General features: G+C 44.0%; 47 protein-coding genes (2 of these 47 running past the window's edge). 31 read left to right on the top strand and 16 right to left on the bottom strand.

What is annotated here, in order from left to right; all coding sequences use genetic code 11:
• The 9 genes from H4W00_RS01845 to H4W00_RS01805 all read left to right on the top strand — a co-directional run.
• A protein-coding gene (locus H4W00_RS01845; RefSeq protein ID WP_209955870.1) for a 2-oxoglutarate dehydrogenase E1 component crosses the window boundary here: on the top strand, positions 1 to 815 show its 3' portion. 2,053 nt of this gene lie to the left of the window's left edge; only the last 815 of its 2,868 coding nucleotides appear in the window; the start codon falls outside the window, past its left edge; its stop codon occupies positions 813 to 815.
• 131 nt (positions 816 to 946) lie between these two features.
• Positions 947 to 2,218, top strand: coding sequence for a 2-oxoglutarate dehydrogenase complex dihydrolipoyllysine-residue succinyltransferase (gene odhB, locus H4W00_RS01840; RefSeq protein ID WP_209955867.1), 1,272 nt, complete (start codon positions 947 to 949; stop codon positions 2,216 to 2,218).
• 298 nt (positions 2,219 to 2,516) lie between these two features.
• Positions 2,517 to 3,965 (top strand): dihydrolipoyl dehydrogenase, encoded by a 1,449-nt coding sequence (lpdA, locus tag H4W00_RS01835; RefSeq protein ID WP_209955866.1) that lies wholly within the window; start codon positions 2,517 to 2,519, stop codon positions 3,963 to 3,965.
• 135 nt (positions 3,966 to 4,100) lie between these two features.
• A complete protein-coding gene (gene sucC / locus H4W00_RS01830; RefSeq protein WP_209955864.1) occupies positions 4,101 to 5,267 on the top strand; it encodes an ADP-forming succinate--CoA ligase subunit beta in 1,167 nt (388 codons plus the stop codon).
• Positions 5,268 to 5,404: 137 nt separating this feature from the next.
• A complete protein-coding gene (gene sucD, locus H4W00_RS01825) occupies positions 5,405 to 6,280 on the top strand; it encodes a succinate--CoA ligase subunit alpha (RefSeq protein ID WP_209955862.1) in 876 nt (291 codons plus the stop codon).
• A 134-nt stretch (positions 6,281 to 6,414) separates the two neighbouring features.
• A complete protein-coding gene (gene galE, locus H4W00_RS01820) occupies positions 6,415 to 7,452 on the top strand; it encodes a UDP-glucose 4-epimerase GalE (RefSeq protein ID WP_209955860.1) in 1,038 nt (345 codons plus the stop codon).
• Between the two features lie 130 nt (positions 7,453 to 7,582).
• Positions 7,583 to 8,497, top strand: coding sequence for a UTP--glucose-1-phosphate uridylyltransferase (locus tag H4W00_RS01815; protein WP_209955858.1), 915 nt, complete (start codon positions 7,583 to 7,585; stop codon positions 8,495 to 8,497).
• Entirely contained in the window at positions 8,490 to 10,184 is a 1,695-nt protein-coding gene (pgi, locus tag H4W00_RS01810; protein WP_209955855.1) for a glucose-6-phosphate isomerase, read from the top strand. The genes H4W00_RS01815 and pgi overlap by 8 nt, the downstream gene beginning before the upstream one ends.
• A gap of 68 nt (positions 10,185 to 10,252) precedes the next feature.
• Positions 10,253 to 11,662 carry a UDP-glucose/GDP-mannose dehydrogenase family protein gene (locus tag H4W00_RS01805; RefSeq protein WP_209955853.1) on the top strand — a complete coding sequence of 470 codons (1,410 nt, stop codon included), beginning with the start codon at positions 10,253 to 10,255 and terminating at the stop codon, positions 11,660 to 11,662.
• Positions 11,663 to 11,944: 282 nt separating this feature from the next.
• Here H4W00_RS01805 and H4W00_RS01800 read toward each other — a convergent pair whose 3' ends face one another.
• A complete protein-coding gene (locus tag H4W00_RS01800; RefSeq protein ID WP_209955852.1) occupies positions 11,945 to 13,507 on the bottom strand; it encodes a phosphomannomutase CpsG in 1,563 nt (520 codons plus the stop codon).
• A gap of 341 nt (positions 13,508 to 13,848) precedes the next feature.
• Here H4W00_RS01800 and mazG point away from each other — a divergent pair, with 341 nt between their 5' ends.
• The 8 genes from mazG to yjgA all read left to right on the top strand — a co-directional run bounded on the left by mazG (position 13,849) and on the right by yjgA (position 22,192).
• Entirely contained in the window at positions 13,849 to 14,688 is an 840-nt protein-coding gene (mazG, locus tag H4W00_RS01795; protein ID WP_442966453.1) for a nucleoside triphosphate pyrophosphohydrolase, read from the top strand.
• Positions 14,689 to 14,809: 121 nt separating this feature from the next.
• Positions 14,810 to 15,109 (top strand): ComEA family DNA-binding protein, encoded by a 300-nt coding sequence (locus H4W00_RS01790; protein ID WP_334684844.1) that lies wholly within the window; start codon positions 14,810 to 14,812, stop codon positions 15,107 to 15,109.
• Between the two features lie 398 nt (positions 15,110 to 15,507).
• Positions 15,508 to 17,862 carry a polynucleotide adenylyltransferase PcnB gene (gene pcnB / locus H4W00_RS01785; RefSeq protein ID WP_209955845.1) on the top strand — a complete coding sequence of 785 codons (2,355 nt, stop codon included), beginning with the start codon at positions 15,508 to 15,510 and terminating at the stop codon, positions 17,860 to 17,862.
• 34 nt (positions 17,863 to 17,896) lie between these two features.
• The gene (gene folK / locus H4W00_RS01780) at positions 17,897 to 18,523 is read left to right on the top strand and encodes a 2-amino-4-hydroxy-6-hydroxymethyldihydropteridine diphosphokinase (protein ID WP_209955843.1); all 627 of its coding nucleotides are present in this window, start codon (positions 17,897 to 17,899) and stop codon (positions 18,521 to 18,523) included.
• 93 nt (positions 18,524 to 18,616) lie between these two features.
• A complete protein-coding gene (gene panB, locus H4W00_RS01775; protein ID WP_209955841.1) occupies positions 18,617 to 19,417 on the top strand; it encodes a 3-methyl-2-oxobutanoate hydroxymethyltransferase in 801 nt (266 codons plus the stop codon).
• Between the two features lie 282 nt (positions 19,418 to 19,699).
• Positions 19,700 to 20,581, top strand: a complete 882-nt coding sequence (gene panC / locus H4W00_RS01770) for a pantoate--beta-alanine ligase (RefSeq protein WP_209955840.1) — start codon at positions 19,700 to 19,702, stop codon at positions 20,579 to 20,581.
• Between the two features lie 86 nt (positions 20,582 to 20,667).
• The gene (rapZ, locus tag H4W00_RS01765; protein ID WP_209955838.1) at positions 20,668 to 21,633 is read left to right on the top strand and encodes an RNase adapter RapZ; all 966 of its coding nucleotides are present in this window, start codon (positions 20,668 to 20,670) and stop codon (positions 21,631 to 21,633) included.
• Between the two features lie 49 nt (positions 21,634 to 21,682).
• Positions 21,683 to 22,192: a ribosome biogenesis factor YjgA gene (gene yjgA / locus H4W00_RS01760; protein ID WP_209955836.1), complete on the top strand. Its 510-nt coding sequence runs from the start codon at positions 21,683 to 21,685 to the stop codon at positions 22,190 to 22,192.
• Positions 22,193 to 22,344: 152 nt separating this feature from the next.
• Here yjgA and H4W00_RS01755 read toward each other — a convergent pair whose 3' ends face one another.
• Positions 22,345 to 22,965 carry a thiol:disulfide interchange protein DsbA/DsbL gene (locus H4W00_RS01755; protein ID WP_209955833.1) on the bottom strand — a complete coding sequence of 207 codons (621 nt, stop codon included), beginning with the start codon at positions 22,963 to 22,965 and terminating at the stop codon, positions 22,345 to 22,347.
• 441 nt (positions 22,966 to 23,406) lie between these two features.
• On the opposite strand from H4W00_RS01755, the gene ubiG reads away from it, so the two are divergent.
• The 4 genes from ubiG (at position 23,407) to H4W00_RS01735 (ending at position 26,423) form a co-directional block, all read left to right on the top strand.
• A complete protein-coding gene (ubiG, locus tag H4W00_RS01750) occupies positions 23,407 to 24,237 on the top strand; it encodes a bifunctional 2-polyprenyl-6-hydroxyphenol methylase/3-demethylubiquinol 3-O-methyltransferase UbiG (RefSeq protein WP_442966421.1) in 831 nt (276 codons plus the stop codon).
• A 168-nt stretch (positions 24,238 to 24,405) separates the two neighbouring features.
• Positions 24,406 to 25,116 (top strand): HAD family hydrolase, encoded by a 711-nt coding sequence (locus H4W00_RS01745; RefSeq protein WP_209955831.1) that lies wholly within the window; start codon positions 24,406 to 24,408, stop codon positions 25,114 to 25,116.
• A 45-nt stretch (positions 25,117 to 25,161) separates the two neighbouring features.
• Positions 25,162 to 26,004, top strand: coding sequence for a YciK family oxidoreductase (locus H4W00_RS01740; RefSeq protein WP_209955829.1), 843 nt, complete (start codon positions 25,162 to 25,164; stop codon positions 26,002 to 26,004).
• Between the two features lie 152 nt (positions 26,005 to 26,156).
• Positions 26,157 to 26,423: a DksA/TraR family C4-type zinc finger protein gene (locus tag H4W00_RS01735; protein ID WP_209955827.1), complete on the top strand. Its 267-nt coding sequence runs from the start codon at positions 26,157 to 26,159 to the stop codon at positions 26,421 to 26,423.
• Positions 26,424 to 26,532: 109 nt separating this feature from the next.
• Here H4W00_RS01735 and H4W00_RS01730 read toward each other — a convergent pair whose 3' ends face one another.
• Entirely contained in the window at positions 26,533 to 27,780 is a 1,248-nt protein-coding gene (locus H4W00_RS01730) for a CobW family GTP-binding protein (RefSeq protein WP_209955825.1), read from the bottom strand.
• A gap of 66 nt (positions 27,781 to 27,846) precedes the next feature.
• A complete protein-coding gene (gene ompR, locus H4W00_RS01725; protein WP_209955822.1) occupies positions 27,847 to 28,611 on the bottom strand; it encodes an osmolarity response regulator transcription factor OmpR in 765 nt (254 codons plus the stop codon).
• Between the two features lie 505 nt (positions 28,612 to 29,116).
• Here ompR and H4W00_RS01720 point away from each other — a divergent pair.
• Positions 29,117 to 31,693: a Tex family protein gene (locus H4W00_RS01720; protein WP_209955820.1), complete on the top strand. Its 2,577-nt coding sequence runs from the start codon at positions 29,117 to 29,119 to the stop codon at positions 31,691 to 31,693.
• Positions 31,694 to 31,997: 304 nt separating this feature from the next.
• Here the strand turns inward: H4W00_RS01720 and H4W00_RS01715 are convergent, their stop codons facing one another.
• Together H4W00_RS01715 and H4W00_RS01710 are read right to left on the bottom strand one after the other, a co-directional pair.
• Positions 31,998 to 32,543 carry a DUF2058 domain-containing protein gene (locus H4W00_RS01715; protein WP_209955818.1) on the bottom strand — a complete coding sequence of 182 codons (546 nt, stop codon included), beginning with the start codon at positions 32,541 to 32,543 and terminating at the stop codon, positions 31,998 to 32,000.
• Positions 32,544 to 32,954: 411 nt separating this feature from the next.
• The gene (locus tag H4W00_RS01710; protein ID WP_209955816.1) at positions 32,955 to 34,328 is read right to left on the bottom strand and encodes a saccharopine dehydrogenase family protein; all 1,374 of its coding nucleotides are present in this window, start codon (positions 34,326 to 34,328) and stop codon (positions 32,955 to 32,957) included.
• A gap of 501 nt (positions 34,329 to 34,829) precedes the next feature.
• On the opposite strand from H4W00_RS01710, the gene H4W00_RS01705 reads away from it, so the two are divergent.
• The gene (locus tag H4W00_RS01705; RefSeq protein ID WP_209955814.1) at positions 34,830 to 34,985 is read left to right on the top strand and encodes a DUF1328 domain-containing protein; all 156 of its coding nucleotides are present in this window, start codon (positions 34,830 to 34,832) and stop codon (positions 34,983 to 34,985) included.
• Between the two features lie 255 nt (positions 34,986 to 35,240).
• Here the strand turns inward: H4W00_RS01705 and H4W00_RS01700 are convergent, their stop codons facing one another.
• From H4W00_RS01700 to H4W00_RS01685, 4 genes are all read right to left on the bottom strand, one after another.
• A complete protein-coding gene (locus H4W00_RS01700) occupies positions 35,241 to 35,534 on the bottom strand; it encodes a 4a-hydroxytetrahydrobiopterin dehydratase (RefSeq protein ID WP_209955811.1) in 294 nt (97 codons plus the stop codon).
• Between the two features lie 300 nt (positions 35,535 to 35,834).
• The gene (locus tag H4W00_RS01695; protein ID WP_209955809.1) at positions 35,835 to 36,128 is read right to left on the bottom strand and encodes a GNAT family N-acetyltransferase; all 294 of its coding nucleotides are present in this window, start codon (positions 36,126 to 36,128) and stop codon (positions 35,835 to 35,837) included.
• Positions 36,129 to 36,327: 199 nt separating this feature from the next.
• The gene (locus tag H4W00_RS01690) at positions 36,328 to 37,857 is read right to left on the bottom strand and encodes a fatty acid desaturase family protein (RefSeq protein ID WP_334684843.1); all 1,530 of its coding nucleotides are present in this window, start codon (positions 37,855 to 37,857) and stop codon (positions 36,328 to 36,330) included.
• 151 nt (positions 37,858 to 38,008) lie between these two features.
• Positions 38,009 to 39,262 (bottom strand): flavin reductase family protein, encoded by a 1,254-nt coding sequence (locus H4W00_RS01685; protein WP_209955807.1) that lies wholly within the window; start codon positions 39,260 to 39,262, stop codon positions 38,009 to 38,011.
• A 404-nt stretch (positions 39,263 to 39,666) separates the two neighbouring features.
• On the opposite strand from H4W00_RS01685, the gene ettA reads away from it, so the two are divergent.
• Positions 39,667 to 41,328, top strand: a complete 1,662-nt coding sequence (ettA, locus tag H4W00_RS01680) for an energy-dependent translational throttle protein EttA (RefSeq protein WP_209958806.1) — start codon at positions 39,667 to 39,669, stop codon at positions 41,326 to 41,328.
• A 129-nt stretch (positions 41,329 to 41,457) separates the two neighbouring features.
• Here the strand turns inward: ettA and plsB are convergent, their stop codons facing one another.
• Positions 41,458 to 44,292, bottom strand: a complete 2,835-nt coding sequence (plsB, locus tag H4W00_RS01675; RefSeq protein WP_209955805.1) for a glycerol-3-phosphate 1-O-acyltransferase PlsB — start codon at positions 44,290 to 44,292, stop codon at positions 41,458 to 41,460.
• Positions 44,293 to 44,566: 274 nt separating this feature from the next.
• On the opposite strand from plsB, the gene ybaK reads away from it, so the two are divergent.
• Positions 44,567 to 45,037, top strand: a complete 471-nt coding sequence (gene ybaK, locus H4W00_RS01670) for a Cys-tRNA(Pro) deacylase (protein WP_209955803.1) — start codon at positions 44,567 to 44,569, stop codon at positions 45,035 to 45,037.
• A 529-nt stretch (positions 45,038 to 45,566) separates the two neighbouring features.
• Here ybaK and H4W00_RS01665 read toward each other — a convergent pair.
• A complete protein-coding gene (locus H4W00_RS01665; protein ID WP_209955801.1) occupies positions 45,567 to 47,387 on the bottom strand; it encodes an acyl-CoA dehydrogenase C-terminal domain-containing protein in 1,821 nt (606 codons plus the stop codon).
• A gap of 385 nt (positions 47,388 to 47,772) precedes the next feature.
• On the opposite strand from H4W00_RS01665, the gene H4W00_RS01660 reads away from it, so the two are divergent.
• Positions 47,773 to 48,900, top strand: a complete 1,128-nt coding sequence (locus H4W00_RS01660) for an FUSC family protein (protein ID WP_209955800.1) — start codon at positions 47,773 to 47,775, stop codon at positions 48,898 to 48,900.
• A gap of 71 nt (positions 48,901 to 48,971) precedes the next feature.
• Here the strand turns inward: H4W00_RS01660 and aroE are convergent, their stop codons facing one another.
• Positions 48,972 to 49,838 carry a shikimate dehydrogenase gene (gene aroE, locus H4W00_RS01655; protein ID WP_209955798.1) on the bottom strand — a complete coding sequence of 289 codons (867 nt, stop codon included), beginning with the start codon at positions 49,836 to 49,838 and terminating at the stop codon, positions 48,972 to 48,974.
• A 330-nt stretch (positions 49,839 to 50,168) separates the two neighbouring features.
• Between aroE and H4W00_RS01650 the strand changes: the two genes are divergently transcribed.
• Together H4W00_RS01650 and H4W00_RS01645 are read left to right on the top strand one after the other, a co-directional pair.
• On the top strand, positions 50,169 to 50,834 hold the full coding sequence (locus H4W00_RS01650; RefSeq protein ID WP_209955795.1) for a hypothetical protein: 666 nt from the start codon (positions 50,169 to 50,171) through the stop codon (positions 50,832 to 50,834).
• Positions 50,835 to 50,837: 3 nt separating this feature from the next.
• On the top strand, positions 50,838 to 51,851 hold the full coding sequence (locus H4W00_RS01645) for an aminotransferase class IV (protein WP_209955793.1): 1,014 nt from the start codon (positions 50,838 to 50,840) through the stop codon (positions 51,849 to 51,851).
• 4 nt (positions 51,852 to 51,855) lie between these two features.
• Here the strand turns inward: H4W00_RS01645 and H4W00_RS01640 are convergent, their stop codons facing one another.
• Positions 51,856 to 52,050 carry a DpnD/PcfM family protein gene (locus H4W00_RS01640; protein WP_334684842.1) on the bottom strand — a complete coding sequence of 65 codons (195 nt, stop codon included), beginning with the start codon at positions 52,048 to 52,050 and terminating at the stop codon, positions 51,856 to 51,858.
• Positions 52,051 to 52,218: 168 nt separating this feature from the next.
• Here H4W00_RS01640 and H4W00_RS01635 point away from each other — a divergent pair, with 168 nt between their 5' ends.
• Positions 52,219 to 52,785 carry a hypothetical protein gene (locus tag H4W00_RS01635; RefSeq protein WP_209955792.1) on the top strand — a complete coding sequence of 189 codons (567 nt, stop codon included), beginning with the start codon at positions 52,219 to 52,221 and terminating at the stop codon, positions 52,783 to 52,785.
• Here H4W00_RS01635 and H4W00_RS01630 read toward each other — a convergent pair.
• Positions 52,777 to 53,559, bottom strand: coding sequence for a DpnI domain-containing protein (locus H4W00_RS01630; RefSeq protein ID WP_209958801.1), 783 nt, complete (start codon positions 53,557 to 53,559; stop codon positions 52,777 to 52,779). The two genes, H4W00_RS01635 and H4W00_RS01630, sit on opposite strands and share 9 nt — an antisense overlap.
• A gap of 235 nt (positions 53,560 to 53,794) precedes the next feature.
• Between H4W00_RS01630 and mltG the strand changes: the two genes are divergently transcribed.
• Together mltG and tmk are read left to right on the top strand one after the other, a co-directional pair.
• Positions 53,795 to 55,120: an endolytic transglycosylase MltG gene (gene mltG, locus H4W00_RS01625; protein ID WP_209955790.1), complete on the top strand. Its 1,326-nt coding sequence runs from the start codon at positions 53,795 to 53,797 to the stop codon at positions 55,118 to 55,120.
• 145 nt (positions 55,121 to 55,265) lie between these two features.
• Positions 55,266 to 55,979, top strand: a complete 714-nt coding sequence (gene tmk / locus H4W00_RS01620; RefSeq protein WP_209955789.1) for a dTMP kinase — start codon at positions 55,266 to 55,268, stop codon at positions 55,977 to 55,979.
• A gap of 255 nt (positions 55,980 to 56,234) precedes the next feature.
• Here tmk and H4W00_RS01615 read toward each other — a convergent pair whose 3' ends face one another.
• Positions 56,235 to 57,671 carry the 3' portion of a cation:proton antiporter domain-containing protein gene (locus H4W00_RS01615; RefSeq protein ID WP_209955786.1) on the bottom strand. It continues 813 nt past the right edge of the window, so only the last 1,437 of its 2,250 coding nucleotides appear in the window; its start codon lies off the right edge, out of view; its stop codon occupies positions 56,235 to 56,237.

The raw sequence follows: 57,671 nt of genomic DNA, 5'->3' as shown, positions 1-57,671 counted from the left end.
CCACAGTTCCGAATTCATTAATCGTTTGGGAGGCACAGTTTGGCGACTTTGTTAACGGCGCACAAGTGGTCATTGACCAGTTTATCGCTAGTGGTGAAACCAAATGGCAACGTGTTTGTGGTTTAACTATGCTATTACCGCACGGCTTTGAAGGTCAAGGCCCTGAGCATTCTTCAGCCCGTCTTGAACGCTTCTTACAGCTGTGTGCTGAAGACAATATGCAAGTCATTACCCCGACGACGCCGGCGCAAATATATCATGCGCTTCGTCGTCAAGCGGTACGTCCAATTCGTAAGCCATTGATTGTCATGTCACCGAAGAGTTTGCTGCGTCATAAGCTGGCGACCTCTCAGTTAGAAGAGTTGGCTAACGGTAAGTTTGAGACTATATTACCAGAAATAGATCAGCAAGATGCCGACAAGATCACACGCTTAGTATTGTGTGGTGGTAAGGTTTATTATGACTTACTTGAGCAGCGCCGTGCCTTAGGTCTTGACCATGTTGCTATCGTTCGTATTGAGCAGTTATATCCATTGCCAGAGACGCGCCTAGTCGCTGAGATTGAAAAATACAGCAACTTAGCTGAGATTGTCTGGACGCAAGAAGAGCCGTTGAATCAAGGTGCCTGGTATTACTTGGCTCCTGATATGTACCGTATTGTGGTGCCGCATCCAACCAAAGCCAGAGTATTAGAGCCAGTCGCACGTCCAGCTAGTGCTGCACCTGCAACGGGTTCTGCAAAACTACACCTTCAGCAGCAACAAGCATTAATCGCTGGTGGTCTTGGCGTTAGTGTCGATGAGTTGGCTAAATAGTTTATCTGAACCAAAGTTACCAATATAAGATATAGCAATCAGGCGGTGACAGTCAGCCCTTTATTACTTAAGCTGACTGCCTATCACGACTCAATAATAAATAGTAATATCTAAATCTAAGGAGTATATCGATGGCTGAAATAAAAGCCCCCGTTTTTCCAGAATCGGTTGCCGATGGCACGATCGTTGAATGGCATGTCACTGAAGGCCAACAAGTTAACCGTGATGACTTATTAGCAGAAATCGAAACTGATAAAGTAGTACTAGAAGTGGTTGCACCTGATAATGGGGTAGTCACTAAGATTGTCAAGCACGTTGATGACACCGTTTTGTCTGATGAGCTCATTGCAGAATTCGAAGCTGGTGCGAGCGCGGGTGCTGCTGAGACTAGCAGTGAACCTGCGGTAGATCCAGACCAACCTGCAGCTCCTGTGCAAGCAAAACAAGCAGCTGATGGCGGCGAGCCGGTACAGGCCACTGACAACAAAAGCACTGATACAAAAGACAGTGTTGAAGCGGATCATAAAGATCAAAGCCCAGCGGTACGCAAAGCAGCCAAAGAGTCTGGTGTCGACCCTAAAGATGTCGAAGGTAGTGGCCGTGGTGGTCGCGTTACCAAGACTGATATGACCAGTCCAACATTGAAAGCGGATAATAGCATCACTTCTGACAGTGGTCGTCCTGTTGCTGAATCAACTGGCGAACGCACTGAAAAACGTGTGCCTATGACTCGTCTGCGTAAGCGCGTGGCTGAGCGTTTGTTATCAGCCTCACAAGATACGGCGATGTTGACCACGTTCAACGAAGTCAACATGAAGCCCTTGATGGATCTTCGTGCCCAGTATAAAGACCGTTTTGAGAAGCGTCATGGTGTCCGTCTAGGTTTCATGTCCTTGTTCATACGTGCCGCAACTGAAGCATTGAAACGTTTCCCAGCGGTTAACGCCTCATTAGATGGCGACGATATCGTTTATCATGGTTACTATGATATTGGTGTGGCCGTATCATCAGATCGTGGCTTAGTAGTACCGGTATTGCGTGATACTGATCAAATGAGCATGGCGGATGTCGAAAGTAAGATCCGTGAGCTTGGCGGTCTGGCGCAAAAAGGCAAACTGGGTCTAGAAGACATGACTGGTGGTACCTTTACTATCTCAAACGGTGGTGTATTCGGTTCACTCATGTCTACGCCTATCTTGAATCCACCGCAGACCGCTATCTTAGGTATGCACGCTATCAATGACCGTCCAATGGCTGTCAATGGTAAGGTTGAAATTCTACCTATGATGTATCTGGCATTATCTTATGATCATCGTATGATTGATGGTAAAGAAGCGGTACAGTTCTTAGTCACCATCAAGGATCTAGTCGAAGATCCAGCATTGCTGTTACTAGACTTATAAGCTTGCAAGCTTGTATTGGCAACTGCTAATACAAGCTTTTTATCTCTATTATCTTGGTTATCCTAGTTATTTAGAACTTAGTCATCTAGATGTTAGTCATTTAGATCTTAGCTATTCTTCACATCTCATCACCGTGTAAGTAATACTTTAAGTAAATCTGGTAATCATTCATTATTATCAATCAATGATAAACGCATATAGCCTACTGAAGTAGCGTATTGACTATACGGTTGGCATGCGGCTTGTTTAAATGATCTGAACACTACATTAAACTATAAATAAATCGTGGAAACATATTATGAAAGACAATTATGATTTAGTCGTTATTGGCGGCGGTCCCGGTGGTTACGTCGCTGCTATTCGTGCAGCTCAACTAGGTATGAGCGTGGCTTGTATTGAAAAACGTATTTATAAGGGTGAGCCTGCTCTTGGCGGCACTTGCCTAAACGTGGGTTGTATCCCATCAAAAGCCTTACTTGATTCCTCGCATCGTTATGAAGCAACCAAGCATGACCTTGATGAGCATGGTATCAGTACTGGCGACGTTGCTATTGATATCGAAAAAATGATCTCGCGCAAAGAAGGCATCGTTAAGCAATTGACCGGCGGTATTGAAGGTTTATTCAAAGGTAATGGTATTGACTGGCTACAAGGTTGGGGCACGTTACTCGACGGTAAAGGTAGCGATAAAAAAGTCAAATTTGTCGCTGACGATGATGCTGAGTCTACTATTACTGCCAAAAATGTTATTCTTGCCTCAGGTTCTATCCCTATCGACATTCCTGTTGCCAAAACTGATAATGATCGTATCGTGGATTCAACTGGTGCGCTTGATTTCACCGAAGTACCTAAACGTTTAGGCGTAATCGGTGCAGGTATTATTGGTCTTGAGCTTGGTTCGGTATGGCGTCGTTTGGGTAGTGAAGTTATTGTTTATGAAGCCTTACCTAAACTCTTAGCGGCTATTGATAAAGACATGGCCAAAGAAGCGGGTAAACTGTTCAAAAAACAAGGCCTTGATATCCGGGTTGATACTAAAGTCACCAATGCCGAAGTGCAAGGTGATGAAGTGGTCGTTACTACCGAGCATAAAGGCGAGTCTTCAGAACAGCGCTTTGATAAGCTCATCGTTTGTGTTGGTCGCCGTGCTTATGCTGAAAAACTACTGGGCGATGATAGCGGTATCAAACTAACTGAACGTGGTCTAATTGATGTTGATGACCAGTGCAAAACCAACCTTGACGGTGTTTATGCGATCGGTGATTTAGTCCGTGGCCCTATGCTTGCCCATAAAGCATCAGAAGAAGGCATCATGGTCGCCGAGCGCATGCATGGCGAAAAAGCGCAAGTTAACTACGATACTATTATCAACGTTATCTATACCCATCCAGAAATTGCTTGGGTTGGCCTATCTGAGCAAGAAGCTGAAGAAGCAGGTTATGAAGTTAAAATCGGCTCGTTTAACCTATCTGCTAACGGTCGTGCTTTAGCACAAAGTGAAGCACAAGGTTCGGTCAAAGTTGTGGCTGATGTTAAAACAGATCGTTTGTTAGGTATGCATGTTATTTCTGCGGGTGCTGGCGATATTGTCCATCAAGGTATGATTGCGATGGAATTTGTCTCTAGTATTGAAGACTTACAGTTAATGACCTTTGCACATCCAACCATATCAGAAGCCGTCCATGAAGCTGCTTTATCGGCAGATGGCCGTGCTATTCACGCCATCCAACGTAAAAAGCGCAAATAACGCCTCTGCTACAACCTGATCTCAGTAACCGCTGTCATTATTAGGCTGTTGCTGAGATCGCAAGTGCGCCAGACGGATATTGCGACGCACTTGTTTTCACTTTTTATTAATTGTAAAAAATAAAGGATACAATCAATGAATTTACATGAGTATCAAGCCAAAGAGCTATTAAAAAGCTACGGATTGCCCATTCAAGAAGGCATCATTGCCTATAGTGGCGACGAAGCGGCCGCGGCTTTTGATAAAACCCCAACTGACATCGCAATTATTAAAGCGCAAGTACATGCGGGCGGCCGTGGTAAAGCGGGCGGTGTGCAATTGGTTAAGACTCGTGAAGAAGCTAAGAAAGTGACTGACGATTTGATCGGTACTAACTTAGTTACCTTCCAAACTGACGCTGATGGCCAACCGGTCAACTTCGTATTGGTTGCAGAAGATATGTACCCAGTACAAACTGAGCTATATCTTGGCGCCGTTGTTGATCGTGCTACCCGTCGAGTAACCTTTATGGCCTCAACTGAAGGCGGCGTTGATATTGAAGAAGTCGCTAATGAGACCCCAGAAAAAATATTCAAAGTCAACGTTGATCCATTAGTAGGCCTGATGCCTTATCAAGCGCGCGATGTGGCGTTTAAATTAGGTATGGAAGGCAAGCAAATCAATCAGTTCGTCAAAATAATGACGGGTGCTTATCAAGCATTCGTTGAAAACGACTTTGCTTTGTTAGAGATTAACCCATTAGCCATTCGTGAAAACGGCGAGATTGTTTGTGTTGATGGCAAAATCGGTATCGATTCAAATGCGCTATATCGTCTGCCTAAAATTGCAGCGCTACAAGACAAGTCACAAGAGAATGAGCGTGAGCTAAAAGCGGCTGAGTTTGATCTAAACTATGTTGCTCTAGAAGGTAACATCGGTTGTATGGTAAACGGTGCCGGTCTGGCAATGGCCACCATGGACATCATCAAACTGTATGGCGGCAAGCCTGCTAACTTCTTGGACGTTGGCGGCGGGGCAACTAAAGATCGCGTTGTTGAAGCATTCAAGATTATCCTTGAAGACAGCAGCGTTGAAGGTGTTTTAATTAACATCTTCGGTGGTATTGTACGTTGTGACATGATCGCAGAAGCTATTATCGCTGCTATTAAAGAAGTCGACGTAAAAGTACCGGTGGTTGTGCGCCTAGAAGGCAACAACGCTGAAAAAGGCATTCAGATCCTACAGGACTCTGGCTTGAACCTTATTTCAGCCCAAGGTTTATCAGACGCTGCACACAAAATTGTCGACGCTGTTAAAGCCTAAGCGCTTAAACACAGGAGTCAAGGCGTAATAGCAGTAGCTTAGTTGTTGATGCTTATTGCTGGATATGATAACTAGCTTGATAAGCAGTTCAATAGCTAAGCGGCTATTACAAGACAACCGAATACAAGGATAAAATAATGAGTGTATTAATCGATAAAAATACCAAAGTATTGGTACAAGGTTTCACCGGTAAAAATGGTACGTTCCATTCTGAACAAGCCATCGAATATGGTACTAAAGTTGTCGGCGGCGTAACCCCAGGTAAAGGTGGTCAAACGCATCTAGGTCTACCCGTATTCAACACTATGAGCGAGGCGATGGAAGCCACTCAAGCTGACGCTTCTGTTATTTATGTACCGGCTCCATTCGTACTCGATTCTATCGTTGAAGCCATTGATGCTGGTGTGAAGCTGATCGTGGTGATCACTGAAGGCGTACCGACTATCGATATGCTAAAAGCCAAACGTTATCTCGAAGAAGCAGGCGATGTGCGTCTAGTGGGTCCTAACTGCCCGGGCGTTATCACCCCAGGCGAATGCAAAATCGGCATCATGCCTGGTCATATCCATATGCCAGGTAAAGTGGGCATCATCTCACGCTCTGGTACCTTGACTTATGAAGCGGTCGCTCAAACCACTAAACTTGGTTTTGGTCAGTCAACCTGTATCGGTATCGGTGGTGATCCTATCCCTGGTATGAACCAGATTGATGCGTTGAAACTGTTCCAAGATGATCCACAAACGGAAGCTATCATCCTAATCGGTGAGATTGGTGGTACGGCTGAAGAAGAAGCGGCCGCTTATATCAAAGACCATGTCACTAAGCCAGTTGTTGGCTATATTGCTGGTGTCACCGCTCCTGAAGGCAAGCGTATGGGTCATGCCGGCGCTATTATCTCAGGTGGACAAGGGACAGCTGAAGAGAAATTCAAAGCTTTTGAAGATGCTGGCATCGCTTATACCCGTGACCCATCAAAACTTGGCGACAAGTTGAAAGAAGTCACAGGTTGGTAGTATGGGCTTCGGCCTCTTGGCCAGTCTATTATTTGAGCTATTAGCTAACTATTAAAACCGTATTGAAAAACATCAAGGACACCCCTACAATGGGGTGTCTTTTTTTTGTTTTAAAAACTGCTCTGGGTGTTGGCATGAAGAATAAAATATTAGTGACGGGCGGCGCCGGATATATTGGCTCTCATACTTGTATCGCTCTGCATCAAGCCGGTTATGAGATTGTCATCTATGACAATCTGTCTAATAGTAGTTATGAGGCTGTCAATCGTGTCTCGCAGATTATTGCTGCCCCTATCGAATTCGTCGAAGGTGATATTCGTGATGTTAAGCGACTTCGAGAAGTGTTTGAGGCCCATTCATTCTTTGGCGTGATTCATTTTGCTGGATTCAAGGCTGTTGGTGAATCTGTCGCTAAGCCTTTGATGTATTATAATAATAACGTTAGCGGTACTGTCAATCTGCTGGAAGTTATGGCGGAATACAAGATCAACAACTTTGTCTTCTCTTCCTCTGCTACTGTATACGGCGATCCTGAAGTTCTGCCTATCGATGAGAACTCACCGCGCTCTTGTACCAACCCTTATGGCCAAAGTAAGCTAGTCGTTGAATATATTTTAGAAGACCTAGTGGTATCAGATAGCGACTGGAGTTTAATTACCCTTAGATACTTTAACCCAGTCGGTGCGCATCCATCAGGTCAGATCGGTGAAGACCCAAACGATATCCCTAATAACTTAATGCCTTATATCTCCCAAGTCGCAGTCGGCAAGTTAGCTAAGCTCAGTATTTTTGGTAATGATTATCCGACTGTGGATGGTACCGGAGTACGTGACTTTATTCATGTCACTGATTTGGCACAAGGTCACGTGGCTGCGCTCAATTATTTAGAAAAACAGACATCAGCTGTCGGTTTTTTACCCATTAATCTCGGTACTGGCAAAGGCAGCTCAGTATTAGAGTTAGTTACTGCTTTTACCAAAGTATCTGGACAAAATATTCCCTATCAGTTTGCCGATCGCCGCGCCGGTGATATTGCCAGCTGCTATGCTAGTGCTGATAAGGCGCAATCATTATTAGGCTGGCAGGCAAAGCTGTCTATTGCTGATATGTGCCAAGACACTTGGCGTTGGCAAAGCATGAATCCGGATGGTTACAGCGTATCTAAAAAGTAAGAAGACGCTAGGAAATAACAACCCTGAAAGTCTAAAACGTCCCGAAAATACAAAAAATATCGCAGCATATTGACTTAATAATGATTCATTATTGAGATTTACTTTATCCTTTTAATGTAGCCTTACCACTATGAAAAAAATCACTCATGCTGTTATTCCGGTTGCCGGCTTTGGTACGCGTATGTTGCCATTGTCGAAAGCGATACCTAAAGAGCTATTACCACTAGGCAATCGTCCTGCTATTCATTATGTGGTCGAAGAGGCTATCGCTGCTGGTATTAAGCATATCGTGCTGGTCGGTCACGCCCAAAAAAGCGCCATCGAAAACTACTTCGATATCAATGCTGAGCTTGACACTCAGTTGCGTCATAAAGGTAAAGATGTGCTGGCTGATAGCTTAAACTGGCTACCAGAGGATGTGACGGTCTCTATGATACGTCAAGGTAAAGCGCTTGGTCTTGGCCATGCCGTATTAGCAGCGCGTCCCATCATTGGTGATAATGATTTTACAGTGCTACTGCCTGATGTGGTGCTGGACCCCTTCATTACCGACCTGTCCACTGACAACTTAGCTTTTATGATTACAGCGTTCGTCAACGACGGTCATTCACAGATACTAGTGGATAAAGTGGCTGATAAAGAGGTGCATAAGTACGGTATTGCTAAACTTAGTGACAGCTTTGATGGTAATAATAACAGCGACGCCGCCACCGCTAGCCAGTCAAATAGGGCTGACGACATGTCTGCCAATGCTAGCTTTAAGGTGGCAGGCTTTGTTGAAAAGCCCAGTCTAGCAGATGCACCATCACGGCTGGCGGTAGTCGGACGTTATGTATTTAGTAATGCAATCTTTGATTATCTGGCCAATACCACGGCTTCTGTTGGTGGCGAGATTCAGCTAACCGACGCTATTGATGCGCTGATTAGCCAGCATGGCGTTAACGTCACTACCATGCGTGGTAACAGCTATGATGCTGGTGATATGCGCTCTTATATGCAGGCATTTATTTATTTTGCTGAACGTCAATTAGAAGCCGATGAATAATATGCCGCAAGTTCAAGCACAAAATAGTGCCCGAAATTCCAAATACTGGTCACAATTACAGCAGTTGGCCGACCAGTCGCGGCCGTTAACAAGGTTATTTAACCAAGATAAAGATCGTACCCAGCGTTTTAGTGCCCAATCTGGTGCGCTATACATGGACTATAGTAAGCAGTGCATTGATGATACGGTACTGGCAAGTTTATTGGATTTGGCCACTAGCTGTGATTTGCAAGGGCATATTAAAGCGCTACTGCAAGGTGCTATGGTCAATACTAGCGAAGAGCGCGCAGCACTTCATACCGCTCTGCGTTTACCAGCTACTGCAACGTTGCAAGTCGGTGAGCAAGATGTGGTGGCTGATGTACATCATAGTCTGGCGCAAGTTGAGCGTTTGTCTCAGCGCATCCGTAGCGGTTCATGGCGCGGATTTTCGGGTAAGGCGATTACTGATGTGGTCAATATTGGGGTGGGTGGTTCTGATTTAGGGCCGCTAATGGCGACCACTGCGCTCGATGAATGGGCAGATACTGACATCATAGTGCATTTTGTTTCTAATATGGATGGCAGCCAGCTTGATAATTTGCTCAAGCGCTTGAACGCTGAGACCACGCTGTTTATTATTTCCTCTAAGTCTTTTGGGACCGTTGATACCCTGTCTAATGCCAAGACTGCGCTGTCGTGGTTGCTGGCTACTGCAACGTTGCGAGCGGGCACTCAAGACAGTGTACTGCGCCGGCATTTTATTGGTATTTCAGCCAATAGCGCAAAAATGAGCGCTTGGGGGATTCACTCTGAGCATCAATTACAGCTTTGGGACTGGGTTGGTGGGCGTTTTTCCTTATGGTCAGCGATTGGGTTGGCTATTGCTATCCGCATTGGCATGGTTCAGTTTCGCGAGTTGCTAGCAGGCGCCCATAGTATGGATGTGCATTTTGCCACTGCCGATTTTGCTGATAACTTACCCGTGCTGTTGGGCTTGCTGGCGGTTTGGAACAGCACTTTTTTACACATTCATGCCCACACAGTACTGCCTTATGATGGGCGCTTGGGCTACTTGCCCAGCTATTTAACCCAACTAGAGATGGAAAGTAATGGTAAGTCTGTTACTCACAGTGGCGAGCATATTGAATATGATACCTGTCCAATTTTATGGGGAGAGGTCGGCTCTAACGCCCAGCATGCCTTTTATCAGCTGCTGCATCAAGGCACTCAGCATGTCTCTTGCGACTTTATTGCTTGCGTTCGTCACTATAGTGATGAGTTGCAAAATGCCTCATTGCAACAACAACATGAGCTATCACTAGCTAATTGTTTGGCACAAAGTCGCGTATTGGCCTTTGGTAATGCCGCTATTGTTGATACTGACCCCACTGACCCCACTGACCCCACTGACGTAGCTGCAGTTTGTGAGTCGGATAAATATAAGCACTATCGTGGTAATCAGCCTTCAACTACCTTATTAATCGATGAGTTGACCCCACATAGTTTGGGGGCGTTGGTTGCGCTATATGAACACAAGGTCTACGTGATGGCCAGTATTTGGGATATCAACCCGTTTGACCAATGGGGCGTTGAGATGGGTAAGCAAATGGCAGAAACGGTTTATCAAGCGTTACAACAGGATAGCGACAGCCATTTTGATACGTCCACTAATCAGCTGCTCGCTCATATCAGACGTTTGTCTTAACGTTTTTAAAAAGATAAATAGTAGCTGTTTGTCCGCTAATTGGTGGGTTAAAAAATAAAGGTAGTCCTATGTCTTCTGAATCTATGCACAGCTTTAAATCGTCTAATACTAAAAACCACGCTTATGCTCCCAAAAAAACGGCAATTTGCGTTATTGTTGGGCATGGTATTGAAGCCATTACTAGTGCGGTGGTGCTGGCCAGCTTAGGTCAACAAGTGCATTTATATGCCGATAGTGCGCTACTCGAGCAGCAGCTGCAGCAGTACGGTTTTGAGCATCATTTGCAGGCGTTGTGGCAGCTTTATGACCAGCAGCAGCAAATTATCAGTCAGCCGTTACCCACCAGCGCTGACCAGCTTATTCAAATTTATGAGTCAGTCAGCAATAATGATAGCTTGCCAGCAACTGAAAACTCTAAAGATATTGAAAACCCTCAAGTTGCGTTGTATTGGTTGTTTTTAGACAGTATTAAAACGACATGGTCGGATGACAGTTGGGTAACAGCATTTAATCACAGTCATCAGCAGACGCGCCCCATTATTATGAGCGGCATTGAGCAACTTGGCGGTATTTCGGTATTGGCACAGCGCTTACAGCGGGCTTGGGTCTATTATGTGCCGTTTGTATTCTTGCAGGACGGCGAGACTTATAGCTCGATGCTCACACCCTCATTATGGTTGCTGGGTGAAAAGACCCCTGATAGCAGTCACCACTTAACGGTATTGCAACCGCTAATGCAGCATGCACATGCTTGCCATCATGCTGATATTGCCACGATAGAATTTGCGCGCAGTAGTATTATGGCGATGTTAGCGACGCGAGTGAGCTTCATGAATGAGATGTCGCGTCTTGCCGACAGTCAGCAGGTAGATATTCAGCAGGTCAGTCGAATTATGGGTCTCGATGAGCGAGTCGGTAGCAGCTACTTGCAAGCAGGGTGGGGCTTTGGGGGTAATACCTTACCAACTGAGCTTGACAAGCTACAGCAATCAGGACAGAAAAATAGTGTAGATATGCCATTATTACAGTCGGTTATGCATATCAATAAGGATCAAAAAGAGCTGATATTCCGTAAGTTTTGGCAATATTTTGACGGCTTTATTGACAATAAAACAGTGATGATTTGGGGCGGCAGCTACAAATCAGGGTCAGGTCGCACGGCAGGATCTGCTATCCATCCACTGCTAGAGCTACTATGGTCTTATAATATTCGCACCCTAGTTTATAGTGATAAAGCGCAGACTGAGCTTGCTGCGAGTTATGATAATCAACCACTTTTACAATTGGTCACCAGTCCTTATCAGCAACTTGACATGGCGCAGGCCATTTTTATCATTACCTTGTTACCCCAACATCAACTTGATGTGGCACAGCTTAATCAACGAGCACTGCCTATATTTGACGCTCAAAATGCCTTAACACGGCCACAGATTGATGCCTTAGTAGGTGATTATATGGGTATTGGCCGTGCTAAATAGCCTATCAACTAATAATCTACTGCGTTAGATATAGTTAAAATACCTTAAAAACGCGACGGTACTGCTGGTATACGCTTTTTGCAGCCTCTGTCTGCGTAGGCACAGCAAGCAAGAAAAACGTATGCCAGCAGTAGGTTAGGTATCGATATTACTTTTCATTAACTATATAAGTATTTATTAGATGCAAGCCTCCAAAAGATCAAAAAGCGCCTGTTAATTTAGTGATTAACAGGCGCTCTTTTTGTGCTGTAACAAATATAATATAAGTGGTTGATATAAAGGCTAGGCAGGCACAGCGCCTTGATTTGCCAGCCACTGTTGAATATCGTGGGTTTTGGTGGCCAGCAAATTCTCATCACCGCGTGTTTCAATATTTAAGCGAATTAACGGCTCAGTGTTAGAGGCCCGTAGATTAAAACGCCAGTCATCAAAATCAAGACTCAGCCCATCCAGTGTTGATTTGGTCGGATTTTCCATGCTGAATTTTTCTTCAATGTCTTTAATAATAGTTGGTGCATCGTGATCAGTCAGTCGAAAGTTCAGCTCACCTGAACTTGGATAGGCTTTAATGTAACCAGTGACTAACTCAGATAAGGTCTTGCCGGTAATAGATAATAGCTCGATGGTTAATAGCCAGGGAATCATACCGCTATCGCAATAGCAAAAGTCGCGAAAATAATGATGGGCTGACATTTCACCACCATATACAGCGCCTGACTCGCGCATGACCTGTTTAATAAACGAATGCCCTGATTTACTGATTACTGCTTTGCCATTATGAGTATCGACCACGGCTTCGGTGTTGTATATCACTCGTGGATCATAGACGATTGATTCGCCTGGGTACTTATTTAAAAATGCTTGGGCGAGCATGCCGACTACATAGCTGCCATCAATAAATGCGCCATTTTCATCGAATAAGAAGCAGCGATCAAAGTCGCCGTCAAAGGCAATACCAAGACCTGCTTTATGGTTGATGACCGCTTGCTGAGTAGCCGTTCTGTTGGCTAAAATCATTGGATTAGGGATACCGTTAGGGAAGCTACCATCGGGCTCGTGATGCAGCTTGATAACCTCAATTGGTGCACCTGCTTGCATTAGCTTATCGACTAGTAAATCAACTACTGGTCCGGCACTACCATTTCCTGAATTGATAACCAGCTTTAAAGGCTGTAATTTATCGATAGCAACAAAGCTCATGACGTGGTCAATATAAGCATCTTTATCGGTTAATAGTTGCCGTTTGCTAGGTTGGTTGCTTTCGCCTTGTTTATTAACAGTCGCAAACTGTCCAGATTCTGCTAGTTGCTGAATTTCTGCTAGGCCATCGTCGGCGCTGATCGGTTTTGAATGTTCTTTGACTAATTTGAGGCCATTATAGTTGATAGGGTTGTGACTGGCGGTGACTTCTATGCCGCCAAGCGCCTGATAATGACTGGTGGCAAAATAGACTTCTTCAGTGCCGGTCATTCCCAAATCAATGACATCGACACCCGCATCCATAATGCCAGCAATGGTGGCTTGTTTTAACTGCTCACTGGAATCACGAATATCACTGCCGATAACGACGGCTGGTTTTAAGCCTTGTAACTCATTACGGTCATTAACAGTAGCGTCATCAACACTATTAACGTGGTTGTTATCAATAGTGTCACGAGCTGCATTATAACGCTGAAATAAAATCTGGCCAAAGGCGCGACCGATACGATAAGCGATATGGTCATCAAGAGTCACCCCAAGCTCACCGCGAATATCATAAGCTTTAAATGAGTCAATACTGATAGGGGTAAAATCATTGTGAGAATTGATATAGCCAGAAATAGGAGCAGGGTCGGAGGTGGACATGAGTATAAAATTCCTTTCGCGTGAACAGTTGTATAGTAACGAAATAAACAGCATCACCATAAGCTGATAAGTATTAAATGATACACTAAACTAAAAATAAGTACTAAAAAGTCAGTACTAAAAAATATGCCCTAAAAAATACGTGGGCAGTCAGTCCTTAATCATTATTCAAAATAAGTAAAATATAAGAGTAAGTTACTATGAGCATCCAAGGAAATAATCGTCTATCAGCGGCCTACCAGACCGCAATATTAACTGGTGAACCACGTTTGATTTCTGCGCCCAAACCTACTCAAGGCTTGCCTATAGCTACTGGTCAATTGGATGACTTATTAGCGCTGATGGCGAGGCTGCGTGCTGATTGCCCTTGGGATCAAAAGCAAAGCAATCATAGCTTGATTCCGTATGCTATCGAAGAAGCTTATGAGTTAGGGGAAGCAGTACAAACTGATGATGATGAAGATATCAAAGGCGAGCTTGGTGATGTCTTGCTACAAGTCGTTTTTCACTGTCAGCTGTATGCTGAGCAAGGACGTTTTGATATCGACGAGGTCATTACTACCTTACAACAAAAATTAATTCGCCGTCATCCGCACGTATTTGAGACTGAAAACCTTGAAGATGAAGCAGCAGTAAAAGTCCGCTGGGATGAGATTAAAGCTGAAGAGCAGGCAGAACGCTCCGCACGCGGTAAGCCGCGTCGTCGGTTAGACGTCACCAAAGCCGGTAGTGCTCTCATGCAAGCGCAGGAAGTACAAAAGCAAGCATCGAAATTGGGTTTTGATTGGGACGGGGTAAGCGGGGCACTAGACAAGCTTGATGAAGAAGTCGCCGAACTAAAAAATGAATTAAAAGAGCGAATATCAACTGATACTGATAATAGAAATCGCGCTCAGGTGACCGAAGTACAACAGACACCTATCAAAGAAATAGAAAAAGACAGGGAAATAGAAAAAGACAGAGAGATAGAAAAAGAATTGGGTGATTGTATGTTTGCATTGGTTAATGTGGCTCGTAAACTAAACCTGGATGCCGAAGCGGCAACTTTAACCTGCGTACATAAATTTAAATCGCGATTTGGTTATATCGAAGCGCAATTAGAAGCCGTTGGCAAGCGCTTAGAAGACAGTAATGTGACCGAGATGGACGCGCTATGGGAAGCGGCAAAACAGCATGAATAGTAGCAAGTCTACAGTGCTCCCTAGGGCTATAGAAAGTATGGGTAGCTTTTACCATCATAAATTTTGGTGGACGAATATACTGCTAGGTGTCACTCTTTGCTTGATACTAATCTTCAGTATTATGAGCAATAAAGCACAGGCTGCACCCTGTTTTGACAGTGCGCAAAGTGCTTATAGCTATCTCTTAGCACAAGAGACTGCAGAGACTCAGGCGCGTGATTATAGTGGCGTCAATATCAATCATGCAAGCGAAGGTGAACTGACCTCGTTATACGGTATTGGGAGTAGCAAGGCGCAAGCGATTATCTTATATCGTGATATGTTTGGTGAGTTCAAAACGGTAGATGATTTAGAAAAGGTCAAAGGCATCGGACCAAAAACTTTAGAGAAAAATCGCGAGCGTTTGCAGCTAAGGGAGTAGCCTAATCAATACTAGCTAGAACTTTATGAATAAGATTCATCTAAAAATAAAACCGCGATTTTGAGCACTTATCGACTACTAGGTGGAAAGGACTCTAATGTTGCTAGCTGTTATACTAGTGGTTATATAAGGTAGCGTGGTTAATTCAATACAGAAATAGTGAAAAATTGCCTAGTACTGGCTATAACTGTTCTCTCAGAACAGCCATGGCAAGCTTGGTTGACCACAGATTACAAATATAATGAGTTGACTATAATGCTAATATTGACAAAATAGCATGTAAGTAAATGTCTAAATACACCTACCGCGTGCAAAATTTGTTAAACTATAGCGTACATCCGCCTGATAAACGTTGTGTTGATCAGGGGTGGTTAAGAATACCGGCGAGGAGTAGATGCATGGCCGAGCGTGCCGCCAAGCAGTTAGAACTGAACAAATCTGAATTACCCAATTCCATTACTGAAGTAATTGCCACCTTATCCCGAGCTGGGTTTGACGCCTATATCGTTGGTGGTGGTGTGCGCGATACTTTGTTAGGGCTGAAGCCTAAAGACTTTGATGCCGTCACTGATGCCAAGCCGCACGAGATTAAAGACGTGTTTGGCAAGCGCTGCCGCATTATCGGTCGTCGCTTTCAGTTGGCACACGTGTACTCAGGGCGTGAATTAATCGAAGTGGCCACTTTCCGCGGACCACCAAATAGTGATGCCAATACCACCCAAGATGGCATGATTATTCGTGATAATGTTTGGGGCGATATTAAGCAAGACTTTTCTCGTCGTGATTTTTCGATTAACGCACTATATTATCAGCCGCTCAAAGGCGTGGTTCATGATTTCTGTGGTGCGCTCGATGATATTGACAACAAAATTATTCGTCTGTTAGGTAACGCTCCGGTTCGTATTGAAGAAGATCCAGTACGGTTACTGCGCGCGCTACGTTTTAAAGCCAAGTTGGGTTTTGAGTTTGACCAAGAGTTAGCTGAGCAGTTTCATGATGGTAACTGGGCGCGTCTAGAACAAATATCGCCGCATCGTCTTTATGATGAGACTCAGAAGATGTTCTCTGGTGGCTATCTGGTACCCCTGTTGCCGCTATTGTTTGAATCAGGCGCTATTGATAGTTTGATTATTTATCCTCCTAATGAACCAAGCTCTTTGGTACAGCAAGTCGCTATCAATACCGATAAGCGTATTGGCGCAGGTAAAAGTATCAATCCAGCATTTTTCTATGCCGCCTTATTGTGGGAAAACTACCTGCATCAATTAGAGAAGGCCAAAAAACGTAATATGCCGTTCGCTGAAGCGCAAATGCAAGCAGCCAGCAAGGTCATTGATCGTCAGAGAATCAAAACGGCCATTCCAAAATTTGCAGAACAATTTATCCGTGATATTTGGATCTTGCAGCCTAAGCTTGCCGCGCCACGTAGCAAGCAAATCGAGCAGCTTGCCGAGCATCCCCGCTTTCGCGCCGGCTTTGACTTCTTATTATTACGCGAGCAATGTGGTGATGCTGAGCATCCGTTATCCGAGTCTACTAACGATATGGGTGACTGGTGGCAGACTTACCAAACCTTATCTGAAAGAGAGCAACAGCAAGCTATTAACGACTTTGATGAAAATATCCGCCGTGGCGCCTATAAGCGCGGTCGTGGGCGTAATCGCCAAAAGGAACAGATGACTGATAATAATGAACAAGTGAATCAAACCATAAGTCAAACCACAACTAACGCTCAAGCGAACAGCAATAGCCGTGCTGAGCCGTTAGCGGTTAATGATGCGTCGAATATACCAGCGCGTCGTCGCCGTGCTGCCAATAAGTCACCATCCTCAGAAACACAATCAGAAACACAATCAGTATCACCTGCTAGCAACAAGCCCGATAGCAATAAGCCTCATCATGCGCAGCAAACCAAGCAGGATAGTAGTGAACTTGCGCAGCTGCAGCAGTTGTCTCTTGCTAATAGTGAATCTAAGCCAAACAAACGCCATACGCCTAAACCTGCACCACTATTTGTAATAGAGCACGAAAATGTCGTACCGAAACTACAAAAACAGCTGGGTATAGACCAAGCAGGGCAGTCTGAGACTAGTAAGGCGTCTTCTCAGAATAAGGCACCGGCTACCAAAAAAGCACGAGTACAGCCGTCAAAAATGGACGCGCAAGTAGATAGTTCAAATAAAGAGCAGCCGGCTAAAGCAACACAATCTGACGTTAAGCCTGTATCTGCTACTAAAACCAATGCTAAAATCAATGCTAAAGCCAGTGCAACTCGTACAGTAGCTACCATAGCAAAGTCGCCAGCATTGGTGAGTAGCAATAATGAGCCGATACCGCATAAGCGTCGTCGCCGTCAGCCAGGATCAGAACCGCAAGTAGCTGCTGCTGTGCCTACAAATACTAGTACCAGTCAGGGGACACAAGATTTCGCTGTTGAGACTGAGGCTAAGAATCACAGCGCTGCCAGCGATAATAACAGCAAGTCAAAACCAGCTAAAAGTGCGACTGCTGGTCAGCCAGCTAAAACGATTAAAAGCCCTAAAGCGGTTAATACCAATGACCTGGCTCAGGCCAAAAAATCTCAAGCCAAAGCCGCTCAGGTGAATACCAAACCAGCGGTTAAAGCCAGTAAAGACGCCACTAATAAAGGCCCATTACCATCAAAACGTCGGCGCCGTCAGCCCAGTACTGACACGACAGTTGTAGAGCAAGTCGCTATCAAACAGTCAGAGTCAGCTGGTGATAAAGCCTGATATTGGCCACAAATTGTAGAGCAGACTAACCATCATGAACACTTCTCTAAATAGTAGTACGCGACTCAGCAATATTAAAACCAGCAATATCAATAATAGCGCTGAGCAGTGGATAACATGCTATTTAGGATTGGGTAGTAATCTGGCTACTGAGCTCGGCTCACCGGCCGAGCATTTACAACAAGCGCTGGCGGCCTTGTGTCATCATCCAGCGATACGAGGTGTACAAGCATCATCGTTTTATGCTTCTGTGCCAATGGGACCGCAAGATCAGCCAGACTTTGTCAATGCTGTGGTCGGCTTTGAGACTAGGCTGCTGCCGTTTGAGCTCTTGTTGCTTTGCCAACAGTTAGAACAGCAGGCCAAGCGCGCACGCCTGCGCCACTGGGGAGAGCGTAGCCTTGATATGGATATTTTGCTTTATGGTGAGCAGCAGATTGCAGCGCCACAATTAACGGTACCGCACGCCGGACTGGGCGAGCGCAACTTTGTATTGATACCACTGCGAGAGCTCGCGCCAGAATTGTTAATTGCGGGCAAGCAGATAAGTAGTTATCCCCAAAGTGAAGATTGGACAGGGTTAAAGCTCTTTATAAGCAATACACCCGCTGAAAGTCTTACTCAGTCGTGCGTAACGACTACGGCAGATCAGTCTGTCTAGCGCTGTAAGGTTGGCAACTTAGGCCAGTTATGGTTGCAATCACATTTTAGCACTTATTATAAATCATATTATAATCGAGTTATTGAGGGTCATATGACGACTTTATCTACCTTAAATAAATTAAAAAAAGATGGCACCAAATTTACTTGTTTGACCTGTTATGACGCCATGTTTGCACGCATGATGGATCAAGCGCAGATTGATACTATTTTGATAGGTGATAGCCTAGGCATGGTCGTACAAGGTCATGATTCAACCTTGCCGGTGACAGTGGTTGACATGGTTTACCATACCGCTAATATTGCCCGTAGTAACAAGCATGCTCTGATTTTGGCCGACTTACCATTTATGAGCTATGCCACGCTGCCGGAAGCGATAGTTAATAGTCGTCAGTTAATGCAAGCGGGCGCGCATGTTATTAAAATAGAAGGCGGTAGTGAGCTATGCGATCTTGTGACTACTTTGGCGCAAGCAGGTACCCCAACCTGTGTTCATCTGGGCTTAACGCCACAGTCTGTCAATGTTTTTGGTGGTTATAAAATCCAAGGACGCGGTGATGAGGCCGCCAATAAGTTACTAGACGATGCCAAAGCGGTGGTGAAAGCAGGTGCTGCATTGTTGGTGTTAGAATGTGTTCCGGCTGAACTGGCTAAAGCGGTAACGCAAGCGGTAGCCGTACCAGTCATTGGCATTGGGGCAGGCGCGGATACTGATGGTCAAGTCCTAGTGATGCATGACATGTTAGGTATGGTGCATGGCCGTGTCCCACGTTTCGTCCATGACTTTTTGACGGATGAGCGTAATACTGAACACAGTATCGTAGGGGCGTTTGAACTGTATCAACAGTCAGTGCGTGACCGCAGTTTTCCTAGTACGCAACACGAGTTTAGCTAATAGCTCTTCAACCAATGACTTTTTAAGTAACAGCTTGCTTGTTAACACTATGCAGCTAGCTTATTGATACCAATATCAGATGACGTATTTTTAATAACTTAAACCGTTTAAACTGGCTTATAGTCTAATCCTAATAGCAAATAGTTGAATCCTAATAGCCAAATCTACGGGATTTTGATAGTAGAAGACCGAACGTAGATAGTACGCCTATCAAAGTAAAGATGGCGCAGTAGCAAATTTATATGGGTTTGATTATATTTAGCAAGAGAAGAAGAGTTAGTAATGCCCATTATTCATCATCGTATCAAAGAATTGCGAGCAGCTGTAAAACCCTATCGCAGCCAGCAGCGCGTTGCTTTAGTGCCTACTATGGGTAACCTACACGACGGGCATCTTGAGCTAGTTAGACTTGCCAAACAGCATGCTGATATTGTGATCGTGAGTATCTTTGTGAACCCTACTCAGTTTGGAGTGGGGGAAGATTTTGACAGCTATCCACGTACCCTTGATGACGACGTTGCCAAGCTTGCGACGGTCGAAGCCGACTATGTCTTTGCCCCTAGTATCGATGAGATGTATCCGGTTTTGCCGCCACCTACCTTAATAAGGGCGGGCACTATCACCGATCAGCTGTGTGGACAATCGCGGCCCGGTCATTTCGATGGTGTCGGTATTGTGGTCTCTAAGTTATTTAATATCATACAGCCTGATATAGCGATATTTGGGCAGAAAGACTATCAGCAATTAGCGATCATTAAGCAATTAGTACGTGACTTGAGTTACCCGATCGATATTGTTACTGCGCCCATTGTCCGTGCTGTTGATGGACTAGCTTTATCATCGCGTAACCAATACTTGAGTAGTGCAGAGCGGAAAATAGCACCAGTATTACACCAAGAATTACAGTGCTTGGCACAACAGTTCGTGGATCGTAAGCACATTGAGCAGGGGTCTGACATCCTAATAGCAGAAGCTGGTAAACGCATTACTGCGGCTGGTTTTGTTATTGATTATCTAGAGGTAAAAACAGACCAGCTAGAATCACTATTAAATAATGATACCGCAGAGTCTCAAACTGAAGCTCAAGATTTGATTATTTTAGTGGCTGCGGCGCTTGGGCGAGCGCGCTTGTTGGACAATCAACTAGTCACTGTTAATCAGTAGTAGAGCAAACTAGAAAATAGTGATGACCGCAGATGCAATAGCAGTAGAAACAACTTGATGTACACAATGTACTAGGATGATAAACCATGGAATCCGCCGACAACGATAGGAATACCAAATCAGCAGCGCAGGTAGCGTCGACATCATTGTCTGATGATAACCTCAGTATTCTTGTCGTATCAGGGCGCTCAGGATCAGGCAAGACTTCCGTATTAAATATTCTAGAGGATTTAGGCTACTACTCTATTGATAACTTGCCGTTATCATTGGTTCCTGAAGCTGCTCAAAAGCTAGTCAGTGAAAGTGGTATCAGACGCATTGCGCTTGGCGTCGATATTCGTACCCCACGTGCAGATTTATCTAACTTTTCAGCGATTCATGACGCGCTAAAACAGGCTTATGGCGAACAGGCTGTCAAAGTGCTGTATGTGACTGCGCAAGAGTCCACACTGGTGGCACGCTTTAATGCTACTAGACGTGTGCATCCGTTAATGTCACAAGACGCTGAGGGTGTAGAGCATACGGTTTATAACTTGCCAGCTGCTATCAAAAAAGAAGTGCAGCTACTGGAACCAATAGGTAGACGGGCTGATATCACAATAGATACCAGTATGCTGAATATTCATCAGTTAAAAGAGCGTCTCCGTGATTACACTGGGGTGGACAATCAGATTGTTATTAATCTATTATCGTTTGGTTTTAAATATGGCAGTCCCATCGATGCTGACTTCGTATTTGATGTGAGGATTCTGCCCAACCCACACTGGAATCCTGCCTTACGTACCGCGACGGGCCTTGATGCTGAGGTCGGTGAATTTTTTGCAGATTATCCAGAAGTGGCAGAAATGACCGGCGATATCGACGCATTCTTAACACGTTGGTTGCCAGATTTTTTACACAATAATCGTCATACTGTGACGGTTGCGATTGGCTGTACTGGCGGTAAACATCGTTCTGTGTTTATCACAGAGCAATTGCAGCGTAAGCTTTCAAGCAGTCTGCCACAAGGCTTGACGGTCGCTGCTAAGCATCGTGAAAAACGCCGCTGGTAAGCACTGAACGCGCCCTTTATCTTATTATTTATTATTTTGGAAAGCTTTTATGATTGATTGGTCAGAACACGACATGCGCGTTTCGCGCACCGAACTAAAAAAAGCCCATGAGCGCTTACAAACGCTGTCGGTACCGCTGTCGGGCTTATCCAAAAAGCAGCTAAAAAAACTCCCTGCTAGTGACTATTTTATGGCAGAGTTAATGGCGCTTGCTGACATTACCAGCGCTAATGCGCGTATCCGCCAAACCAAACGGGTTGGCAAATTAATTAGTGAAGAAAACCGTCATGAACTGGTTAAAGCGTTGTTTGAGGCGTTCTTTGCTAATGAACAAGTTGCTAAAATCGAAAGTTGGGCTGAGCGCTTGAATATCAATGATGAAGGGACGCTCAAGCAGTTCGTCAAGCAGTACAAAGCATCAGAACGCAACAGCCTGTATCAGCTGCTTTTATGGATTGAATACGCCAAGCACACGCAAGATGACGAGCTGATGCAAGAGTCTAAGGAAGATTTGGTCAGCTATATTCGTGAAGTGGCTATTCTGACAGAGTTAAAATAGGGCTTAAAAAGGTATTTTAATAGATAGATAGATAAATAAATACAAAAAAGCCAATCTTTAACGATTGGCTTTTTTGATGGGTTTGTCCTGTCCTAGAATGAGTTGACACATTCAGGACGATATTATGAAACTATTTATTTTATTATAGACCTCTATTTTTTCGCAGCGCGTTCTTTAGCGACTAGGTAGTCGACCACTTTAGCGACCTCATTGCCTTCACCAGTTACTACATATTTGCCCTGTACCACGACCGCAGGTACACCAGTTAATTGGTAACGTTTAGCACCTGCTTGTGAACGGCCAATCTTAGTACCAACGGCAAAAGAGTTATAAAGACTGTTGAATTTCTTTTGATCCACACCTTTTGAGGCATACCATTTGCTTAATGACGCTTGATCAAATAGTTTTTTGCCATCTTTATGAATCGCCTCAAATAGGGCGTCATGGGTCTTATCCTCATAGCCCAATAGCTGTGTGGCATAAAAACCACGAGCACTGGCTTCCCAAACAGGATTCAGAGCTGCTGGGGTTTTAAAGAATGCCACGTCCTTACCTTTAGTTTTTGCCCATTTTTCCATAAGTGGGTTAAGATTATTACAATGTGGGCAGCCGTACCAAAAGAACTCCCGGACAATGATAGCGTCACCGCTGATTTTTTCAGGATTATCCAGCACGCGATAGTCTTTTCCGGCGACATAATCGGCGGCTTGTACGCCCATATTGGCTATCCCGATGGCAAACGCCAGACCCGTCAATGCGATGGCACGTTTCATATTTTTTCCTTGAGGTATAGAGACTTAAGGGTTTCTTAAGAAGTTGCTTATGTTTTAAAGTGAGTATTCTAAAATGAGTGTTTTAAAGTGAATCGACAGAGTTTAAAGCCAATAATCTGTCAAGCGCAATCTAACTATAATAACGTAAAATGACGGCGGTTGTGAACTGTATTCTTAACTAACGGTTGTAAAGCTGTGAGGCATTATTAACAGTCATTCATTAATGCCCATTATCGCTGAAAAATATACGAAATATATGATAATAGGCCGTCAAAAACAGCTAATATCTAATGAATGATGTACTGATTCACCTGGTTATTAATATCGTTATAAACCTCTAAAAGTATTCACAATCAGGCACACAAGCTTTCACGACAAACGGTCTACTCTCATGCTAACATTAACCCTAATTAACAAGAATGATAGTAAAGGAAAAACGCTATGAGCTCAGCTGCTTCTTCTTCTTCGCAGTCTAACGACATGCAAGAGAACACCAGTACAGATGATATTATGACTGCCACCACTAATGTTGATCCTAGCGAAGTTGATAAGTTCAATAAACTGGCTGGCGAATGGTGGGATAAAAATGGTGCGCTTGCGACCTTACATGAGATTAACCCGCTACGCCTCAACTGGATAGAGGCAAATACCAAACGTGGCTACCTTAGTAACGATATAGATAAAACAGCGGAGATGGGTCTGTCTGGCAAAAAAATTCTCGACGTTGGCTGCGGTGGTGGTATCTTAGCTGAAGCGATGGCACGTCGCGGTGCTGACGTGACCGGTATTGATCTCGGTACTGAAAACTTAAAGGCAGCCAGCGTCCACGCCACCCAAAGTGGTTTAGATGACACCTTACGTTATCAACATATCCCCATCGAAACCCTAGCAAAGACCCAAGCTGGACAATTCGATGTGGTGACTTGTATGGAAATGCTAGAACATGTCCCTGATCCTAGTGCCATTGTCCAAGCCTGTTTTGAGTTATTGGCACCAGGCGGTGTTTGTGTGCTGTCCACCATTAACCGTAACCCCAAGTCTTATTTATTTGCCATCGTTGGGGCAGAATACGTGCTGCGTTTGCTAGATCGTGGAACTCATGATTATGCTAAATTTATCACCCCAGCTGAGCTGGATAAAATGGCCCTAAACGCAGGTTTTACGCGGCAAGATATGATTGGACTACATTATAACCCCCTAACCAAACGCTACTGGTTGGCACAAAATGTCGATGTCAATTATATGATGGCAGTGCAAAAATCACTGGCTTAGGTGGTCGTCCCAATGAGAGATATCTTTAGCAAAACCGCTGTTTGATAAAAGAGGCGTTGATGATAGTTATAATCGAGTTAACTCATAGTTAACGTTGGTAGTGTCGTTCAATAATTCAATTATCTACCTCGACTACTGAACATTTCACTAATAATAAGAGCCTATATTATGACCCAGTTTGTAAAAGCTGTTCTATTTGACCTTGATGGAACCTTGATCGATACCGCTGCTGATTTTGTACGCATTATTGGTAAAATGAGTAGCGAAAACCATTGGCAACCACCCGCCGAGGCTGACATTCGTGAGCAAGTATCTGCTGGCGCATCAGCGATGGTGCAGCTTATGCTGCGGCATAATGAGCAACTAACAACCAATGAAGAGGCGCTACTAAAATTTCGCCAGCAGTTTTTGGATGATTATGAGGCCGAGATTTGCGTGGACAGTTGCGTATTTCCTGAACTTGAAGAAGTATTGACCACACTTGAGCAAAAAGGCGTGCCATGGGGCATTGTCACTAATAAGCCGCGTTATTTAGCAGAGCAGCTGTTAAAGGTTATGCAGTTAGATGAGCGTTGTGCGGTCTTGGTCTGTCCTGATGATGTATCACGTCCCAAACCTGATGCAGAACCCATGTACTTGGCACTAGAAAAGCTTGGTATTCCTCGTGGGGCGTCAGGTTGTGTCCTGTATGTGGGTGATCATGTGCGTGATATCGATGCAGGTAAAGCTGCTGGCATGCCGACCATTCTCGCCGCTTATGGTTATATCCCGCCTGAAGACCAGAAAAGCTTGAAGAAATGGGGTGCAGATTATATTACCGAGACCCCTGAACAGTTGAATAAGCTACTGTTATCCTCAGGTAAGTTTGAATATCTATAAACAACCATACTTCCAATTATTAAATGTTAAGTAGTGAGTAATGCCATGAGTGACCGTACAAATCAGCCAGCCCACCAAAACACCGACCAAGAACAACAAGTTGAGCCACGTCCCGAGTCGCTGTTGTCCCACGATGATATTCGTAACTTTGTACCAGCAGAAAATTGCTTAGACGGCAAGACGATCTTGGTGACGGGTGCGGGCGATGGTATCGGACGGGTAGCCGCATTGACTTATGCCCGCTATGGCGCAACGGTACTGTTATTAGGCCGCACTAGTAGCAAGCTTGAATATGTTTATGATGAGATTGAGAGTTTTGGTGGCAAACAGCCAGCGATGCTACCGCTGAATCTTGAGAGTGCTACTTATGCTGAGATGCAGCAGATAGAGGGAATGATTAATAAAGAAGTTGGACAACTTGATGGCATATTGCATAATGCTGGCATACTAGGTGAGTTGACACCGCTTGAGATGTACGATGTGGATATCTTTGCTAAGGTGATGAAGGTCAACTGTACCGCCACCTTTATGCTCACTCAAGCATTATTACCGCTGCTCAAAGACGCTGTACATGGTTCTATCGTCTTCACCTCTAGTACAGTGGGTACCCATCCTCGTGCGTTCTGGGGCGCATATGCGCTCTCTAAACAAGCGACTGAAGGCATGAGTGATATCTTCACCCAAGAGACTCAGAACACCACTAATTTGCGTTTTAACTGTATTAATCCTGGTGGCACCCGTACCAATATGCGCGCCCATGCTTTTCCAGGTGAAAACCCGATGTCTCTCAAAACACCAGAAGACATCATGGCAGGTTATGTGTGTCTAATGAGCGATGCTAGCGTTAATGTGCGCGGCCAAGTAGTGGCGCTGCAACCTAAAAATTAGTGGCGATTGTGCAGGGTAAGGGACCTTATTTTAGTGCTTTTTTCATACACATCTATATATTGAAGTTAACGCTAAATAACCCCATCTATCTGTTATAAAAAACTTTTATAGTATGAATAATAAGCCATCAATAAATTAAAGAGGGTACAATTATGGCAGGTGGATGGTCAAGAGATGGGGCAGAGCACGAACAGATGGATGCAACGGTCAGTGATGCCCTAGATCGAGTCAGGAGCTCACTACCGAAAGGTGAGAGTGCAGAATTATGTGATGAATGCGGTAATGCCATACCAGAAGCGCGGCGAATAGCAGTGCCAGGGGTGCAACACTGTGTTGGTTGCCAGACTGAACTTGAGCAAGAAGCTAGGGCGGCTGAGCTATTCAATCGCCGCGGCAGTAAAGACAGTCAATTGCGTTAGCAGGTAGTTATTGATTGATAAAAAGAGGCTAGCGTTGATATTCAACGCTAGCCCTTTTTTATGCTAATTATTCTATCAAATTTATCTCTAGTTATTTATGTCCGGCTATTTATGGTTGGCTATTTGACGGGACAACCAGCGCCATCAATTCACGGTCACAGCGTTCCCATTCTATTAACGATTGCTGCTCACTCTTAGTCTCTGAGCTGTTATTACCTACCCTAGTAGTGGCATTGCTTTTTATATCTGAGTCAGCAAGTAAAATAATCTCTAGTCGGCTATCAATCTGTGCGCTGGTGGTGGTAATGGTTAAGCTATCGGGCGTGAAATTTAGTTGTAGCCAGCCATCAGAAGTATTGACGATACCCTTGATACGTTGCCAGTTTGGCAGTTGTAATAACCATTGTTGTAACTCGTCAGCAGCAAATGTCCAATGCGGTGGTAATCGCCACCCAGCTAATAGCATGCCTTGCTGTTCCTCATGATAACGATAGGGTAGCTCATTTTGCCCATCTGCCTCAATACTAGTGTCAGCATTAGCATTTGTAGGCATGTTGGACGGCAAGTGGGTAGGCGGGGTTAGGCTCACACGAGACTTCTCTATATTTGCTATGCGTTGCTGAGAAATAGTACGACTGGGCTTAATAAGCTGGGCGGCTAATTCTGTTAAATAAGGGTTCGAAGGTTTTATAACATCGAGGTTGTTAGTTACTGCTTGACAGTGAGGTGTCGTTTGCGGTTCAGGCGCTGTCTCAGAGTCAGCAGTTGCCCATATTATTTTTGCTGGTTCGTTTAACGTCGCAATCCACGCTTGCAAATCTTGCCGGCAAGCGCTGCTCAGCTGCTCGTAACGATTAATCACTAGCACATCAGCATCGCGGACATGCGCTTGAAAGCCATGGTGCGTGCGATACTTCTCTTGTTGCCATTGTAAGCCGCTCAGCACCGTAATGACCGCTTGCATGCTCAAGGCTGTCTGCCAGTGTGGCGCACTGAGCTGACGTATCAGCTCGCGTGGATGCGCCAGTCCGGTCGGCTCAATAATCAGCCGCTGTGGGTGATGATCACTTAACAGACGTGTAATAGCGATTTGTAAGGGCAGTTGACTGGTACAACAGATACAACCACCGCTGACTTCGCGAATGGCTATACCGCCTGACTGACCTTTTGCATCGAGTGTATTTTTTAGTAGAGCACCGTCAACACCAATACGACCAAATTCATTAATCAGTAATGCCCAGCGCTGTTCAGCCGGCTTAGTGGCAAGTAATTGGTTAATAACGGTGGTCTTGCCAGAGCCCAAAAACCCTGTCACAAGTGTGCAGGGTATATTTTGAATGATTGCGGAGGCGTTCATAAAAAATGGGTCATAAAGGCCGGTTCATAAATACAGGGTCATAAGGCGTAAAACGCTCAGCGACAACTAAACAGGCGTTGCAGCAGGAGCTTCTGGTTCTGCTTCGTCAGGCACAAACACATAGCCGACGCCCCATACGGTTTGGATATAACGCGCTTGTGAGGGATTATCCTCAATCAGACGACGTAGACGTGAGACTTGTACATCGATAGAACGTTCCATCGCGCCCCATTCACGGCCACGGGCAAGGTTCATCAGCTTGTCGCGCGTTAATGGCTCGCGTGGGTGCTGTACTAAGGCTTTTAGTACTGAAAACTCGCCAGTGGTCAAGGTCACTACCGTACCATCGCGTTTTAGCGTACGGGTAGATAAATCAAGCGTCCACGGTCCAAATTCAACCACTTCTAGCTGATAGCTTGGCGCACCAGGTAGCTCACGATTTTGACGACGCAATACCGCTTTGATACGGGCTAACAGCTCTTTTGGGTTGAAAGGCTTGGGTAAGTAATCATCGGCGCCGGCTTCAAGTCCAGCAATACGGTCAGCATCACCGCCTTTTGCAGTTAACATGATAATTGGAATATCACTGTTATCTTCACGTAGACGTTTACAGATGCTAATGCCATCCTCGCCCGGAAGCATTAGATCTAAGACCACTAGCGAGAACAGTTCGCGCTGCATCAATTTGTCCATCTGACTGCCATCATGAGCGGTACGGACGACAAAACCATCATCTTCTAGAAAGCGTTGTAGCAACGAGCGCAGACGCGCATCATCGTCGACCACTAAAATACGCTGAGTCAGGGTGTCGGGACTTTTATTGTCAGTCATGAAGGGATCCTTTAATAAACATTATTATTGTCAGAAGTTATTGAATGATTTGGCAGCTTATAATTCATAAGCCAATCGATGCTGTTGTTATTAAGGTGCTGCTATTGTTAAACAATCATTATTGGTTTTTATTCAGCCATTATTATCAGATTATTAGTATTTAAACCTGGCGAACTTTTTAATAAAAATGCTGATAAAAATCAACCTTGCCTTTATATTGACTTGCGTTATTATGGTTTACATATTAAGCACAACCTTTGTGCAAGAGATTACTATTGATTGATATTTATAACGTTACTGCTTTAGTGTATAAGATTGCACCCCTAATTGCATCACCCATAGACATAAATGCTGTATGGGTTTGTTTAATAAGGGCTCAGAAACTAATATATAGCGTAATTTACGCCATAAAAATAGTAATAAGTAACGAAAATATAAAAAGGATTTTTATTCATGCAGCTTTTGCTATAATGCCAAACACCATTTCTCAACGATTGATACGTATATGAGTAGCATTGATACCTTAACGTCATCTCAGGCCCCGACAAATGCACAGGGGTTGGATGCAACCACACACGCGAATATTCACGACAAGCTTGCTCGCGCGCTTGGCATTAAGACTGCTCAAGTCAATGCGTTTGTGAAGCTGTACGATGAAGGGGCAACGGTCCCATTTATTGCGCGTTACCGGAAAGAAAAAACCCAAGACCTTGACGACGCACAGTTGCGCGCGCTAGAGAAGTCGCTCAACTATGAACGTGATATGGCAACCCGCCGACTCAAAATCGTAGAATTGCTGAGCACGCAAGGCAATTTAACAGACGAGTTGCAAGCCCGCATTGATAATGCGACTTCCAAGCTTGAGCTGGAAGATATTTACCTGCCATACCGTCCACGCCGTCGTTCACCAGCAGCTAAGGCCCGCGCGGCAGGTCTAGATAATGCAGCACAAGCGGTCTTGACCCAAGAAGTTACCCCGACAGAAGCATTAGCAGGCTATCAAACGCCCACTAGCATTACTGATGATAGTGGTAATGATATTGAAGTCGACTTTAGCGATTTAGACAAGCAACTGGCTGGCGTGCAAGCCATCATCGTCGATGAATGGACGCAAGCGTTGGATCTGCTAGACAATCTGCGTAACGGCTTTGCCAAAACGGCAAGTATCGTGTCGGCAGTAGCCAGTGACGAAAAGCGCGAAGTGGGCGAGAAATTTAAAGATTACTTTGAACATAGCGAAGGACTGGCGCGTTTGCCCAATCATCGCTTATTAGCCATGCTGCGTGGTCGTCAAGAAAATGTCCTAGGTCTGAAGATCGAAGGCGAAGATGCTCCATTCATTGACAAAATCGTTAAGCATTTCGATATTGATACCAAGGCTCCAGATGCCCGTCGTGAATTTTTGACTGAAGCGGCTAGTAGTTTATGGAAAGATAAGTGGCGCCCACATATTGAGCATCGTTTATTGACTGAAAAGCGTCTGACCGCTGAGTCTGATGCCATTGACGTGTTTGCCAATAACTTGCAGCACTTATTGATGTCAGCACCTGCTGGCCGTAAAGTTATTTTGGGTGTTGATCCTGGTATCCGTCATGGTGTGAAAATGGCTATTATTGATGCCCAAGGTCATGTCATGCTCAATGATGCTGACCAGCCAGTCATTGCTACCGTTTATCCTTTTGCACCTGATAATAAAATGGCTGAAGCTAAAACAGTTATTGATAAATTACTAAGCACTTATCACGTCGATTTAGTCGCTATCGGTAATGGTACCGCCAGCCGTGAAACGGATGCGATGGTTAAAGAAATTTTAGCCGCTAATGATAAACTACAAGCCAAAGCCGTTATCGTTAATGAGTCCGGCGCCTCGGTTTACTCAGCTAGTGAGCTGGCTAGTGATGAGCTGGCCAATATGGATGTCTCTGTACGCGGAGCGGTTTCTATCGCCCGCCGCCTACAAGATCCCTTATCAGAGCTGGTCAAGGTCGATCCAAAAGCTATTGGTGTGGGTCAGTATCAGCATGATGTCAACCAAACGCAATTGGCTGATAGCCTTGATAAAGTGACTCAAGATAGCGTGAACGCGGTTGGTGTTGATGTCAATACTGCCAGTCCTGCAATCTTGGCGCATATCGCGGGTCTTAATCGTAACGTTGCCCAGCAAATTGTTACCTATCGTAAAGAACATGGCGCCTTTGCTAGCCGTGAAGCTTTAAAAGATGTGCCACGCCTAGGGGTCAAAACCTTTGAGCAGGCCGCAGGTTTCTTACGGGTGTATGACGGCAGTAACCCACTCGATGCGACTGGTGTACATCCAGAAAGCTATGCGCTAGTGGATAGCTTAGTAGCCTTGTCTGGCAAAGGTCTGGCCGAAATACTCGGTAATGATGGTGTGCTCAATACCATTGATACTGCTACCCTTGCTGCCAATGATGACAATATCAGTGTCAAAGCTATTATGGAAGAGTTGGCTAAACCTGCACGTGATCCACGTCCTGAGTTTAAAACGGCTAATTTCCGTGATGACGTGAATAGCATTAAAGATTTGACTGAAGGCATGACCCTAGAGGGTGTCGTTACCAACGTGACGGCCTTTGGTTGCTTCGTTGATGTGGGTGTACATCAAGATGGTTTAGTACACATTTCACAGATGGCCAATGATTTCGTCGCTGACCCGATGAACCGTGTCAAACCAGGTGATATCATTTCTGTACGTGTGATTGCTATTGATGAAAAGCGTGGTCGTATTGGTTTTAGTATGAAACCAGAAGTCGCAAAACCGACGCGCACTGCTAATAAACCTGCTGCGGCAAGTAACGGTAGCAATGACAGCAATGTTAGTAGTGATGACAAAGCCAGTCGTCCACGTAGCACCCGTCCAGATGCCAATAAACGCCCGTCAGCACCGCGCGGCAAGCGTCCTGATAGAAGTGGTGACAACAAGAGTGATAAAGGCAACGCAGGCGCCACGACTAATACTCGTAGTAGTACGCCGAAGGCCGCCAAATCAGAAGCGCCTATCAAAATGGGTACTCTTGGAGCATTATTAAAAGAAGCTGGCGTGTCTAAAGGCAAGAAGTAATGGGCCAAAGACCCTACAGCGGTATTTAAACTGCTTACTCACAATCAGTCATTAAAAAAGGCAGCCATCAGGCTGCCTTTTTTTGGTCGTAATAATGCAACAATTTTTACATCAATGTGTCGTTGCTCTATGGCGTAATCTAGGCTCAATAAAACGCTCATTTGGCTTTATTTTTGCTGCTAATATAATAATAAAATAAGAAGAGTGGTAATAAGCAGCACCATAACCGGCTTGATCTTACATCAGTGATATTTGGCAACTACTTTTGAAACCTTAAAAACTAACTGTCGCCAAAAATTAATCGCTACCACATTAAATCGTCTGGGATCACATAGGCTGCATAAGGGTCGTCAGTTTCTAGCTCAATATCTGGCTTATCGTTAGATACCACCATAAAGCCTTCTAATTTCGTATTTATACGATCCGCCAATGGACGAGGGAGCAGGGCATAGTTTAATACTTGGTTTTCTTCCAATCGTGCAATAACCACATGACCGGCCACTATTTGCTCATATAATTTTTGGGTAATATTAATTTTTTTCACTTTAGAGTCATCAACAAACTGATAGCTGACTTCACCAGCTGTATCAGTAATCTGATGCTGCTTAATCATTTGAACAATATTAGCTGTCAGCATTTTTTGTTCTAAAATTTGTTGTTTTTCTTGATTAAGCTTTTGATCTTTTTCCATTTTTTTTGCTTGAGCATCTGCCACAGATTTTTTTGCTTCAATATCTGACGAATCGCCAGTACGCTTGGCATGTTGAGACTGTTTGCTTAATTGCTTGGCTTTTTTGCTATCAACCAGTCCAGCTTTTAAAAGTTGAGCCTGTAGGGCGTTTTTGGCCATAATCCAATCACCTAAATAATAAAACCTGAATCATAAAACTTAAAAATACATGATAGCAAATTTTGCTGGTTCATTTATGAACTTTGCTCTGTTGTTTGTGGTTCAAAACAACATATCATTATAGTCAATAAACATTAATATCGAGACATAACCTACTGGTGGCATAAGTTTGTCTTGCTTGCTGTGCCTACACAGACAGAGGCCACAAAAAGCTTACACCATTAGTACCGTAGCGTTTTCAAGGTATTTTAATTATAGATAAGCGCGAGTATCAATATAAGCGAAGTTGGTAAAAAAACGACTCTCTTGTATTTTGCACCGACTGTATGACAAACCGCCACATCTTATTGCTAAAATGTGGCGGTAAAGATATGGCTAACATAACCCATCTAGAAAGCGCTTTAACGGTTGTTAATTAGAGCTAAGGTCATCAACCACTTCAAAACAAAGTCCGGCATGGTCTTCCAACCGCGTTAGCAGCTGATCACCCATAGCGACCGATGGCGTCCAAAAGCCACCTGTGACTTCGTCTTTACTAATATCCTGCGCAAGACATAATGCGGACTGTGCCAGCATACGCGAGGTACTGCCGTAGCCTGGATCTTTGTCACCAGTGACTTTAGTGTTAATAGTATCTTTTTTAGAGGTTTCACCAAAGAAGCGAATATCAAAAAAACCATTTTCTTGTTCGGATTTAGAAGGACCAGAGCCTGATTTGGGTAGAACGTGCTTTGATAGAAACTCGCGACTGGGCTTAAAAGTCATAGCCGTGGCGAAACCTAATAGTCCCACACTCATACCATAGCTCATCAGCTGACCTTTAATGCCATCCTGCATCCACATCGCTTCATCATATTTAAACTCGCGCCCATATTCATAACCGAGCAATTGGTTACTACGATGGACGATGCGCGTGTTAATCACTGCCATTACAAAGGGAGCTAGCCAGCGGTCATGTTCAATATCGTATTCAGGCTTACCAACATTGTCTTGGCGTACGCTAGGCGCATCTTTATCGTCATTGAGTAGATAGGGATTGGCCAGTTGGCCACGACGTGCTTTATCGGTCCCTACTTCCTCAAAGATAGTGGCCATCGACGCAATGGTACCACCGGATAAGCCACCTTTGGCCGCTTTTACGCGCATATGAATGACATCACAGGGTTTATCGAATTGGGCTTGGGCTTGCTGTTGGGTAAAGTAAACACCTAAATCTGAAGGAATAGAATCAAAGCCACATGAGTTGACGATACGAGCGCCGCTTTTCTTAGCCGTATCTTGGTATTTATCCAGCATGTCTTTGATAAAGATCGCTTCGCCTGTGAGATCAACATAGTCTGTACCATTAGTAGCACACGCTTTAATCAGGGATTCACCATATTTAAGATAAGGGCCTACCGTTGAAATGATGACTTGGGTCTGTTGGGTCATCTCATTGAGGCTGGCGTCATCGGTGCTGTCAGCAATTATAATATCAACTTTATTGCTAGAATCAGAATCAGAATCAGAATCAGGGTTATTAGCATCAGCGCCACTAAGCTCAGACTGTAGCTTTTTAAGCTTGTCTTCATCACGTCCTGCTATCGCCCATGTGACAGTTGCGCTATCTTTAGCCGCTTTAGCCGCTGGGCTAGATAAAAATTGCGTTAGGTAGTGGGCAGTAATTTGCCCAACAAAGCTAGTAGCTCCGTACAAAATGATCGCATAGTGACGCTTTTCATCGGTGGCTGTTTTTGTATTATCTGATTTATTAATATTGGTCGCTGTATCGGTCGTGGTGTCCATAATTACTTTCCTCAATCGTCATTTTGCGTGAATAGTTGTCGTTAATAAAAGCCAGGATTTTTATTATTAAAGGGGTGTTGGTTTTTAAGCTCAGCATAATAGACTAATATTTATAGCAGATTTATTAATAATAACGATAGGTATTAAGTAAACACAAATTACCCATACACATAAATACTCAAAGACCATATAAAAAACTATGAGTCGTGAAACTCCACTAAAAACTAGGTAATAACGCTACAAAGGTTACATAACATAGCGTGTTCATTACCAAAGTGAACGTTATTTTCATCTGAATGTTGTTAATCTATCTTTTTAAGCAGTAAGTAAGTTTTAAAAAAAGTACTGACCAACGTTAGGTCTAACAAGGCTTGAATTGGTTCTCACCGCAAGGTGGCAACACAAGCTATTGAGAAATGAGTGGTAAGGTAATAAATAAAAATTAATTCGTTACCCATCTTAAGATCTAACCATTCAACATTTATTTTGAGGAGAATAATTATGTTTCGCTGGGCTATCATTTTTGCAGTCATCGCACTGTTAGCAAGTTTACTAGGATTTGGCGGTGTTGCTGGACTATCGTCTAATTTGGCGTATATTTTCCTAGTAGTCGCAGTAATTCTATTTATTGTCGCATTTATCGGCCGTAAGACCTAATAGCGATAATATTAAGCAAATCCTAATTAGTTTTCACAAAAAATGTCCTCAATCGAGGACATTTTTTTTATCTATCAGTTTAATTGACTATAGTCAGTTCACAATAAAAAAATTGTGCATAGCAATGTGCCACTGGTATAAACTTTTCTTGCGTGCTGTTCGCAAGCGTGACAGAGGCTGCAAAAAATTCATTCCAGTAGCATTGCATCTTGTTTAAATTGAATTGACTATACTGCACAAACTGTAAATAAATAGTTACAAGCGTTTCGGTTGAATAATGTGTTCCATGCGTTTTGCTAGGCGAATATCAAGGCTGGTAATACCACCCGTATCATGAGTCGTTAAACGCACCTCAACGACGTTATAAGTATTACGCCATTCAGGGTGATGTTCGAGCGCTTCGGCATGAAATGCTGCTTGATTCATAAAGCTGATAGCTTCAATAAAATCACTAAAATGATAAGTTTTAACGATACTATGGCCATCGCGTTGCCAGCCCGGCAGCTCTTCTAGCTGCAAATTGACTTGTCTATCAGATAAACTGCTCATCGGAATATCCTTTATTAGTATCTTAAATTTAATTTATGGAAAGAATCTATGGAAAGAGTCTATGGAAAGAATCTATGGAAAGAGCCTATGGAAAGATAGGGCTGATCATTGACGTCCAATTCTCAATAGCTATTTAAAATTTTAGATAACGGTAGTATTAAGTTATAGGGTATGGAGAATAAAACTACTGTCAGCAGGTCGGCTCTAACTCGTAAGCAACAGATGTAAGAAAGTCAGCTATCTCTCGTATCTTGCCATATATCTACTTATAAATATAACGGCGGGCTCACAAATTCCAATCTAGACTAAATCTTGATAGTCAGGATGCTGATTAATATATGATGAGACAAATGAACATTGTGGAACAACTTTTTTGTTATGTTCGCGCGCATAATCTAGAGCATGCTTAACTAATGCTGAACCGACACCGCGACCACCTAACGCTTGGGGTACGATAGTATGATCATAGATTAACGTATCACCACGCTCTTGATAACTGATATAGCCGATTTGACCATCGATTGCAACTTCGAAGCGTTCAGCGTCTTGGTTATGGGTAATATCTAGCTCTTGCTTAGGGGTTTCTTGACTCATGATGGCACTCCATTATTAATTCTTATGTTCAAATTTTTATGATTATAATTTAAACATGTTGATAACTTAATAACTTAAGCAACTATTCAGTCGCAGCCAGCCCTACCCATTTGAGCGATTTCTATTTGAATGTGCCTTTATCCAAATAAGTTTATGGTTAAGCCAGCTACTACTTAAAGGTTTTTATTCAGACCTATCATTATAAATAAGCTAACGTTTGGCGAACGATTTCAGGTAGAAATCTACGCAAGCCACCTGTCGTTTGCTTATCGGACTTAGTCTTCTTAGCAGCTGACAACGAGTCAGCATCACTACTAGAGTCAACATCACTACTAGCCACTGATAGATTGTAGGCGTCCCATTCTTTTGCGCTGGGCTTACTAAAGTGGTGAATGCGTTTCAGTACTTGTTTAAATTGAGTACCAAAGCGCCCAGTGTTATAAGCCAAGTCATATTTGTGACATATGGCTCGTACCTGCGGTGCAATACGGGCATAGTGGCTAGAGGGCATATCAGGGAAAATATGATGTTCTATCTGATGTGACAAATTACCGGTCAAAATATGGAACAGCTTGTTGCCTTGGATGTTGCTAGAGCCAAGTATCTGGCGCACATACCAGTCACCTTTACTCTCATCAGGATCAAGATGAGTGTAAATATGAGCTTGTTCAGTAAAGTGTCCACAAAATATTACTGCCCAAGTCCACAGGTTGCGAGTAATATTAGCAGTGATATTACCGCTCAATGTCGTCATGGCGCTACCACGACCTAATGCTAGCCCGGCTATCGTAGGCAGAGCAATATAGTCCTTACTCACTTGCCGTGTAATTTTAGCTAATAACGCGTGGGTTTTTTGTTGCATGATATCCATCAATTGCGGCGAGTCCGCGTATTCTACATCGCTGATTTGGATATCATGGAACGCGACTGCCCATTCAAAGCCTAAAGCCAATACCGCAGTCTTAAATAAGTTATAACGATCGCTTGGCGTCCAAGGCTGCTCATCGGTAACCCGAATCAAGTGGTAGCCTACATCATGATCACGGCCAACGATGTTGGTAAAGGTGTGATGCAGATAGTTATGCGAGTGTTGCCACAGCGGTGCAGGACAGATGATATCCCAATCAAATTTTTGACTATTAAGGTGGGGATGTTGCATCCAGTCATATTGTCCGTGCATGACATTATGGCCAAGCTCCATATTGTTTAATATTTTGCTAAAGCTCAATAGGGAAGTGCCGAGTAGCCAGGTCCCTACTTTTTGCCGCCGTGATGGCAGTCGTCCAGCTACAGCCAGTAGGCCACGCGCCACTAGTTCGCTATAGACTACCGTCGCATACACGCGTTGAATGTATCGTGCTTCATCGGCGCCTAGTGAGCCCATTACACCTTGATAGAGCGTATTCAACTCTTCAGCGAGCGCTTCGGTCTGCGCTTTTGGTAACGGCGCACCTGTCAACGTTGGGTAGGGCGCCGCTTGAGACTGAGAATTTTGGGACTGAGTATTTTGGAATTGGGCAGCAGTGCTATTAATATCACGTTGGTCTTTATTGAGTGCTGCACTGTTATCAAGTGCTACACTGTTATCAAGTGCTACATCATCGTGAACAGAATGAGTAGTTGACGGCGTCAATAGCAGACGACTTTGGGCCGCTAACTGGGCATCGGTTGGCACAGTAAGTATAGGTACAGCAGATTGTGCGGTGGATATAGGCGGTAATAAGCGCATTTATAATCCTTAACCAAAACGGCTTAAATAAACAATAAGCACGAGGTTCGGTTTAATAGTGAGTCTAGATTTTAGCAAAAATATGAGTGAAAATTTGTCTCTTCTTCGTGTAATAAGCTGTTGTAAGCGAGTGTCTCGGTGCCAAATGCTGCTATATATCAAGCACTACGTCAGTCATGGCCACATTGACACAGGTTTGGATAGATTCGTAGCCATCACTGCTTATTTTTCCTGTTTGGATATTTTTGACTACACCGCTCACTTTATTGCAGCGGCATAATTGGCAGATGCCTTGTCGGCAGCCATAGGTCAGACGAATACCGGCGTCCTCGGCACCCATTAGCAACTTGTCACTGGTATTGAATTGTTGTTGTCGTCCCCGTAAATAGACCGTTCGCTCTTCTATGTCTGCTGTTGTATCGTAAACTTGATCTATATCAGGATCAGATACCGCATTGCCAAAACGCTCGATGATAATATTGTCGCGTAGTGATGGTTGAGCAGTTAATGAGTGGACATTTGGTAGCGTAATCTCTGTAGCAGCGCGGTACAATCCTGCTAGTAATGCTTGCGAGCCACAGGCAAATATCACCGTATCAGCCAGTGGCAGATCTAGGGCCAATAAGCTCGATGCGTTTAAATGCCGTGTACCCGCCAAATAAGTGCTGGGGTCTTCAGTGTTCACACAATAATAGCTGAACAGTGGATATTTAGCGGCCAAGTGCTGCCAGTGGTTTTGAAAGGGGCTTTCTAATAGCGACGCACGATTATAGTATAGCAAGGTTACCTTGTGCCCATATTGCAAGGCTTCGGTAATCAAACCTAACATCGGCGTAATGCCACTACCACCCGCGATAAATAAAAGCGGTGGTCGCTTTTCAAAACTCGATTCTTTCACCGATGAGCTGACCGGCTTGGTTAACCTAGCCTGTTCTAAGGTAAAGTCACCATTCGGTACACTACTCGCCAATACTGTGCCAAGCGGCAGGTGCTGGGTCAAATAATTAGAAATCAAACCTTGGGGCTTAATCGCAATAGTGACGGTATGACGTTGGTTATTTTTGTCATATCCATTACTTGCAGCAGAATCATTAGAAGTGTTGCTCAACCAAATGGGCTGTTGTGGCAAGCCTACCAACGAGTAACTGCGCTGATGATAAATACCGTCAATAACAACGCTTAGATTAATATGTTGACCACCATGCCAGCCCCCACGTAACTCAACTGCCTGCTTTTTGAAAGCGCGGTTAGGTTCAAATTGTAAGGCTATCAAGTCATCACCTAGCGCGCGGCGGGCAATCAGTCGTAGCTTGGGCACTGACAGTGACCGAAACGGATGCAGCTGTGACCCAATAAAATCAATAAAAGAACGTTGAATAATTTCAGGACGATAGCCACTGGGCATAGTTAAGTTACCTTTTAAAAAATTTTGTACCAATTCGTAAGATGGATTGGTTACTACAATTGGTTTTATTAAGATTACCTTACATAATAACGCCTATTGATTAAATTTGCGAAAGGTTTGATGCTATTTTTTGTGGGCTTTATAAAACAGCAGTAATTCAAAAATACCATTTAGTCAGTCAAACAATACTTTTAATACTAGCTTTTAGGTAAAAGGGCGACTGCTTTGTGGTAAAAGGTGCAAAACAGGCTGCAAAACAGGCTGTCAGCTTGCAGGGCATGCGCTACAATGCGATAATAGCAGATAATTTGTACCCTTATTTTGAGGCACAGCAAGCGCAGTCGCTTTGTTTTCTTTATAACGAGAGCTTGCTGACCTCGTTTATGCAGTCTATCGGAGTGTTAATGGCTCAATATATTTACACGATGAACAACGTGTCAAAACTTGTTCCGCCTAAGCGTGAGATTTTAAAAAATATCAATCTGTCCTTTTTCCCTGGCGCTAAAATTGGCGTATTGGGTATCAATGGTTCGGGTAAATCGACCTTGCTACGCATTATGGCTGGTGTTGACACTGAATTTAGTGGCGAGGCGCGGGCCCAAACTGGCACTAAAATCGGTTATTTACCACAAGAGCCACAGCTCGACGATAGCAAAGATGTGCGCGGTAATGTCGAAGACGGTATGCGTGAAGCCTTAGATGCGCTATCGCGCTTGGATGCTATTTACGGTGAGTATGCGGACCCTGATGCAGACTTTGATAAGCTTGCCGAAGAACAAGGCAAAATGGAAGATATCATCCAAACGTGGGATGCCCATAATCTAAGCACGCAGTTAGAAAAAGCGGCCGATGCGCTACGCCTGCCACCATGGGATGCTGATGTCAGTAGACTGTCTGGCGGTGAAAAACGCCGTGTGGCATTATGCCGTCTGCTATTGTCTCGCCCTGACATGTTACTCCTCGACGAACCAACCAACCATTTGGACGCCGAATCTGTTGCATGGCTTGAGCAATTTTTGCAGAACTACAGCGGCACCATCGTGGCCATTACCCATGATCGTTATTTCTTGGATAATGTGGCACAGTGGATTTTGGAGCTTGACCGTGGCCATGGTTATCCGTATGAAGGCAACTATACCCAGTGGCTCGAACAAAAAAACACCCGTCTAGAGCAGCAGAATAAACAAGAAGAATCGTTTGCCAAAGCTTTGAAAAAAGAGCTTGATTGGATTCGTAAAAACCAAAAAGGCCAACAAGCCAAATCTAAATCTCGCGTGCAGCGCTTTGAAGAGTTAAACTCGCAAGAGTTCCAAAAACGTAACGAAACCTCTGAGATTTATATTCCGCCCGGTCCACGTCTCGGGAACAAAGTTATTGAAGTAAACGATATCTCCAAATCATTTGGCGACCGTTTGCTGTATGAAAACCTAAGCTTTAATGTGCCAGCGGGTGCCATTGTTGGTATTATTGGTCCGAATGGTGCCGGTAAAACCACGCTATTTAACATGATTACCGAGCGCGATAAGCCAGACGTCGGCGACGTTGATTTGGGCGAAAGTGTCAGCGTTGCTTATGTCGGTCAGGTTCGCGATAATTTAGACGATGACAAAACCGTATGGGAAGAAATTTCTGACGGTCTTGATATCATTACTGTTGGCGAATACACCACCCCAAGTCGCGCCTATATCGGCCGCTTTAACTTTAAAGGTGCAGACCAACAAAAACGTGTCGGTCAACTATCCGGTGGTGAGCGCAACCGTCTGCAATTAGCAAAAACGCTAAAGCAGGGTGCGAACGTACTACTCCTTGATGAACCATCAAACGATTTGGACATTGAGACTTTACGTGCGCTAGAAGATGCGATCCAAGTCTTTCCTGGTACGGTAATGGTAGTGTCGCATGATCGTTGGTTCCTTGACCGTATTGCTACCCATATCTTAGCATTTGAAGAAGAAGGCCCAATTTGGTTCGACGGTAACTACTCTGAGTTTGAGACTTATCGTAAAAAACAACTGGGTGCTGACTCTGGTCCTAAGCGTATGAAGTATAAGAAAATCACTAAATAGTTTATTGATTAGGCTAAGAGCTGTTTATATTAAGCTATTCTTACTAACCTAATAAGTATTTAAAAAAAGACCTCTAATTATTTAGAGGTCTTTTTTATTCAGCGGCTGTTTTTGTCAAACTAGTAATAACTAACGTTTACGGCCAAATTTACGCTGCTTTTTATTGTGAATCTCAGTAATAGCGTGCGCAATTTCGTCGTCGTCGAGGCTCGCTACTTGTTGCAACGTTTGCATCACATCAGGGTTGAGGACGTATTTGGCATAAAGTGCAATGTCATCGATACGCTGATCAAAAGTTAATACCCCAGTCTCATCATCTTTTCGCAAATAGTCGAGGCGGATAAGGGCATTGACGAAGCTGAGAAATAGTGAACGATCAAAGAAATCTGGGATGTTATCGGCATAAAGGACAGACAAGCGCTGACCGAGTAAGTGGCACAGATCGACCACTTCTTCTGCGGTGAAGTTGCCTGACCCTTGCTGAGCAAGTAGGGCAAGGGTCATAAAGTAGCGCTCAAGACTATTCCCGACTGGCGTCGCGAGCACTTCAAGCTGCTGGTAACTGTTACTATTGGTTTCAGGGATGCTAAGCACACCGTCACTTAATTCGACGATGAGGCCATGCGTCAATAGATTATCAATTTTTTGATTGAGGGTATCGGTCAAACCATGGGCTGGATAATATAAAAATAATTCACTCTGTAAGAAGGGATACAGCTGCGCCACAATATCATCTAAGCGGCTGCGTTCAATACGGCCATTGCGTGCAACCAAGGCCGCTAAGAACGATATTAGAATAAACACATGCAATATATTATTACGGAAATAACTGAGTAACGCCGCTTGCTTATCAGCAATCTGAATAATATCGCCCAAAATATGCGGTGTGCGCTCAATGAGCTTGAGCTTAATACCGTAATCGATAATTTGTTGTGGGGTCATATCTGTGATGACCGTATCGTCAGCATAAGGCAGCTGGTGAGCGATACCTTGGTAAAGGGCGATCTGCTCGCGACAAATATCTTCATCCAGTGCCGCTTTTGGTGCTGACAGCAGTACTAATGATAATAGCGATATGGGATTGACCACCGCTGCTTTATTAATGTGCTGCATGATTTTTACGCCAATATTATCAACCATAGCGCTGGCTTTGGCATCAAGTGGGGTATCTGTACGATCAGCTGGCAAGCTATCAGCATCCACATCGAACTTTTGCATAAAATCATTCAGATGTAGCGGGGTACCAAAGCTGAGATGCACATTGCCAAAGATTCGCTCAATCTTACGACCCACTTTGAGCAAGCCCATCAAGGATTCAGTCTCTTTGGGTTGGCCTTTTAGCTCACCGACATAAGTACCGCCTTCCATAATACGCTCATAGCCGATATAAGTCGGAATGAATGCCACCGGCTTGTTAGTATGGCGTAGCTGACTGTGTATGGTCATTGCTAACATACCCATCTTCGGTGGTAGTAATCTTCCTGTGCGTGAGCGCCCACCTTCAATAAAGTATTCAATGGGCGTATTACGGGTGATAAGCGTGTGCATATATTCGCGTAATACAGCAGTATAAAGCGGGTTACCGCGAAAGCTGCGACGAATATAAAAAGCGACGGCACCGCGTAACAGTGGGCCTAATACCGGCACATCTAAGTTATCACCAGCAGCGACATAAGGAATACTCAGTCCGCGCTTGTAGATGACATAGGACAACAGCAGATAATCGACATGGCTACGATGACAGGGCACATAAATAATCTCGTGATCGGCTGCAAGTTCTCGCACACGCTCGAAATGATGCACTTCTACACCGTCATATAGCCGGGTCCATAACCAGGTCAAAAACCGATCGAAGACTCGAATAATCTGGTGAGAATAGTTATTCACCATCTCATTGGCATAACCTTTTGCCAGACTGCGTACCTCATGAACACTGACACCGCTTGCTTGGGCCTCGTTTTCTATCGCATGTTTGATCGCCGGCGAATAAATCAGCTTGTCTACTAAGTTACGCCGATCTGACAAGTCAGGACCAAGCATACTGGCCCGCTGTTTATCCAGGTAAACATTGAGCTGTTGCTGTAAGGTGCGCACCAGCTCGCGATTGGCATCAGCAGATGGCACCAAGGTATGAGGAGCTGGTTGGTTAGCTGTATTATTTAGGCCATCTGTAGTAGTACTGGCTCGATTAATGATGGTCTGGTTATTGCTGCTTGTTAAATTAACCGTATCGATGCTGTCATCGGTGTCACTGAAGCTATCGGTGTCATTGAAGCTATCCTCAATGCTACTAGTGATTGCTGCTTCATCTAGGTCGTCGTTGAGGCTTTTATAAACAACACCACGCAAATCTTGGGCAGGGTGGAACTGTAAAAAGGTATCGCGTCCCATCACGCCAATATTAAATAATTGCTTGCTAATACTAGGGTCTTCCCAGTTGTCGGCCGTCAGTAGCTTAAATAAAGAGTCTTCTTTTTCAGGTGCGCGTCCCCAGAGGATCGACACTGGTACTAGCCGTATCTGCAAGTCTGGATATTGTAAGATGGCCGAGACCAAACGCGAAAGGCGTGGCGACAATTGACTGTTTTTAGCTTTTGGGTGGTGCAAAAATATAATAGCCGCATTCTCGTAAATATGATGGGCAGCATCTTTGACTGCGACCAAAGCAGGCGGTAGCTTATGCTCTTGAGTTTGTAGGTCAATCAAGATACTGTTAGAGCGCGAATAATCTTGTAGCACGTAAAAGGTCAGCGTCTGATCGGCAGCATCAAATTCTGGTAGCTCGCCTAAAATTTTAGCCTTAACGGCTACATCTAGCGTCCGCCCCGAAATCTTGCGATACAGTTGATTAATAGGGGCATTAGAATAGGATTTTGCTGCCACTGGATTGGCATCAGTTACTGACGTAGTATTATTAACTACGGGCGCCTTAAAAATCCGTTTCTTTATGAACTTTGGTATCATAATCAAAAGTCAAATTCGTCAAATATAATGGCCTCATGATGCCATAAAAGCACGCAAAGCGATATATAGTGTCTGTATATACTAATAATATTATCCTGCCATAATATTATGGTTCGAAACACCATTCAAACTACCTTATATTCAAGCTATTAGGCATTTGAGATATTAGGTATTTTGAGATACTAGGTATTTAAACCATTAGGTTGTTGGTGCCAAACGAGTAAATCTGTACTTGATTTTATCCCTCATCCTAACTTATTGGATATGAATGCTTATGACTCCTGCTATCAAGCTTGCCAAACAGCGTGGCCTCAATTATCAGCTGCATGAATATAGCCATGATAGTTATGCCGCCTCTTATGGGTTAGAAGCTGCTGAAAAACTAGGTGTCGACCCTGTACAAATTTTTAAAACTTTAGTCGTAACCACAGAAACGGGCACGTTAGCAGTGGCTATTGTGCCCGTTGATACGACATTAAGTTTCAAAAAAATGGCCAAAGCCCTTGGTTGCAAAAAAGTGCAAATGGCTGATCCCAAACTAGTCGCGCGTAGTACGGGTTATGTACTAGGCGGTGTCAGTCCGTTAGGGCAAAAAAAGCGCTTACCGACTGTGCTTGATCGTTCAGCTAGAGCCCAGTCGACTATTTATGTGAGTGCGGGACGCCGCGGACTTGAGATTGAACTACCACCCGCGCAACTGGCCGAAACGCTTGGCGCTCGCTTTGAGGATATCGCGGAGAGTTAGCTCTGGGGTGTTTTTTATAGGTTGCTAGTCATAGACCAACCATTACTACTCATATTCACTCTTAGGTTATAGCCAAACCTGTTAAGCCTTCATTTGATAGGTCTCACTCCCGCTTAATTTATAGTCAATGAAAAGTAATATCGATACATAACCTACTGCTGGCATACGTTTTTCTTGCTTGCTGTGCCTACGCAGACAGAGGCTGCAAAAAGCTTATACCAGCAGTACCGTCGCGTTTTTAAGGTATTTTAACTATAGTTTACGTCTATCAAGCTTTGGCATGAACATTCGGTAGAAACCAATCCATTCCCTTAATACGGCCAACTCATCGGATCGAATGTGCTGATGAGTTGGTATTGATAGACGGCACTGATATCCAAATGTGTCAACTCATTTTAGGACGGGACAAATAGCAAAAATAGCACAAATAGCACAAATAGCACAAATAGCACAAATAGCACAAATAGCACAAAAAAAGCACCCATTATATGGGCGCTTTTTTATAGGTGGTTTATGATTTTAAACACGCTTAGTCTAAGAAAGCAAAGCTTTCAATAGGCATTGCCGTCATGCTGTTGCTTGGGGCAACCATACCTTCGGCATGGCCTGACGTACGTGGCAGAATTTTATCAAAGTAGAATTCTGCAGTCTGGATTTTAGCCTTATAGAATTCTGGTGATTCAGTGCCACCATTTTCTAGCTTGTCATAGGCTACTGCCGCCATACGTGCCCAGTGGTAGCCCATCATGGCATAGCCTGAGTACATCAAGAAGTCATCTGATGCTGCTGAGATGATTTCGCGGTCTTTACGTGCCATTAGCATCAAGCGCACGGTAAGGGTATTCCACTCAGCGCACAGCTTGGTCAATGCCCAAACAAATTTACGCATATCTTTGTCAAGTGCGTACTCGCCACACCACTTCATAATGCTTGAGGTATAATCGCGGATGACCTTGCCTTTTGACTGCAACAGAACTTTACGACCCAATAAGTCTAGCGCTTGGATACCGGTAGTCCCTTCATACATGGTAGCAATACGAGCATCACGAGCGATAAGTTCCATGCCCCATTCTTTAATGTAGCCGTGGCCGCCGTAGATTTGCTGACCGTGTTTGGCCGCTTCAATACCCAGTTCAGTCAAGAAGCCCTTAAGGATAGGCGTATAAAAGCCAAGCTTGTCATCCCATTTTCTAAACTCTTCGTCATCACCATTAGTGATGCCTTCTGACATTTTATCTGCATAGCGGGCTGAATGATAAATCATTGAGCGGCCGCCTTCGGCAAAAGCTTTTTGAGTCAGTAGCATGCGGCGAACATCGGCGTGATGAATAATAGCATCAGCGACTTTTTCAGGGTCTTTAGTACCGGATAACGCTCGCATAGAACGACGATCTTTAGCATATGGTAGGGCGTTTTGGAATGACAGCTCGGTATGTGCAAGGCCTTGGATGCCAGTACCGATACGGGCAGTGTTCATAAAGGTGAACATCGCTTTTAGACCTTTATTAGGCTCGCCGATCAGGTAACAGACCGCACCGTCAAAGTTTAGAACACAAGTGGCTGATGAGTTAATACCCATTTTATGTTCGATAGAACCACAAGATAGGCTGTTGCGCTCGCCAATTTCACCTTCAGCGTTCGGTAGGAATTTTGGTACGATAAATAGGGAGATACCGCGTGTGCCTTCTGGCGCGTCTGGTAGGCGAGCTAGCACGATATGAACGATGTTTTCAGTTAAGTCATGCTCACCACTTGAGATAAAGATTTTAGTACCGCTAAGCTTATAAGTACCATCATCTTGTGGAATAGATTTTGACTTGACCTGACCCAAATCAGTACCACATTGTGGCTCGGTCAGGCACATGGTGCCAGACCAAGAACCCTCTACTAATTTCGGTAGATATAAGTCTTTTTGCTCATCGGTACCATATTGCATGATGGTATTGATACAGCCAGTTGCGAGGCCTGGATACATCGAAAAGGGCCAGTTCGCTGTGCCCATCATCTCAGATTTAATGAGGTTGATGGACATGGGTAAGTTCATACCACCGTACTGCTCAGGATATGAAATACTCTGCCAGCCACCTTCTACAAACTGGTTATACGCTTCTTTAAAGCCTTTAGGAGTCGTTACGACACCGTTTTCAAAATGGCAGCCTTCGGCATCAGCTGGTTGATAAATAGGCGCCAAAACATTTTCAGCAAAGTCAGCAAAACCTTGCAAGACCATATCAACTGTTTCAGGATCAGCATTGTGGCCATTACTTAAGTCTTTATAATGGGTTTGATAATCAAATACGTCATTAATCAAAAACTTGATATCACGTAATGGGGCTTTGTAAGTTAACATAATCAGTCTCTTTAGTCAGTGCGCTTAAATAAGCTTATCAGCCAGTTACTAAGGTGTTAAGCGTCGTTTTTGATAAGGATCAATGTATCTAAGAGCACCAATGTGTCGAAGATATTTAAATATTATTAAGTACTTATTATCCGTTTTGGCTATGGTTACGTTTTTTTAATAGGATTATCGGTCATAGGCTTGAGTTTAGTATAAGTGTTCTCCCCTAACAAATATATAACCTATAACTAATATTCATTTCAAACTAAATTATATATGACATTAAGTTATATGTCACTACTAAATTACACATTTATCGAGTTTTATATTATCTTTATAGCAGTAATAAATAAATCAATGATGATTAAGATAAATAGAGTAATAAGGACGGTATTTTATGGCCGCATCAAGGCTCATGGTAGGGCTAATACTTTGGATGAAGTATTTGCTTAGTGGTCTCAAGCGTTTGATTGGTGGTGAGCTAACCCACTTGCTAACAATCAAGCAAAGCCAACGGCCATGGCACATGCCGATTATCGCTGCTATTGCTATCAGCTTTCCAGTATTTGTTGGCGCCTATTTTGGTGCGCTATCTTCGGGGATTAAAGCCTCATTAGGGGCTATGGTCATTTTAAACTTACCGTTAGTAGGCAAGCTTCCTTATCGCTTGGTGACTATTATGGCTTGGGGGTTTGCGATGTCGTTATGCTTTGCCTTCGGTCTAATCGCACAGCAAGTGCCTATTCTTAGGCTGCCTGTATTTGTACTGATGGCTTTTGGCATTATTATTTTTGGGCGCTATTATCGTCAGCCGCCGCCAGCAGGACTGTTTGTGATGATGGCAGGGGCTATTGCGTTGTTTATACCGCTCCCTTTAGAACAAATCATGCCAGCCACGGGGCTAGTGATGCTTGGTAGTGGTTTTGCCTTAGTGATGGGACTGCTGTACTCGTTATTTTTATTGGCGACGCGTCCTTCTATGCCTATGCCGACTTATAATTATGAGCCGGATACTATTAGTGAAAGTGTTATTGTGGCAGGCTTTGTCAGTTTAGCGTTATTGATAGCGGTAGTGCTGAATATGTCTAACCCATACTGGGCGGCAGTCAGTTGCTTCATTATTATCCAAGGTATCCACCTGCGTACCATGTGGATTAAACAATTCCATCGTTTGCTTGGGACACTAATAGGCGTAGGGCTGGCCAGTTGGATGCTGTCTTGGGGCCTACCGATGTGGGGAGTGGCGGTTTCGATACTAATCATGATGTTATGCATCGAGTCATTGGTCGATCGCCATTATGGGCTGGCCGTGATATTTATCACGCCGCTGACGATATTTATTGCGGAATATGGCAGTGGCTTGCCGCATTCACCGCAAGCCTACCAAGCAGTCATTCGTACGCGATTGCTTGATACGTTATTGGGCTGCATGGTCGGCCTTAGCGGTGGGATAGTGATGCATTCAACCAATTTGCGCGTCCCGCTACGTCGTATAGAAACTTGGCTACTGGCGCGTTTTGGTTAAAGTAGCTTTAGTTAAAATCAGCGTATCGGTAACGACTTAAAGACTAGCTAAGGGTGCCAAAGCGCTTAAGTCTACTCGTGCTGTTTGCTTAACGTCGTAGTTGCTTGCTCGACGTTAATAGCGTGTCCGGTCCAGCGCTCAAAGCTTAATGCCGCTTGTCCAATAAGCATGCCATAGCCTTCGGATGTCTGCGCACCCCGATCGGCAAAGCGCTGTAAAAACGGCAGTGCCCGTCCATACATCATGTCGTAAGCATAATGGCAATTTAAATCGTCGGCTAATGGTAGGGTATTGCTTGACAGCCCGATAGATGTTGCATTAATAATTAAATCAAACTGCCCTGTTAAGTCGGTAGTCGCGCAAGTGGTTATGTGATGTTGTGCAATAGTAGGACTGGCAGCGCTAAGGTCAGTTACCAATTTTGTTGCCTTGCTTACCGTACGATTAGCAATAGTCAGCTGTGCGATACCCGCTTCAATGAGCGGCAGTATTATTCCACGTGCTGCACCGCCTGCACCAATAAGGGCCACGCGTGCTCCGCTGAGTGGCCAGCCCAAACGCACGATATGATTGACCAATCCTTGTCCGTCAGTATTGTCACCATATATCGCGTCCTTTATGGAACCACCGTTTTTTAACACGGCCTCGTTTAGTAATAGGGTATTGACCGCCCCTGCGATCTTGGCATGCTCAGATAAGCCGCCACGCGCCAGGCAGTTATCATAAGCCCGCTGTTTAAACGGCACAGTAACATTAGCGCCAACGCCACCACCATGAAAAAACGCTTCAATCACTGCGCTAAAACCAGCCGCGTTATCGGGGCAGTGTTGACGCTGATAGCAAATATCGATATCGACCTGCGTGGCGAACACCTGATGAATTTGAGGAGATTTACTGTGGGCAATCGGGTTGCCAATAACGATAAAATGTCGAGTCATCTAAATCATAGCCTGTCTGTTACCCGCAAAGGATAAATGAGTTAAAAAGTATTAATGATAAAAATAATAAACCGCCTTTATCATAGGGGATAACAATGTGTTTAACAAATTTCTACTACCTGGGATTGTTAACCGTAACGTAAAAGGTAGTCAAGTGTCAGGCAGTTGGGTACACTGTAAGGTATGACAGCGAGGTATTAATACCTGCTAATAACCGCTACTTAAAAAAACTTATAAAAACTGATAGAAGTTACTTTTTATTATCGGCGGCGCAGTGCCAGCTGGTTAATACTATTTTGAGACCAACCTAAAAGTGTGAGTAAATTGCCCATGTGGAATAACAACCTACAGACCTTGTTGGTCGGTATAACGATGGCGGCGGGAATCTCGTTGAGCGCGTGCGACGGCTCTAAAAAAGAGGTGGTGCAAGAAGAAGAAATAGCCTCTGACACCACAAGCGCGCAACCAGCTGTTAGTGAGCCTGTACCGGCAAGCCCTGACTTAGATGGGGCGGACGTTGACCAAGGTACGCCGGTCAGTTATGACATATCGACCTGGAGTTCTAATAAGGTAAAGCCACTCAAAATCGATGAGCTTGATCGGATCAAGTCTACTTTTGGAAAAGTGGTGGGCACTGATGAGAACAGCTTAGACTATGCCAGTAATACGGCATCCAAATATCGTTTTATGGCGGCTGATGCTCCTTATTTAGATCTTGTTGACTCTGAGAAATATCTCGAACTTGGTTGGTATTATGCCAATCCCACTGACTCTGATAAAGAAAAAGAAGTCAGTCGCGACCACGCCAAAAAATCCTATAAGCTAGCGCGGCAACTGATGAGCGATGATGGCGGTAAGTTGATCGCTGATATCCTTAATGGTCAAATTATCAAAAACAAAACTATCGGCGAACAAAAAGTAGAACTGGCAAAATGTGAGTTTTATAGTTGTATGTTGGTACTTAATAAATCAGGCGTAAAAGCCGATGACAGCTAAACTATGACCGCTCAGCCTGATGGCTGGTCGCGTTTACAGCCACCAGATTATGCAGAGGATAAGGCCACAGATAAGGTTTCGGTGACGCTAGACAATCGAGGGCTGACATACGCAGATGGCTTCTTTACCACTATGGGCGTCATTGACGGTCTGATATTATGGCAAGACTGTCATCATCAACGGCTCATCTCTCACGCCCAGGCCTTACAATTTGCGATAGATGACCAAGCCCTGCTCGCTATGTTGCAAGTTCACGCTCAGCAGCTTCAGCAAGGGATGTTAAAACTAATCATCACCCGCGCCGTGCAAGACGTTCGTGGTTATGGTTTTACGCCAAGTGTGTCCGGTAGTGTGTGCGAGATTTGGCTGAAGTCCTCTGCCATGACTATTAACACTACTGAGCAGGCGCATCTGCCGGATGGGCGAGTGGTGTTAATGCAGCCTGCCAGCTCAGCGGTCTGTTTAACCTCACAAATGGCCTGTCTACCGCCCATTTTGGCAGGTCTTAAGAGTCTCAACCGCCTCGATAGCGTGCTGGCAAGTGGTGAGCTGCAACGCATTAAGAGCACAGAATTGAATCTCGATAAAAGACTGGGCGAAGGACTGGTTCGTGACATGATGGGAAGCTGGGTGGAGGGCACGATGAGCAATGTGTTCTATCAACTAGCAAGTGACGATCAACTAGCGGATGACAGCAAAGCAAGTCTCCGACAGTCATTCTCAAGCTCAGAGATAACCACTCAAAATAATATCAAAAACCCTCATTTAAACGAAGACTATCTACTAAACGGCCAATGGTTGACGCCACCGCTCACTCAATCAGGGGTTGCCGGTGTTATGCGTCAAGTCGTTATTGATGGCTTTGCTACGACTGACAATCCGGTGCAGATGCGAGTTTTAACTGACGACGATTTACCGCATATTACTCGGCTGTTTTTTTGTAATGCTGTGCGCGGTGTGATGCCGGTGACAGCGCTTACGCTGTTATCGGGTGACAGAGTTTGTTTCTCAGCATAATCATCTATTCATATTTAAAAATATTGTATTTGGTATCGATACAATCATCTGCGTATAAAACCACTTCTTCATTGCTATAAAGTTCCTGCGCCTTTAAAAGAGCGGTTTGCTCGTCCTCAGCTATAATCTCAACTATTTGGCTAAGGGTCTCAACAATTTCAATGTGAAATATTTTTGCGGCTGTTGCGTTTTTGCTCATAATATCCTCTCTCAAAATCATCAAACAACTCTCGCCATTTATATTATATTTATTATGTCATTCGGATTGTCAAAAAGACTTAAGAGAAGTGATCGTCTTTTGTTACCTAGACTTGCACCCTAAAGAAAAGTGATCAATGATCCTGTTTTTAATACAGGATAATATTTCATGCGCTCAGTCTATGAAGATGCAAGAATACCGCTACAAATTCGCCGTTTGATGATTTTTAATGACATTTGCCGTAAAGCGAAACAGTATCCTGACGAAGTTGTGTATTTAACTCCTGAATCTCAGTTAGCTTTAGGCGTCATGTATTTACAGAATAGTAAGAAATATATCGCATTTGGTGGCGTGTTTGAGTATGCACACACACGCAAAGACGTTATTGAGCAAGGCGTGCATCATCTGCCTCATGATGAATATGTGATGTGTGCCATTACCGTGAAACCTCAAGCGTTTACCAAACCCGTTCGTACGTCCTTTGAGCTATTATGGCATTGGAATAATTATATAAAAAATAGACGGTATACTTATGTAGGTACTGACATTCACTGTTTTTTCCCTGTGAATGACGAGTTAGAGATGGATTATCCACCATATAAGTTTCATGATCGGTTAGTGGCTACAGCACGTTTGCCGCTCTGGGAGGATAGAGATGAACTAATTTCAGATGTTTATCGTGATAACGAAGGTCGTCTAAGACCTAAAGGTTATCCTGAAAAATGCTTAGTTTAATTTGTGATAATTACCGCCTCCCAAAAATTCAATAATGCCTTTATCTCGTAAAATTTGCAGCTGCTGACGGATTTTGTCATGAATGTGATGGTTATCAGGATACTTGAGTTGTAGCTCGCCTGCAAAAGTATAAACCTGATTCAAAGAAAAATTTGCACCAAGCTTATCAATACACTGCCAAACATCCAATGTCCAGCCACGCGCACGTTGCGTTTGCCCACGTAAAAATAGCGTTTGCTGGAACCTTTGGGTGACAGTATCTCTTGGTATCACTTGTTGGTTTTTGACCAAAAACACTTTGCCTAATTCTGGCACTTGGCGTAGGTCGATATTACAGCCAATCCAACCAGCACGTTTTGCCTTGGGTGATAAAGGCTTACGCTTCACAATCATATCCGACTTAAAAAAATGCTTAGGAATGATTAGAAAGTTATTGACGCTATACTGTGCTGAGTCACCCTGATGCGCTGAATAGGTCAAAAAGAAAAAGCTTGGATTATCTTCACTACTAATGCGTTGCATCATGGTGTCATAAGCGCCATCGTTAATCACATTACTTAACTTGGCCTTTTTACTTTTAAGCTCGTATTGCTCATTACAATTCGCACAATAAAAGTCTGCAACTGGTCGATTATTAGCAAATTCAGCCAACGGTTTAACGCTACAATTAGGACAGTAACCATGGTCTTTTACCCAGGCTTCACTAAGCACACGAATAATTTGTGATTTTGAATGGTAGTTGGTAGCTAACTTAGTATCAAAGTTTAAGTCCATAGTGTTTAAATCCATTGTGTTTAAATCCATAGCAAAGAGCCATTGTTATAATATTTGAACATAAATGTAGTCAAAACCAGGTGTTGTATTTATTGTTTAAAATTTTTATGAATAGTGGTTATTCAACTACATTTTTCTGTCTAAACACCAAGTTAATTCACAAGCTAAGCAAATGCCATTGAAAAGCGCACGGTTCAATGCTAAATTCTAACAAACTTCTGCCTCGCGAGTTGCCATGAGCAAGCTAACACCCGAAACACCCTCCAATCACTCTGATGATACCCCACCAAATAAAAAAAATGGCGAGATTAATGAGACTGTTGATACACCGATAGACTCAGAACCAGCAGCAGTTGATGAGTCGCGCGTGCAGCAAGAGCAAACAGATTCGAGCGCCGATAAAATAGAAGCAGATAAAGCGCCAGCGACCGACATCTCATTGATCGGTGCAGAGAAGACTTCGCGACACTATGAAACAGACCATCAATCATTTTTTATGCAGCGCGGCTATCAGATATTGTTAGTGGTCGGGTTGATTGCTGCATTTTTATTAGTGATGGTTTATCAGACTCTGTTTGGACGTATTACCCAGTCGCAGCAGATGGTCACTATTGAGCCAGGCCAGACTTATTATGGGTTATTGCCGCAGTGGCAGAATGTTCCATTGTTTTCTGCCAGTATCGCCAAGTTTTATATCAAGTCGCAAGTCGATGCACCGCTACATGCTGGCATTTACCAAATACCTGAGAACCCAACGGTCGCTGAAGTGTTGCAAGTGTTAGAGCAAGGCGCAAAAGCGGCCATGGTAAAAGTGCAAATTATTGAAGGTAAAACCTCTAAGGATTTATATCAAGCGTTACGCGATAATAAAGGCATCAAAAAAGAAGTGCTGACCGCTGATGCAGATAATGCCAGTATTGCACAAGCATTGGACTTGGTTGGTATATTGCCGGACTCTGTAATTAATAGTGATGACCCTATCGTCAATCATAACCTTGAAGGTTGGTTTTCACCTGATACGTATTATTATGGTGAAGGCACCAGTGATAAGCAGGTACTGACGGACTTGTATAAGCGTCAACAACAAGCACTCGCTAAAGCGTGGGAGAATCGTGCACCAGATCTGCCCTATAAGAGCCCTTATGAAGCGCTAGTGATGGCCTCTATTATTGAAAAAGAAACCAGCGTCGCTGCAGAGCGTCCAATCGTTTCTGCGGTCTTTAACAATCGTTTGAATAAAGGCATGCGTATGCAAACTGATCCGACCATTATTTATGGTATGGGCAGCCGCTACGAAGGCAATATTCGCCGCAAAGATATTGATGAAAAAACATCTTATAACACCTATCAAATTGATGGCTTGCCGCCCACGCCAATTGCGCTACCTTCAGCAGCTTCTATTGAAGCGACCTTACATCCTGCTGATAGCCAGGCGCTATACTTTGTGGCAACTGGTAATGGTGGGCACAAATTTACCAATAGCTTGGCTGAGCACAATCAGGCGGTAAGAGATTATTTGAGCGTGATGCGTGAAAAAAAATCACAAACGCCGCCGCAATAGATTCGCGTGTGCTATTACTTATTAATAGCCATTAATCGTTGATAGTTGCCATACACACTGCTCAGTTTTTATAAAGGATAACGGCTATTTATTTAAAATTAATCTTGCCAAGTCATAAAAGACATACAAAATATAAGGCGACATCATGTCAGCATCGTTAACCGCTGGTTCGACCCAAACTGATACTGACTCTGCTACTACCAATAAAGCGCCAGCTAGGCTAGAACAGCAAGGGCGCTTTATTAGTGTTGAGGGTACAGAAGGCGTGGGAAAGACCACCGCTATACAACAGTTATGCGCACGTCTACAAGCCAATGATATTGATTATCTACGCACACGTGAGCCGGGTGGCAGTCCTTTTGCTGAGCGGTTACGAAGTATATTGCTAGATCCTGCGACTGATATCAATGACGATACTGAGCTGCTGTTATTGTTTGCCGCACGTTGTGATCATCTGCAGCAGATTATTCTACCGGCATTACAGCGTGGGACTTGGGTGATATGTGACCGATTTATAGACTCGACCATTGCTTATCAGGGCTTTGGCCGTGCTCATGGTGACAGTGCTGTATTGACTAAGATTGAGACGCTCATTGCGCAGTTTGTTCCGCAATTGCCTGAGCTAACGTTGTGGTTAGATTTGCCCGTATTAGAGGGCATGGCACGGGCTGGCAAGCGCAGTGCCGCCGATCGCTTTGAGCAACAAGCAACGGCATTTTTTACACGAGTACATGAAGGCTTTACCACCCTTGCTGCTGAGCATCCTGAACGCATTCAGCGTATTGATGCGTCAGGTAATGCTGATGAAGTGAGCATGCGAGTGTGGCAAGTGATGCAAACGCAATTCCAGTTGAGTTAACCTATAGTCAATGAAAAGTAATATCGATACATAATCTACTGCTGGCATAAGTTTTTCTTGCTTGCTGTGCCTACGCAGACAGAAGCTGCAAAAAGCGTATACCAGCAGTACCGTCGCGTTTTTAAGATATTTTAACTATAGGTTACGCCAACCTTCATATCGGTTGCAATCCACAAATCCCCATCAAAAAGCCCAGCGTGCTGTTATTAATAGCCGCTGGGCTTTTTGTCAATACAGTTGAGTCAAGGTCACCTGTTATTTGTCTAAGTCTTCATCAGGGCTAGCCTTGATAGCGCCTTTATCATTACTGGTGTCAGGCAGACGATTGGGATCAAGTGCTCCTTTCTTCGTTTTGGGGGCACTGCCATTACCATTAGTACTGCTACTAACGGTTTTCTTGGATGTTGCTGAGTTTTCAGACACGATGCCTTTAGTTTTTACACTAGCTACCTTTTCTTTCAAAGCGGCTTTTTTATCGGTGACTTCTTTAACCGTTTTCTCTATTACTGTTGGCGATGCTATATTGGCAGTCTTGAGTGATTCATCTTGCGCGGCGTTTTCTTTGTGTTCTACCAACTTGTTCTGCTCTTGCTCTGACTCATCTACTATGTCAATAGGCAATTCTTTTTCTTTACGCTTTTCAGGTGCTTTAGATTTGGCTTCAAACTCAGCATCTGCAATCGCGCGAGCTTGCTCTTGTTTGGCAGTGACATCTACGGGTCTCGGCTGGATATCATCATCAACCACTAAAGCGATAAGTTTGCGATCGCGCGAAACAGTACCATCAAACTTATCGGTAAAGATTTGAATCTTACCTTCTTTATCGACGGTATAGAGTGGCACAAACTGCTTATTATCAGCTTTATACTGCTCAAAACTATAGCTGTCAGTAATATTGGTAATTTTAATACGCGCTTTTTTTGATAGCATGCTGGCCAGCTTGGTATAGGTCACATCTTTACCAAATAGCCACTGGGAATGAAAGTTTGATTGCTTATCATCGCGTTCGCTTCTGACTTTTTCATCACTGAATTTGAGTCGAAAGAGTCTTCTTTCACCGAACTCGTGGCGATAATGAATCTCAGACAAGGTGTTCATTTCCTTATCCATACTCATGGCGAACAAATGACCGATACCGATTAAGTCGAGGTGATGATCAGCGTGATCAGAAATTGGGTTACCAAAATAGGTGCGCAGGCCACTCATGCGCGCGCGTGCAATGTTGGTGTAGTTATTATGAGCGACAATGACATCGAAGCCTTGGTCTTTCAATGACGTGGCGACCAATAGTGCGACGGGATTGGAGCCGACTACTAAAATACCATTGGTCTCAGGCTCGCGCACGCCTAACCAATTGCCAACCATCTTTGCGCCTAAGCCCTGAATCATCACGGTACCGATGATAACTATAAATACTAACGGTACCAATAGCTCAACGCCTTGAATATCATACTCTTGCAAGCGAATGGCAAATAGTGAGGAGATAGCTGCGGCGACAATACCGCGCGGGCCAATCCAGCTGATCATCAGTTTTTCGTTGGTTTTTAGGTCGGAGCCAATAGAGGACGCCCAGACTGATAATGGACGGGCGATAAACATGACTATGGCCAACAATACTAGACCTGCAAAGCCAATACTCAATAGACTCTCTAACTCAACACGAGCGGCGAGAATAATGAATAAGACCGAGAT

Source organism: Psychrobacter sp. PL19 (assembly GCF_017875835.1).
Taxonomy (GTDB): Bacteria; Pseudomonadota; Gammaproteobacteria; order Pseudomonadales; family Moraxellaceae; genus Psychrobacter.
This window is presented reverse-complemented; position numbering and strand designations above follow the sequence as displayed.

Bases quoted from the DNA above. Each gene is read 5' to 3' on its own strand.
- odhB (WP_209955867.1), top strand. From the start codon at position 947: ATGGCTGAAATAAAAGCCCCCGTTTTTCCAGAATCGGTTGCCGATGGC.
- lpdA (WP_209955866.1), top strand. From the start codon at position 2,517: ATGAAAGACAATTATGATTTAGTCGTTATTGGCGGCGGTCCCGGTGGT.
- sucC (WP_209955864.1), top strand. From the start codon at position 4,101: ATGAATTTACATGAGTATCAAGCCAAAGAGCTATTAAAAAGCTACGGA.
- sucD (WP_209955862.1), top strand. From the start codon at position 5,405: ATGAGTGTATTAATCGATAAAAATACCAAAGTATTGGTACAAGGTTTC.
- galE (WP_209955860.1), top strand. From the start codon at position 6,415: ATGAAGAATAAAATATTAGTGACGGGCGGCGCCGGATATATTGGCTCT.
- H4W00_RS01815 (WP_209955858.1), top strand. From the start codon at position 7,583: ATGAAAAAAATCACTCATGCTGTTATTCCGGTTGCCGGCTTTGGTACG.
- pgi (WP_209955855.1), top strand. From the start codon at position 8,490: ATGAATAATATGCCGCAAGTTCAAGCACAAAATAGTGCCCGAAATTCC.
- H4W00_RS01805 (WP_209955853.1), top strand. From the start codon at position 10,253: ATGTCTTCTGAATCTATGCACAGCTTTAAATCGTCTAATACTAAAAAC.
- H4W00_RS01800 (WP_209955852.1), bottom strand. From the start codon at position 13,507: ATGTCCACCTCCGACCCTGCTCCTATTTCTGGCTATATCAATTCTCAC.
- mazG (WP_442966453.1), top strand. From the start codon at position 13,849: ATGGCGAGGCTGCGTGCTGATTGCCCTTGGGATCAAAAGCAAAGCAAT.
- H4W00_RS01790 (WP_334684844.1), top strand. From the start codon at position 14,810: ATGAGCAATAAAGCACAGGCTGCACCCTGTTTTGACAGTGCGCAAAGT.
- pcnB (WP_209955845.1), top strand. From the start codon at position 15,508: ATGGCCGAGCGTGCCGCCAAGCAGTTAGAACTGAACAAATCTGAATTA.
- folK (WP_209955843.1), top strand. From the start codon at position 17,897: ATGAACACTTCTCTAAATAGTAGTACGCGACTCAGCAATATTAAAACC.
- panB (WP_209955841.1), top strand. From the start codon at position 18,617: ATGACGACTTTATCTACCTTAAATAAATTAAAAAAAGATGGCACCAAA.
- panC (WP_209955840.1), top strand. From the start codon at position 19,700: ATGCCCATTATTCATCATCGTATCAAAGAATTGCGAGCAGCTGTAAAA.
- rapZ (WP_209955838.1), top strand. From the start codon at position 20,668: ATGGAATCCGCCGACAACGATAGGAATACCAAATCAGCAGCGCAGGTA.
- yjgA (WP_209955836.1), top strand. From the start codon at position 21,683: ATGATTGATTGGTCAGAACACGACATGCGCGTTTCGCGCACCGAACTA.
- H4W00_RS01755 (WP_209955833.1), bottom strand. From the start codon at position 22,965: ATGAAACGTGCCATCGCATTGACGGGTCTGGCGTTTGCCATCGGGATA.
- ubiG (WP_442966421.1), top strand. From the start codon at position 23,407: ATGAGCTCAGCTGCTTCTTCTTCTTCGCAGTCTAACGACATGCAAGAG.
- H4W00_RS01745 (WP_209955831.1), top strand. From the start codon at position 24,406: ATGACCCAGTTTGTAAAAGCTGTTCTATTTGACCTTGATGGAACCTTG.
- H4W00_RS01740 (WP_209955829.1), top strand. From the start codon at position 25,162: ATGAGTGACCGTACAAATCAGCCAGCCCACCAAAACACCGACCAAGAA.
- H4W00_RS01735 (WP_209955827.1), top strand. From the start codon at position 26,157: ATGGCAGGTGGATGGTCAAGAGATGGGGCAGAGCACGAACAGATGGAT.
- H4W00_RS01730 (WP_209955825.1), bottom strand. From the start codon at position 27,780: ATGAACGCCTCCGCAATCATTCAAAATATACCCTGCACACTTGTGACA.
- ompR (WP_209955822.1), bottom strand. From the start codon at position 28,611: ATGACTGACAATAAAAGTCCCGACACCCTGACTCAGCGTATTTTAGTG.
- H4W00_RS01720 (WP_209955820.1), top strand. From the start codon at position 29,117: ATGAGTAGCATTGATACCTTAACGTCATCTCAGGCCCCGACAAATGCA.
- H4W00_RS01715 (WP_209955818.1), bottom strand. From the start codon at position 32,543: ATGGCCAAAAACGCCCTACAGGCTCAACTTTTAAAAGCTGGACTGGTT.
- H4W00_RS01710 (WP_209955816.1), bottom strand. From the start codon at position 34,328: ATGGACACCACGACCGATACAGCGACCAATATTAATAAATCAGATAAT.
- H4W00_RS01705 (WP_209955814.1), top strand. From the start codon at position 34,830: ATGTTTCGCTGGGCTATCATTTTTGCAGTCATCGCACTGTTAGCAAGT.
- H4W00_RS01700 (WP_209955811.1), bottom strand. From the start codon at position 35,534: ATGAGCAGTTTATCTGATAGACAAGTCAATTTGCAGCTAGAAGAGCTG.
- H4W00_RS01695 (WP_209955809.1), bottom strand. From the start codon at position 36,128: ATGAGTCAAGAAACCCCTAAGCAAGAGCTAGATATTACCCATAACCAA.
- H4W00_RS01690 (WP_334684843.1), bottom strand. From the start codon at position 37,857: ATGCGCTTATTACCGCCTATATCCACCGCACAATCTGCTGTACCTATA.
- H4W00_RS01685 (WP_209955807.1), bottom strand. From the start codon at position 39,262: ATGCCCAGTGGCTATCGTCCTGAAATTATTCAACGTTCTTTTATTGAT.
- ettA (WP_209958806.1), top strand. From the start codon at position 39,667: ATGGCTCAATATATTTACACGATGAACAACGTGTCAAAACTTGTTCCG.
- plsB (WP_209955805.1), bottom strand. From the start codon at position 44,292: ATGATACCAAAGTTCATAAAGAAACGGATTTTTAAGGCGCCCGTAGTT.
- ybaK (WP_209955803.1), top strand. From the start codon at position 44,567: ATGACTCCTGCTATCAAGCTTGCCAAACAGCGTGGCCTCAATTATCAG.
- H4W00_RS01665 (WP_209955801.1), bottom strand. From the start codon at position 47,387: ATGTTAACTTACAAAGCCCCATTACGTGATATCAAGTTTTTGATTAAT.
- H4W00_RS01660 (WP_209955800.1), top strand. From the start codon at position 47,773: ATGGCCGCATCAAGGCTCATGGTAGGGCTAATACTTTGGATGAAGTAT.
- aroE (WP_209955798.1), bottom strand. From the start codon at position 49,838: ATGACTCGACATTTTATCGTTATTGGCAACCCGATTGCCCACAGTAAA.
- H4W00_RS01650 (WP_209955795.1), top strand. From the start codon at position 50,169: ATGTGGAATAACAACCTACAGACCTTGTTGGTCGGTATAACGATGGCG.
- H4W00_RS01645 (WP_209955793.1), top strand. From the start codon at position 50,838: ATGACCGCTCAGCCTGATGGCTGGTCGCGTTTACAGCCACCAGATTAT.
- H4W00_RS01640 (WP_334684842.1), bottom strand. From the start codon at position 52,050: ATGAGCAAAAACGCAACAGCCGCAAAAATATTTCACATTGAAATTGTT.
- H4W00_RS01635 (WP_209955792.1), top strand. From the start codon at position 52,219: ATGCGCTCAGTCTATGAAGATGCAAGAATACCGCTACAAATTCGCCGT.
- H4W00_RS01630 (WP_209958801.1), bottom strand. From the start codon at position 53,559: ATGGACTTAAACTTTGATACTAAGTTAGCTACCAACTACCATTCAAAA.
- mltG (WP_209955790.1), top strand. From the start codon at position 53,795: ATGAGCAAGCTAACACCCGAAACACCCTCCAATCACTCTGATGATACC.
- tmk (WP_209955789.1), top strand. From the start codon at position 55,266: ATGTCAGCATCGTTAACCGCTGGTTCGACCCAAACTGATACTGACTCT.